At 41.8% G+C, this 57,671-nt stretch carries 50 protein-coding genes (1 of these 50 running past the window's edge); 20 read left to right on the top strand and 30 right to left on the bottom strand.

Going from position 1 to position 57,671, the window contains the following annotated elements; all coding sequences use genetic code 11:
• Positions 1-175, bottom strand: partial view of an Lrp/AsnC family transcriptional regulator gene (locus Q4567_RS18345; protein ID WP_303501482.1) — the 5' portion only. The gene continues 275 nt to the left of window position 1, outside the view; the window shows 175 of its 450 coding nt (coding positions 1-175); its start codon is at positions 173-175; its stop codon lies off the left edge, out of view.
• Between the two features lie 142 nt (positions 176-317).
• Between Q4567_RS18345 and Q4567_RS18340 the strand changes: the two genes are divergently transcribed.
• Positions 318-1,079, top strand: a complete 762-nt coding sequence (locus Q4567_RS18340) for a tryptophan 2,3-dioxygenase family protein (protein ID WP_216050538.1) — start codon at positions 318-320, stop codon at positions 1,077-1,079.
• On the top strand, positions 1,076-2,206 hold the full coding sequence (locus Q4567_RS18335; protein WP_303501480.1) for an aminotransferase class V-fold PLP-dependent enzyme: 1,131 nt from the start codon (positions 1,076-1,078) through the stop codon (positions 2,204-2,206). Before Q4567_RS18340 ends, Q4567_RS18335 begins: the two co-directional genes overlap by 4 nt.
• A gap of 53 nt (positions 2,207-2,259) precedes the next feature.
• Here the strand turns inward: Q4567_RS18335 and Q4567_RS18330 are convergent, their stop codons facing one another.
• Both Q4567_RS18330 and Q4567_RS18325 read right to left on the bottom strand, forming a co-directional pair.
• On the bottom strand, positions 2,260-3,903 hold the full coding sequence (locus Q4567_RS18330) for a response regulator (protein WP_303501477.1): 1,644 nt from the start codon (positions 3,901-3,903) through the stop codon (positions 2,260-2,262).
• Positions 3,904-4,247: 344 nt separating this feature from the next.
• A complete protein-coding gene (locus Q4567_RS18325) occupies positions 4,248-5,747 on the bottom strand; it encodes a DUF3300 domain-containing protein (protein WP_216050535.1) in 1,500 nt (499 codons plus the stop codon).
• A 329-nt stretch (positions 5,748-6,076) separates the two neighbouring features.
• Between Q4567_RS18325 and Q4567_RS18320 the strand changes: the two genes are divergently transcribed.
• Both Q4567_RS18320 and Q4567_RS18315 read left to right on the top strand, forming a co-directional pair.
• Positions 6,077-7,183 (top strand): efflux RND transporter periplasmic adaptor subunit, encoded by a 1,107-nt coding sequence (locus Q4567_RS18320; RefSeq protein ID WP_303501474.1) that lies wholly within the window; start codon positions 6,077-6,079, stop codon positions 7,181-7,183.
• A 15-nt stretch (positions 7,184-7,198) separates the two neighbouring features.
• Positions 7,199-10,369 carry an efflux RND transporter permease subunit gene (locus Q4567_RS18315; RefSeq protein WP_303501472.1) on the top strand — a complete coding sequence of 1,057 codons (3,171 nt, stop codon included), beginning with the start codon at positions 7,199-7,201 and terminating at the stop codon, positions 10,367-10,369.
• Between the two features lie 116 nt (positions 10,370-10,485).
• Here Q4567_RS18315 and ribA read toward each other — a convergent pair whose 3' ends face one another.
• From ribA to Q4567_RS18295, 4 genes are all read right to left on the bottom strand, one after another.
• A complete protein-coding gene (gene ribA, locus Q4567_RS18310; protein WP_216050532.1) occupies positions 10,486-11,124 on the bottom strand; it encodes a GTP cyclohydrolase II in 639 nt (212 codons plus the stop codon).
• Positions 11,125-11,195: 71 nt separating this feature from the next.
• On the bottom strand, positions 11,196-14,057 hold the full coding sequence (locus tag Q4567_RS18305) for an EAL domain-containing protein (protein ID WP_303501469.1): 2,862 nt from the start codon (positions 14,055-14,057) through the stop codon (positions 11,196-11,198).
• A gap of 83 nt (positions 14,058-14,140) precedes the next feature.
• Entirely contained in the window at positions 14,141-14,443 is a 303-nt protein-coding gene (locus Q4567_RS18300) for a DUF3630 family protein (protein WP_216050531.1), read from the bottom strand.
• Entirely contained in the window at positions 14,431-15,867 is a 1,437-nt protein-coding gene (locus Q4567_RS18295; RefSeq protein WP_303501466.1) for a YdiU family protein, read from the bottom strand. Before Q4567_RS18295 ends, Q4567_RS18300 begins: the two co-directional genes overlap by 13 nt.
• Before the next feature lie 149 nt (positions 15,868-16,016).
• Here Q4567_RS18295 and Q4567_RS18290 point away from each other — a divergent pair, with 149 nt between their 5' ends.
• Positions 16,017-16,307 carry a cytochrome c gene (locus tag Q4567_RS18290; RefSeq protein WP_252729426.1) on the top strand — a complete coding sequence of 97 codons (291 nt, stop codon included), beginning with the start codon at positions 16,017-16,019 and terminating at the stop codon, positions 16,305-16,307.
• A 125-nt stretch (positions 16,308-16,432) separates the two neighbouring features.
• Positions 16,433-17,095 carry a glutathione S-transferase gene (locus Q4567_RS18285; protein ID WP_216050528.1) on the top strand — a complete coding sequence of 221 codons (663 nt, stop codon included), beginning with the start codon at positions 16,433-16,435 and terminating at the stop codon, positions 17,093-17,095.
• Positions 17,096-17,112: 17 nt separating this feature from the next.
• On the opposite strand, the gene recQ is transcribed toward Q4567_RS18285, so the two are convergent.
• Positions 17,113-18,942 (bottom strand): DNA helicase RecQ, encoded by a 1,830-nt coding sequence (gene recQ, locus Q4567_RS18280; RefSeq protein ID WP_303501462.1) that lies wholly within the window; start codon positions 18,940-18,942, stop codon positions 17,113-17,115.
• Positions 18,943-19,057: 115 nt separating this feature from the next.
• Here recQ and Q4567_RS18275 point away from each other — a divergent pair, with 115 nt between their 5' ends.
• Positions 19,058-19,546, top strand: a complete 489-nt coding sequence (locus Q4567_RS18275) for a thioesterase family protein (protein WP_216050526.1) — start codon at positions 19,058-19,060, stop codon at positions 19,544-19,546.
• Positions 19,547-19,839: 293 nt separating this feature from the next.
• Here Q4567_RS18275 and Q4567_RS18270 read toward each other — a convergent pair whose 3' ends face one another.
• The 4 genes from Q4567_RS18270 to Q4567_RS18255 form a co-directional block, all read right to left on the bottom strand.
• On the bottom strand, positions 19,840-20,808 hold the full coding sequence (locus Q4567_RS18270) for a transposase (protein WP_216050525.1): 969 nt from the start codon (positions 20,806-20,808) through the stop codon (positions 19,840-19,842).
• 231 nt (positions 20,809-21,039) lie between these two features.
• Positions 21,040-22,083 carry a mechanosensitive ion channel family protein gene (locus Q4567_RS18265; RefSeq protein ID WP_216050524.1) on the bottom strand — a complete coding sequence of 348 codons (1,044 nt, stop codon included), beginning with the start codon at positions 22,081-22,083 and terminating at the stop codon, positions 21,040-21,042.
• A gap of 30 nt (positions 22,084-22,113) precedes the next feature.
• The gene (locus Q4567_RS18260; protein WP_303501459.1) at positions 22,114-23,445 is read right to left on the bottom strand and encodes an AarF/ABC1/UbiB kinase family protein; all 1,332 of its coding nucleotides are present in this window, start codon (positions 23,443-23,445) and stop codon (positions 22,114-22,116) included.
• Position 23,446: 1 nt separating this feature from the next.
• Positions 23,447-23,824 (bottom strand): hypothetical protein, encoded by a 378-nt coding sequence (locus tag Q4567_RS18255; protein WP_216050522.1) that lies wholly within the window; start codon positions 23,822-23,824, stop codon positions 23,447-23,449.
• Between the two features lie 316 nt (positions 23,825-24,140).
• Between Q4567_RS18255 and Q4567_RS18250 the strand changes: the two genes are divergently transcribed.
• Both Q4567_RS18250 and rarD read left to right on the top strand, forming a co-directional pair.
• Entirely contained in the window at positions 24,141-24,596 is a 456-nt protein-coding gene (locus tag Q4567_RS18250) for a DUF3010 family protein (protein ID WP_216050521.1), read from the top strand.
• Positions 24,597-24,883: 287 nt separating this feature from the next.
• Positions 24,884-25,783: an EamA family transporter RarD gene (gene rarD / locus Q4567_RS18245; protein WP_216050520.1), complete on the top strand. Its 900-nt coding sequence runs from the start codon at positions 24,884-24,886 to the stop codon at positions 25,781-25,783.
• Between the two features lie 15 nt (positions 25,784-25,798).
• Here the strand turns inward: rarD and Q4567_RS18240 are convergent, their stop codons facing one another.
• Both Q4567_RS18240 and uvrD read right to left on the bottom strand, forming a co-directional pair.
• The gene (locus Q4567_RS18240; RefSeq protein WP_216050519.1) at positions 25,799-27,043 is read right to left on the bottom strand and encodes a diguanylate cyclase; all 1,245 of its coding nucleotides are present in this window, start codon (positions 27,041-27,043) and stop codon (positions 25,799-25,801) included.
• A 17-nt stretch (positions 27,044-27,060) separates the two neighbouring features.
• Positions 27,061-29,229, bottom strand: coding sequence for a DNA helicase II (gene uvrD / locus Q4567_RS18235; RefSeq protein WP_216050518.1), 2,169 nt, complete (start codon positions 29,227-29,229; stop codon positions 27,061-27,063).
• A gap of 216 nt (positions 29,230-29,445) precedes the next feature.
• Here uvrD and cysE point away from each other — a divergent pair, with 216 nt between their 5' ends.
• Positions 29,446-30,228 (top strand): serine O-acetyltransferase, encoded by a 783-nt coding sequence (cysE, locus tag Q4567_RS18230; RefSeq protein WP_216050517.1) that lies wholly within the window; start codon positions 29,446-29,448, stop codon positions 30,226-30,228.
• Positions 30,229-30,483: 255 nt separating this feature from the next.
• Here the strand turns inward: cysE and Q4567_RS18225 are convergent, their stop codons facing one another.
• The 8 genes from Q4567_RS18225 to Q4567_RS18190 form a co-directional block, all read right to left on the bottom strand.
• Positions 30,484-31,206 carry an HAD-IA family hydrolase gene (locus Q4567_RS18225; protein ID WP_216050516.1) on the bottom strand — a complete coding sequence of 241 codons (723 nt, stop codon included), beginning with the start codon at positions 31,204-31,206 and terminating at the stop codon, positions 30,484-30,486.
• 63 nt (positions 31,207-31,269) lie between these two features.
• Positions 31,270-32,166 carry a tyrosine recombinase XerC gene (xerC, locus tag Q4567_RS18220; RefSeq protein ID WP_303501453.1) on the bottom strand — a complete coding sequence of 299 codons (897 nt, stop codon included), beginning with the start codon at positions 32,164-32,166 and terminating at the stop codon, positions 31,270-31,272.
• Positions 32,167-32,168: 2 nt separating this feature from the next.
• A complete protein-coding gene (locus tag Q4567_RS18215) occupies positions 32,169-32,867 on the bottom strand; it encodes a DUF484 family protein (protein WP_216050514.1) in 699 nt (232 codons plus the stop codon).
• Entirely contained in the window at positions 32,864-33,694 is an 831-nt protein-coding gene (dapF, locus tag Q4567_RS18210) for a diaminopimelate epimerase (RefSeq protein WP_216050513.1), read from the bottom strand. Before dapF ends, Q4567_RS18215 begins: the two co-directional genes overlap by 4 nt.
• A gap of 131 nt (positions 33,695-33,825) precedes the next feature.
• Entirely contained in the window at positions 33,826-35,076 is a 1,251-nt protein-coding gene (gene lysA, locus Q4567_RS18205) for a diaminopimelate decarboxylase (protein WP_303501446.1), read from the bottom strand.
• The gene (locus tag Q4567_RS18200; protein WP_216050511.1) at positions 35,077-35,235 is read right to left on the bottom strand and encodes a lipoprotein; all 159 of its coding nucleotides are present in this window, start codon (positions 35,233-35,235) and stop codon (positions 35,077-35,079) included. It abuts the gene before it with no gap.
• A gap of 652 nt (positions 35,236-35,887) precedes the next feature.
• Positions 35,888-36,952, bottom strand: coding sequence for an MJ1255/VC2487 family glycosyltransferase (locus tag Q4567_RS18195; protein WP_303501443.1), 1,065 nt, complete (start codon positions 36,950-36,952; stop codon positions 35,888-35,890).
• 9 nt (positions 36,953-36,961) lie between these two features.
• Positions 36,962-37,474 carry a phosphatase PAP2 family protein gene (locus tag Q4567_RS18190; RefSeq protein WP_216050509.1) on the bottom strand — a complete coding sequence of 171 codons (513 nt, stop codon included), beginning with the start codon at positions 37,472-37,474 and terminating at the stop codon, positions 36,962-36,964.
• Between the two features lie 196 nt (positions 37,475-37,670).
• Between Q4567_RS18190 and rraA the strand changes: the two genes are divergently transcribed.
• Positions 37,671-38,156: a ribonuclease E activity regulator RraA gene (gene rraA, locus Q4567_RS18185; RefSeq protein ID WP_216050592.1), complete on the top strand. Its 486-nt coding sequence runs from the start codon at positions 37,671-37,673 to the stop codon at positions 38,154-38,156.
• 87 nt (positions 38,157-38,243) lie between these two features.
• Here rraA and Q4567_RS18180 read toward each other — a convergent pair whose 3' ends face one another.
• Genes Q4567_RS18180 through mpl form a run of 3 tightly spaced genes read right to left on the bottom strand, consistent with a single transcriptional unit; the run spans position 38,244 to position 41,020 of the window.
• Positions 38,244-39,041, bottom strand: coding sequence for a S1/P1 nuclease (locus Q4567_RS18180; RefSeq protein WP_303501439.1), 798 nt, complete (start codon positions 39,039-39,041; stop codon positions 38,244-38,246).
• Positions 39,042-39,060: 19 nt separating this feature from the next.
• On the bottom strand, positions 39,061-39,675 hold the full coding sequence (locus Q4567_RS18175; RefSeq protein ID WP_216050507.1) for a flavin prenyltransferase UbiX: 615 nt from the start codon (positions 39,673-39,675) through the stop codon (positions 39,061-39,063).
• Positions 39,665-41,020, bottom strand: coding sequence for a UDP-N-acetylmuramate:L-alanyl-gamma-D-glutamyl-meso-diaminopimelate ligase (gene mpl, locus Q4567_RS18170; protein ID WP_303501437.1), 1,356 nt, complete (start codon positions 41,018-41,020; stop codon positions 39,665-39,667). The genes Q4567_RS18175 and mpl overlap by 11 nt, the downstream gene beginning before the upstream one ends.
• 202 nt (positions 41,021-41,222) lie before the next feature.
• Between mpl and Q4567_RS18165 the strand changes: the two genes are divergently transcribed.
• From Q4567_RS18165 to Q4567_RS18150, 4 genes are all read left to right on the top strand, one after another.
• Positions 41,223-42,194, top strand: a complete 972-nt coding sequence (locus tag Q4567_RS18165) for a class 1 fructose-bisphosphatase (RefSeq protein ID WP_216050505.1) — start codon at positions 41,223-41,225, stop codon at positions 42,192-42,194.
• 324 nt (positions 42,195-42,518) lie between these two features.
• Complete coding sequence (gene ppa, locus Q4567_RS18160) at positions 42,519-43,058, top strand: inorganic diphosphatase (protein ID WP_216050504.1); 540 nt, start codon at positions 42,519-42,521, stop codon at positions 43,056-43,058.
• 136 nt (positions 43,059-43,194) lie between these two features.
• Positions 43,195-44,457, top strand: coding sequence for an MFS transporter (locus Q4567_RS18155; protein ID WP_216050503.1), 1,263 nt, complete (start codon positions 43,195-43,197; stop codon positions 44,455-44,457).
• A 15-nt stretch (positions 44,458-44,472) separates the two neighbouring features.
• Positions 44,473-44,931, top strand: coding sequence for a DUF3299 domain-containing protein (locus tag Q4567_RS18150; protein ID WP_216050502.1), 459 nt, complete (start codon positions 44,473-44,475; stop codon positions 44,929-44,931).
• A gap of 21 nt (positions 44,932-44,952) precedes the next feature.
• Here the strand turns inward: Q4567_RS18150 and Q4567_RS18145 are convergent, their stop codons facing one another.
• From Q4567_RS18145 to uvrA, 3 genes are read right to left on the bottom strand one after another with little or no spacing between them, the layout of a single operon-like run.
• Entirely contained in the window at positions 44,953-45,648 is a 696-nt protein-coding gene (locus tag Q4567_RS18145) for a 2OG-Fe(II) oxygenase (RefSeq protein ID WP_216050501.1), read from the bottom strand.
• 2 nt (positions 45,649-45,650) lie between these two features.
• Positions 45,651-46,055, bottom strand: a complete 405-nt coding sequence (locus tag Q4567_RS18140) for a thioesterase family protein (RefSeq protein WP_303501433.1) — start codon at positions 46,053-46,055, stop codon at positions 45,651-45,653.
• An 18-nt stretch (positions 46,056-46,073) separates the two neighbouring features.
• Entirely contained in the window at positions 46,074-48,914 is a 2,841-nt protein-coding gene (uvrA, locus tag Q4567_RS18135; RefSeq protein WP_303501431.1) for an excinuclease ABC subunit UvrA, read from the bottom strand.
• 268 nt (positions 48,915-49,182) lie between these two features.
• Between uvrA and Q4567_RS18130 the strand changes: the two genes are divergently transcribed.
• The 5 genes from Q4567_RS18130 to Q4567_RS18110 all read left to right on the top strand — a co-directional run bounded on the left by Q4567_RS18130 (position 49,183) and on the right by Q4567_RS18110 (position 56,269).
• Positions 49,183-50,535, top strand: coding sequence for an MFS transporter (locus Q4567_RS18130; protein ID WP_303501428.1), 1,353 nt, complete (start codon positions 49,183-49,185; stop codon positions 50,533-50,535).
• A gap of 77 nt (positions 50,536-50,612) precedes the next feature.
• Positions 50,613-51,485, top strand: coding sequence for a CoA ester lyase (locus tag Q4567_RS18125; protein WP_216050497.1), 873 nt, complete (start codon positions 50,613-50,615; stop codon positions 51,483-51,485).
• Positions 51,486-51,787: 302 nt separating this feature from the next.
• Entirely contained in the window at positions 51,788-52,357 is a 570-nt protein-coding gene (gene ssb / locus Q4567_RS18120; RefSeq protein ID WP_303501425.1) for a single-stranded DNA-binding protein, read from the top strand.
• A 277-nt stretch (positions 52,358-52,634) separates the two neighbouring features.
• A complete protein-coding gene (locus Q4567_RS18115) occupies positions 52,635-54,872 on the top strand; it encodes an alginate lyase family protein (protein ID WP_303501423.1) in 2,238 nt (745 codons plus the stop codon).
• Between the two features lie 257 nt (positions 54,873-55,129).
• Positions 55,130-56,269, top strand: coding sequence for a serine hydrolase (locus Q4567_RS18110; RefSeq protein ID WP_216050494.1), 1,140 nt, complete (start codon positions 55,130-55,132; stop codon positions 56,267-56,269).
• A 164-nt stretch (positions 56,270-56,433) separates the two neighbouring features.
• On the opposite strand, the gene Q4567_RS18105 is transcribed toward Q4567_RS18110, so the two are convergent.
• Positions 56,434-56,661, bottom strand: a complete 228-nt coding sequence (locus tag Q4567_RS18105) for a hypothetical protein (RefSeq protein WP_216050493.1) — start codon at positions 56,659-56,661, stop codon at positions 56,434-56,436.
• 28 nt (positions 56,662-56,689) lie between these two features.
• A complete protein-coding gene (locus tag Q4567_RS18100; RefSeq protein WP_303501420.1) occupies positions 56,690-57,304 on the bottom strand; it encodes a hypothetical protein in 615 nt (204 codons plus the stop codon).
• Positions 57,305-57,671 lie beyond the last annotated feature (367 nt).

Below are 57,671 nucleotides of genomic sequence, written 5' to 3'. Positions count from 1 at the left end.
TGGCTTGTGGCGATAAAATCGCTGAAAACCCGGTAATTATCTGCTTCTGTTGCAAGGCTTTTACTCTATTCCAGCAGGGAGTTTTGCTCAAACCAATTGAATCGCCAAGGGTGGCGAAGGACAAACGGCCATCTTCTTCTAGTTTGGAAACGATTTGTTTATCTCTATCATTCATGGCTTATTCCGACATTCGTTCTTATTATTTCTGAATAAATGAAACTTTGTTCTAAAAATTGCAAAATATCAAGTGATTCAGGAACAATGTTCAAATCCCGATCCATTACCATAAAATCCAAATTAAACGTTTGGAAAGTCCCATGTACCGACAAAAATACAGCAGTCTATTAGAAAACCCAGAAATTCTTGATTACGGTGCTTATTTGCAATGTGACACCTTACTACAATGCCAAAAGCCCTTAGATAAATTGTGTAATTCAGACGAACTGCAGTTTCAGATTGTCCATCAAGTTGAAGAGTTATGGATGAAGTTGATGATATTCACACTTATCGATGTATTGGAGTACATGCAAACTGAACAAAGTCATCGTGTGATTTCGCTCATGAAGCGGGTACACATGCTGCAAAAAATGATGAGCGAACAAATGGACTTATTGGAAACAATGTCGCCCAAAGAGTATCAACAAATTCGTTTGCAGTTAGGCAATGGTAGTGGCCAGGAGTCTCCTGGCTTTCGTATTTTGGTAAAGATTCCTGCGGATCTGTGGACGGTATTTAATAAACACTATATTCAAGACCGAAACACCACTATCGAAGCTATTTACGATAGCCAATATCAGCATGATGATAGCTATGTGATCGCCGAGAGTTTAGTTGAATTTGATGAATTACTGCAGAAGTTCCGTTGGCAGCATCTGTTCTTGATTCAGCGCACCATCGGCATGGAATCTCATTCGTTAAAAGGCCGACCTGTTGATTTATTAAAATCTGGGGCAAGGAATCAATTTTTCCCTGAATTGTGGCTGATTCGGAATCAGATGACGGATGCATGGGGACAGTCTTACGGTAAAGTGAGAGACTCTATCGTGCCAAAACAAGCTACCGGAACCCAAGCAGGGTGAGTTTTTCTAACTTGTTCAACCTTCCCGCTGGGCCCTATTTTTTAAGTCATTCAGTGGGGTGCTTAAGCAAACAGTCGGAACTTAGTTTGGCGGAAAACTTTCTAACCCCTTGGAAATTGTCAGGGGGCGATGCATGGCCGGATTGGTTGCAAACCGTTGATTTATTTTGTGCTTCGTTAGCAAAGTTGTTTAACGCAAAGGCTGCGGATTTTTGTCCTCAAACTAATTTATCCAGTGCTTTTACAAAGTGGTTGATGGCTTTGCCAATGGAAAATTCTCAGGTCGGTAAACGCAAGATACTGATCCACGAAGACGCATTTCCATCCATGGGATATGTAGCACAGGCAATGCAGCAATTCGGTTTTGAACTTGTGTTCATTCCGGCATTCGAGTCAGCGGTCAACATTCAAACTTGGCAGCGTTATATTCAAAAAGATATTGATTGCGTTCTGGCAACCCATGTTCACTCCAATACGGGTCAGGTCGCACCGGTCGAAGCTATTGGGCAATTGTGTAAACAACAATCCTGTTATCTAGCTGTGGATGTGGCGCAATCGGCGGGTATCTTGCCGATTGATTTGCATCGTTGGGATGTAGATGCGTTGTTTGGTTCATGCGTTAAGTGGCTATGTGGAGGGCCAGGCGCTGGGTTTATGTGGGTTAATCCCAATACTGTCGAACAACTTAAACCAATAGATGTGGGTTGGTTTTCCCATAGCGATCCTTTCGAAATGGAGATTAAGCGCTTTGCCTATGCACCCGATGCCAAACGGTTTTGGGGAGGTACACCAAATATTGCGCCCTATGCTTTGGCGTTGGGAAGTTTACAAACCTTGTTGGAGATTGGTCAAAACACTGTTTTTGCCCACAATCGAAAATTGGCAGAGTACTTTTTAGCAACCTTGGACGAAGGTGCGATGCAGCCAATTGATTTGGCAAATGTTGGCGGCACCTTGTGTATCGAATTACCCGCCTCTCGAATCACGGCAATTAGCCAACGCTTAAAAAAGCAGAATTGTTATTTTGATACTCGAGGTAATGTAATGCGCTTGTCGTTTCATGTTTACAATTCGATGCAACAAATTGACTTGTTGATAGCTGCGTTTAAGCACAACAGCGGCGACTAAAGAGAAGTTGGCAGGTGATTTTATTCGTCCTGCCAATTGTTATCCCGACTTGATTAAGCGGATTTTAATAATGGTTCGATAACCGCCAAGTATTCGTCCATTTTTTTATGCTGATTGGGGGATAATGGGATGGAATCTAGTAAATCTTTGCATCGTTTGAGGCAAGCAAGTTGCTCTTCGTCAAAATGTACTTCATCAATTAATTTAACCATGACTTTTAGGATGCTTAACGCCATATTGGGGTTTTTCGGCGCTAAGACAAAAGCTTGCGTAAGCAATTCATAAGCAGGTTCATAGCGTTTATTTTTATAATGGGAAGAAGCCATTTCGCCTAGCTCTTTGGGAGAGTAGCGAATATCTGTGCGCTCTTTGCTTTCCTGATCTAGGTACTCATTGATTACCTGTCCGATAAAGCTATCGCCTTCAATTTTAGACTTGATAGAGTCAAGTAAACGAATCGACTCTTCCCAATAGCCCATTTCATGAAATGCTTTTACTTTGTCTAGGCTATCTTCCACAGAATTGCTTGAACTTGTTTCCATGTGCTCTTTGATAATTTCTTCGGCACCTTTTTTATCACTCTTCAAATTCAACATGCGAGCATTGATAATCGCAAGTTGTTCTTTTAACTGACTGTCGTGTCCGTATTCATTGACGAAGAAAGATAAGTCACGTTCGGTTTTGGTGATCAGTCGAGTGGCCTCTTCGCCGTTTAGCGAACCTGCTAAATCTATGGCGGCGCGGATAACGTTGAGATTTAAATCTGGTGTGTCGTGGATCGAGTTTTTAGCAAATTTCGCCATGTTCATGGTGGCCATGTATTGGCCTTTTTTATCATGATTAAGGCGTGCTAAATTCCACGATTTTTTATTTCTGTCTAGATTGCGTGGCGCTAATTTGGTGGCCTCTTGAATAATTTCGTAACCCTTGGCGTAATCTTCTTTTTCAATGTAGTACTCGGCTAAGGCATCATAAGTTGTGAAGCGCGTATCATCTCGTTCGAGGAGTGCGTCGGTGAGCGCTATGGCTTCAGACATTTTGTCTTGTTTTAATAAACTGCGTGCGAGATTGACCTGAACCCAACCATATTTATATCGTTCGCTTAGTTTTTTATAAAAAGCTTCTGCTTGGGAATATTCTTTTAGATTAATTAAACATTCGCCGATTAAGCGGTTAATCATGGGGTAGTATTTGCTAAGGGATTCGTCTTTTAGTTGGCGTTCAGCGTAGTAGATGGCTGTGGGATACTCTGCTTTATCAATGCAGTAGGATAATTTATACAGTTTTTCTTTAATCGCAAATAAGTACTTAAAGCGTTTTTCCATGGTTTTGCGATCTAATGGTTTCACCCAAAAATCGCTGGGCTGCAATTCAACCACGCAATTCACCAATGACATAGAGGTGTCAGCGCTTAAGAATATGACCATGGTTGTTTTACTGATATGGCCTTTGAGGCGCATTTCTTCAAGTAAATTGAAGCCGTCTTTGTCACTACGGATGTCAAACGAAATGAGTACTACATCAAATTTAGTTTGTTCACATAAACGCAGTGCATAAAAGGCATTCTCAGCACTTTTACAATTACTGATACCAATCTCTATTAACGCCGACTTAATGCTATCGTGAACTAACGATTGTCCATCAATGACCAACACATTTAAGCTGCTTAATGGCTTTTGCGGGGGGATCTCAATCAATTCTTAAATTCCAACATCTTATATTTCTACTGTGGAAGGTCGAATACAACATGAATCCTATCGACAGACAAATTGTGATTGAATCGATTGCTTTTATGGGGATTGCTTTCAATCGAATTTAACCCCGTTAACCAGTCAATCAACTCAAAGGTGTTAAATTTTGCTGCGTGCCACTAACTTTGTGGATAGGGTTCAAAAAGACCGCTTAACCGTATAATTGCGCAAGATGTGAGGATTAGCAAGCGCCTTAGCGCATAATGGAATCAATCCATACTCACAAAGTCTTTGTTAGCATGGATTGATTTTGGGTTAAATGAAGTTTGAAAAAACCTTAGATGCTAATTTTAGCGCTCTTTAGTATTCCCTCTGTGACTCTGCTTTTGTGCAGGTCTATTGCTCGACCTTGGCGTGGTTGCTCGATTGGTTGAATAGCTTCTGGTACTCCGTTGCGCGCCCTGCGATTGTTTATTCGAGTAACGTTGTTGCGAGGCACTATTGCTTTTTGAACTTGAACGGTCAGCACTAGATACCTTATCCCGTGAGACATTACTAGTTTTGCGCTGCGCACTTGCTTTGTCACTTGTAATATTGTTGCTATTACGTTGCACATTCGCGGCATTTTGCTGCGAATCTTTTGGTGAACGTTGCACTACATTATTACGCGACTGGGCAGACACCTGGCGTACATTTTTTTGCTCTGTCTTATCGCGCTCTACCCGTTGACGTTGACTCGATTTATCGTTCTTATTTGAATAGTCATTGACTCGGTTAGACTTGGTCTGCAAACGTTGTTGTGTTTGCTGCGCCTTAGTACTGGTTTTTACTGTTTTGATATTTTGGCGCACTTGAACCGGTCTAGATTTATCTAATACACGAGACTTTCCTTCAGAACTAATCACTCGTTTATTATCATTTCGGTTCTGCTGACGGTATACCACTTTTGGTGTGTGCGCGTCGTATCTTACGCCTCTTCTATGAGTCGGGTTGTGCTGCCAGCGCTGATACTCACTAGAGCTGACTCTGCGCACGCCATCATCACGACGACCATTGCGATATGGATAACGATGATTCACAACAATGTAGCGATTACGCCAATTAAATCCACCCCAAAATAGATTGTGACGGACATAAACTCGTGGACTCCAATACAAACCTGCATGTATGTAAAAATGGGCCGGACGATGCCAGTAAATTGGAGGGTAGTCGTGCCACCACCATGAACCATAAACGACACGCGTGTCATAATAAGGTACGTAAACAATTTCTGTGCTGGCGGGTTGAATAAGGATGTCATTATCCTCTTCTACCACTTCTATATACTCACTGTTTTCTAAACTACCTTGAGCATAGGCTTTTTGGCGCAGGTTCTGCACGCTAGACAATACTTGTTCTTCGTTAATTAGGAAGGCATCACCTAAATCTTGTAACCAGTTAAGATCTTCAGTTATTTGTTGCAACAGTTGATGAAATGGCACCAGCGCTTTGACACTCGGATCCCAGTCTTCCTCCGCTGTCGCGTCCATCACTTCTTGTTCTGACAAGCTTTGATTTTTTTCACGCCATCTAGCCGCTTGCACTACTTCCAATGGATAAGTGGAGGCTACTAAAATGTGTGATAGCACTGTGTCTGGATACAGTGCGATTGGAGCAAGCATTTGATCTAGCTCAGCCTGATCAAGTAAATAAGCACTTTCTTGAGCAGACTCATCAATATCTGTGTCACTATCAGTTTCAATGGCAATGACATTTTGTGTTTCTTGCGCTTGTGCAAGATTGACAGCTAACATCACAGTCAACGAAATTAATGTCAGGTACACTAAAACGTATTTTGTACTGCTTTTCATAGTATTCTCCTCTATTACAGAATACTTATAGAATGACTGTCCTTAACCTTAGCTGAACCAATGCTTAAAATCTCACCTTAATTCGCAGCGTTAAAGTGAATTAACTGAGATCTTTCTACAGATTAACCACGTAGTAAGTTACAATCTTGGCTGGAAGATATGATTCTCACCTCTAAATTTTTCACATTATTCTGCAATAAATTTATCGTTTAATCGTTCTATCCAAGATTAACTATACTGCTAAGAGGCAATCTTAGCAGTTGGGCCTAACAATAAGCGCTAAACCACAGTGTTTGGGTGCCGTAATTACCAATTTAAGGACTCTAAGAATGCGTCTTAGTTTTGCTACACTCATTTTTTCTCTAACGCTGTTATCTGCATGCAGCGAACAGCCGTCAGCCCCTCAGTCTCAGCCAATTCCAGAAGTGGATGTTGCCCAGCCAATCAAAACGGTAATTGATCAATGGGACGAATACACTGGGCGTTTTAGGGCGGTTAAAGAGGTAGAAATTGTTGCTAGAGTAAGCGGTTACTTAGACAAGGTAAACTTTAAAGATGGCCAAGCGGTTAATAAAGGTGACGTGTTGTTTGTAATCGATCAGAGACCGTTTGAAATTGCTTTAAAAAGCGCTAAGTCTCGGGTTTCTTTGGCTAAAAAAGAGCTAGAGCGTGGACTGGATTTGCGTAAAAAAAATTCCATCTCGCAAGAAGAAGTAGATCAGCGTCTTAGTGAATTCGAAATGGCTGAAGCTGCCTATGACAACGCTAAATTAGAAATGGAATTTACCGAAGTTAAATCGCCCATTGATGGGATTGTTTCTAGAGATTTTGTGAATGCCGGAAACTTGGTCAATGGAACCGCTACCAATGCCACTTTGTTAACCACTGTAGTGTCCATTTCGCCGATTCATTTTTACTTTGACGCTGGGGAAAGAGATTTTTTGAAATATCTTCGCCTAGATCAGAATAATCAGCGAGAAAGTTCACGTGATGTACCCAATCCAGTGAAAATCAAGTTGCAAGATGAAGATACCTATACCCATGAAGGTGTGATGGATTTTGTTGATAATAAAATGGACCAAAGCACAGGGACAATTCAGGGCCGCGCCATTCTGAAAAACGAAGACGGCTTTATTGTTCCAGGAATATTTGGGCGTATTCGTTTGCTAAATCGGGAAAATGTTACTGTTTTACTTATACCTGACAAATCTATCGGCACTGATCAGTCACGTAAATACGTGAATTTAATTAATCAAGACAACCAAATTGAACGTCGATTTGTCACTTTAGGTGAGCTGCATACCCGCGAGTTAAGAATAATTGAACAGGGTCTTGAAGAAGGCGACAAAATTGTAGTCAACGGCATGATGCGAGCCAGACCGGGAGCGACAGTCTCTCCGGTGGAAGTCAATATCAGCGAAATCTACAGTCATTAATTGGGAGAATAACAGATGAAGTTTTCCCATTTTTTCATTGATAGACCTAAATTTGCATCGGTACTGGCAATTATCGTTCTTATCGTGGGGGCGCTGTCGTATTTTACCTTGCCGATTGAGCAATACCCGCAAATCGCTCCTCCGACGATTCAAGTCTCGGCCAGTTATCCAGGCGCAAATGCTGAAACTGCGGCTAAAACGGTGGCAACTCCCCTTGAGCAAGAAATTAACGGCATTGAAAACATGCTGTATATGTCGTCGCAATCTACTGCCGACGGACAAGTGTCTATCACTATTACGTTCAAACTGGGAACCGACCTAGATAATGCACAGGTACAGGTGCAAAACCGCGTCGCTATAGCCGAACCTCGGTTACCTGAAACGGTTAGGCGCTTGGGTATTGTGACCCGCAAAAACTCTCCGGATTTGATGTTGGTGGTGAATTTGTTTTCACCTAACAGTACTTATGACCAAACCTACATTGCCAACTATGCAACCTTGCAAATAAAAGATCAGATAGCACGAATTAATGGGGTTGGCGAGGTGCGTATTTTTGGTGCTAGCCAATATTCGATGCGAATTTGGCTTGATCCTGACGTAATATCTTCCATTGGGATGACGGCTTCAGAAGTCATTACTGCGCTGCAAGGGCAAAACATACAAGTCGCCAGTGGTACGCTAAATAAATCACCTGTAGAGTCAGGACAAAATGCCTTTGAATTAAGTGTGCAAACCCAAGGACGCTTGATTGATCCGCAACAGTTCGAGAATGTGATAATCAAAAATACCGACGGTCGAATCGTACGCTTAAAAGATGTGGGACGAGTTGAGTTAGGTGCTGAAAGTTATGCCACCCGAGGGTATTTAGGCACTAAAAAAGCCATTGCGATGCCTGTATTTCAACGGCCTGGTTCAAATGCATTGGAGACCGCTGCGGCGATTCAACAAACCATGCTAGAAATGTCTCAAGACTTTCCTCCAGGGCTTACCTACGATATTGCTTATAACCCTACCCAATTTATTAGTCAGTCGATTGATGCGGTAGAAGTCACTATTTATGAAGCTATAGCGCTAGTGGTGCTGGTGATCTTGGTGTTTTTACAAAATTGGCGCGCGGCGATTATCCCCATATTGGCGATTCCGATTTCGTTAGTTGGTACCTTTGCGGTAATGAGTGCTCTGGGCTTCTCTTTGAATAATTTAACCTTGTTTGGTTTGGTATTAGCCATTGGCATTGTGGTGGATGATGCCATAGTGGTGGTTGAAAACATGGAGCGCCTTATTGCCGAAGGAATGAGTCCGCGGGAAGCCGCGCGGGAAACCATGACCGAAGTGGGCGGTGCCTTGGTAGCAATTGGTTTGGTGCTGGTGGCTGTATTTTTACCTACTGCGTTTGTGGATGGAATTTCCGGCACTTTTTATAGCCAATTTGGGATCACCATTGCTGCGGCTACTATGATTTCGGTATTTGTCTCTTTGGTGTTAAGCCCTGCGTTGTCAGCGGTTTTATTTAAACCTCATAGTGACAAGACATCGAGTAAAGGTCCTTTTGCATGGTTTGCGAATAAGTTTAACCACGGCATGCATCGTACGTCTTCTGCATATGGCAAGTTCGTGTCGAAGATAATTCGTTTTGGCGCGATCATGTCTATCATTTATTTGGGATTGATGTGTTTGACGGGCTTTTTCTTCAATAAAGTCCCGCAAGGATTTATCCCTGCTCAGGATCAGGGTTATTTGATCATCGCTGTGCAGTTACCTGCTGGTGCATCACTAGAACGTACTGATAATGTGGTGCAGGAAGTATTGGATAAGTTGCTGAAAATTGATGGCATAAAAACATCTGTTGCATTTACTGGGTTTTCTGGCGCTACGTTTTCAAGTGCGTCTAATTCGGCAGCTTTGTTCCCAGCGCTTGAGTCCTTTGAATATAGGGCAGCGAAGGGCATCACCTTCGACCAGTTAGTGGCTCAGGCACGTAAGGAGTTGTCTGGCATTAAAGAGGCTTATGTGGCGGTAATTCCGCCTCCACCTGTACGTGGAGTAGGTAACGGTGGTGGGTTTAAAATGATGCTTGAGGATCGTCGTGGCTTGGGTCTTCCTGCGCTTGAGGCATCCATGTGGCAACTTGCTAACGCCGCCAATCAAGAGCCTGCTACTACCTCAGTGTTTAGCTTCTTTGAAACTAATACACCGCAGTTGTACGCTGACATTGATCGAGAACGAGTTGAGCGCTTAGGTGTGCCAGTTAATGAGGTTTTTAGTGCCCTTGAAATTTATCTTGGTAGCGCCTTTGTGAACGATTTTAACTATTTAGGGCGTACCTTCAGAGTCACGGCACAAGCGGATGCTCCTTTTAGGATGGAGGCCGATGATGTTGGCCGGATTCGGGTTCGCAACAAAGCGGGTGATATGGTTCCGTTGAGCTCTGTGGCAACTTTCGAATATCGCTCTGGACCGTCGCGGGTTCCCCGATATAATCTTTATCCAGCGGCAGATTTGAACGGAGATACCGCTGCTGGTTATAGCTCTGGGGAGGCCATTGCCACCATGGAGCGTTTAGCTGCGCAAATTTTGCCAGACGGTATCGCTTATGAGTGGACTGAACTTGCTTATCAACAAAAACAAGCGGGCAGCTCGGCTATACTGGCCTTCGTTTTTGCGGTTGTTTTTGTGTTTTTGTTACTCGTTGCCTTGTACGAAAGTTGGACTTTACCACTATCGGTAATTCTTATTGTTCCAATGTGTTTGTTAGGGGCTATTGCTGGTGTTTACATTGCTGGAATGGACAATAATATTTTGACTCAGGTTGGTTTGATTGTGTTGATTGGCTTGGCCAGTAAAAATGCGATTTTGATCGTCGAATTTGCACGTCACAAAGAACAGCATGGCGTCCCGCTTTATCATGCGGCAGTTGAAGCTGCGAGATTAAGACTACGTCCAATATTGATGACCTCTTTTGCCTTTATACTTGGTGTTGTTCCTTTGGTGATTGCCACTGGAGCTGGAGCCGAAATGCGTCAAGCATTGGGTGTGGCGGTATTTAGCGGCATGCTTGGCGTGTTATTCTTTGGTCTTATTTTTACGCCGGTTTTTTACATTTTATGCCGCAAATTGTCGATGTTGGTTAAACGCCAGAAACTCGATGAAAACGGTTGTGTTCCCGGTGTTCAAATTCACAACTAAGCAGTGCTAAAGAGACTGTTTTAGACAATAAAAAAGAGACCTAGGTCTCTTTTTTATTCATCAGGTATTTGGCTTTGGCTAATACCTATGTAATTGGCAAATTCGAGTGCCGTTAGCTATTTATTCGGACCGTTATTGAGTAAGTGTAAATCGAACTGATGACCTAGCTTTTCTGTTTTTGTGCGTAGGTAGCGTCGATTATCCTCTGTTAAACCATGGTCGATAGGGGTTCTGGAAACCACATTAACGCCCATTTCTGCCAACGCCGCTTGTTTTTTGGGGTTGTTGGTCATCAACGCAACATTCTTAACACCCAGCGTATCGAGCATTAACTTACATATTGCATAGTCACGTAAGTCAGCATCAAAACCCAAATGTTCATTGGCTTCTACTGTGTCTAGGCCGCTGTCTTGTAATTTGTAGGCGCGGATCTTATTCAATAAGCCTATACCTCGTCCTTCTTGACGAAGATAAAGCAACACCCCTTTGCCTTGTTCAACAATATTTTGCAGGGCTTTTTTTAACTGAGACCCGCAATCGCAGCGAGTACTGAATAGGGCATCACCTGTTAAACATTCAGAATGTACGCGGATTGGAATGGTTTCATCTTGCTGCCATTCACCGTATGAAAGAGCAACATGTTCTTGTTGTGTTTCAATTTCAACAAAACCATGGATAGTAAATAATCCAAATTGGGTTGGAAGGGCAGCTGAACTTACAAATTCAAACTTATTGGTTGGCGTGTTTGTCACCACTACGGGCCTTTATAAATTGTAAATTAAATATTAATTCACCAATATGGGCACGAATCTACACATTACAACCTTTAGTCGATAGTTTTACAGTCAGTAAATTCGTTAAGGGGAGCTGGTTTCGCTACGCCATAACCTTGGGCGAAGTCTATGCCCATCTTACCTAGCTCTACCATTACGTCTTTAGACTCTACAAATTCAGCGACCGTGCTCATGGACATTGCTTTGGCCAAATCTTTCATCGAACCAACCATTGCCATATCGACTGGGTCAACTAAGAGATCTTTAACGAAACTTCCGTCGATTTTGAGACAATTGACCGGCAGGTTTTTTAAATAGCTGTAAGACGAAAATCCACTGCCAAAATCATCTAGCGCGAAGGTGCAGCCGAGTTTCTTAAATGCGCTTATAAAGCGTAAGGTTTCTTCCATTTTGACGATTGCCATGCTTTCGGTAATTTCAAAGCAAATCTTTTGATGGGGAATTTGATAATCTTCAAAGGCTTTGGTTACATGACGCTTGAGGTCGTTGTCGGCTAGCGAATGACCACTGAGATTGATATTGCACTGACGCAATTGTGCTAGGTGTTCGGGGTGTTCGGACAGCCATTTAAAGGTATGTTGAATTACCCATTTATCTATTTCGATGGTTAAATTGTAGCGTTCCGCTGCAGGTAAAAATGCCGCTGGTGGTACTATTTGGTCATCTTCGTCTCGCATCCGCAGCAAAATTTCATAGTGGTGGCCATCGGCCACTTTAGACAGCGGGTAGTAGTGTTGATAATAGAGCTGAAATTTATCTTGTTCCAACGCCAAGTTTATTTGAGACACCCACTTTAATTCAGATTCATAACGCTGCATTTTGAGATCTTCACTGGAGTACAGGTGTATCTGACTGCGGCCTTTTTCTTTGGCTACGTAACAGGCTGCATCGGCCATGCTCATAAGTTGTTCCGGCGTTTCAATCTCGTCTTGCCATTTGGCCATACCTATACTTATGCCCATAGCAAAAATACGATTGTCCCAAATAAACCTAAATTCCTTAACGGCGTTCATTAATTGGTTTGCAATAACATCTGCCATTTGCGCATTTTCAGATTCTAAAATCACGCCAAATTCATCGCCCCCCAGTCGGGCTAATACACCTTTATTCAATACCACGTCATTGAGGATCTGTGATAGTTGTTTAATGAGTGCATCTCCGGCTTTGTGACCGCAGGTATCATTCACTATCTTAAACTGCTCAAGATCCATATAAAGCAGTGTGAGCTCTTGTTTTAACTGCTTAGAACGGCGTATGCCATCTCGTAGTTTTTGCTCAAACTCTCTTCGGTTATACACACCGGTTAATGAATCGTGGGTGGCTAAGTATTCTAAGCTAATCGTTGATTGTTTCTTTTCGGTGATGTCAAAAATTGACCCAAAAAAGTATTTTTTATCTTCTGTGCCAGTGAGTTGTACTGAAATACAAAACCAAAATTCACTGCCGTCCCTACGAATACCTTTTATCTCTTTGCCTAATGCCATGCCGTTGAGGAAGATTTCTTCCATTAATAAATCACGTTCATGGGGATTGGCGTAGAGCACGGATGTATCTTTGACTTCTAATAACATCTGCGATTCGTCAGCGTATCCGAACAATTGACACATTGCTGGGTTGGTGGTGACTAACTTACCGTCTTGGGTTGATGTATAAAGGCCCTCTGCGGAGTTGCGGAAAAGATCATAAAATTGGTGTAGGTTTTCAATGGCGTTCTGTTGTTGTACCTGTTTGGCAAAGGCGAGTGCTTTTTCATGGCTTTCAATTGCAACCGCTATTAGCAAGACACCGGACATAACGATTAACGACAATATCAACCCCGTGTATGTATCTATTGCATTTCCAGATAAGTAAAAACTTACTTCAGCCATTACTGTAGCGCAGATAATCAACCAGCCGAATGCATATAAGCCGTTGGGCACAGTATGTTTCCGATCATGATAAATTAGCGCTAATAATAAGTGTAACAAGACCGCGGCAGCAGCGAGGGCTGAGCCAACCACTAGTTGTAGATAGCTGTTTAAAATAGGCGCAATAACAATCAGCGAAATCGCCATTAAATAAGAAATAAAACGCCAAAATATTGGGACCCGTACCAACATGGCGTGACAAACTTTTGCAGCTGCGAATATTACAATTGCTACTGTTACACTGCTAATTTGAGAGGTGTATGATCCTAGGCCGGTGAACTGGCTGACAATTCCTTGAATATTCAAAAATAGGAATAACAAACCCGCATTAGCCACAGAAAACCAAAATCGGATGGGGCTTCTAAGCAGCACATAAGTGACAAGGAAGTAGAAAAATAGAATAGCTAGGGCGCCGCCGACCACGCCAATGAAGGCCAAATGGAATTGTTCTTCGGCAATAAATTCGGTGTCTGTCCAAAGATCGATAGCATAAACAGAGGGACCATCATCCTGGATGCGTAGGTATATATTGACGCTTTGGTTTGGGCTCAATGCTATGGGTAAAACGAAGTCTCTATGGTTATAAGGGCGTGTTGCTAAATCGCGTTTTGCGCCGACTAAATAAGTCTCCAAAAGTCGATCTTTATCATCGAGCACATAGGCGTCTAGATAATCTATTGAAGGGTTGCTGATGACCAACAAATATTGTTGGTCTATGCTGTCTTGGTGAACAATTGAAAAACGCTGCCACAAGGCTTGGTTTTCAACTAATGGCGTTGTATCAATCACTTTTGACCAGTCTTGTAACGCCTGAACTTGAGAAAGTTGATCACGTTTATTGGTGCGTTTTAATTCAGACAAGCCGTTTACACGCACATGCTCCACTTCGGCATCTACTATTACCGTTGGGATAGGATCTGTTTGTTGAGCAACAACACAGCCTGCGAAACTCAATAACAACAGACTCAGAAGACCGACAAATTTCACATTAAGCAACCATTTTTATTATTTTGACGTTAACTTTATTGGTAAAAATAAAGAACATATATTCAGTGCGTGAGAAGGCTATATTATTGAATTGCATCTAATTTAGCTAATAATTTTGTTAAACTAGTCGACTCGGCGTAGCCCGTCACTTCTATCCATAATGCCTCACAAGTTCCGTCATAACAAAGTAAAAAGGTATCTTGATCTGATACAAATTGTATTTGTGCTCGGTCAGCACCTTCACTAACATCTGAAACTCTAGATTCTATCGACTGTAACCAATTTTGGGCTTGCTCAATTGCTTCCTCTTGAGAAGGAAAATAATCACAAACCAATCTGATAATCGACTCCTCTAATTGCCAGCTATAGTTGTTTAGCTTGAACATGATATTTCCATTGATTGTCCCCAGTCTGGTGGAGTTTGTGCGTAACGCTCGAATTCAGGTTGTTCATCGAATGGATTAGAAAGTACTTTTAGTAAGCGCTTGCACTCGTCAAAGCTCCCTTTTTCCGCTTCATTAATCGCATTTTGAGCTAAGTAGTTTCGTAAAATAAATTTCGGGTTTGCTTCTTTCGTTGTCACTAAGCGTTCGTTTTTAGGTATTGATTCCTCTGCTAACTTTGCAATATATGAGGAATACCAGCTTTCTGCTTTCGTACGGTCAATGAAGTGGTCTGCAACTTTACGGATATTCAAGTTTTCGTCACACAGTAAACGGAAACTTTGGGTGTAATCCCGTTTGTCTTGAGCAAGTAATGCGAGCCAGTCATTTACTAATGTCATGTGGCTATTACTGATTTTTTTGAATCCAAATTTCAACCTCATAAGCTCGGCATATTGAGTTTGTAAACGTGTTTCATACTGTGTGAGAGCTTGTTTTATTTGCTCGATGGACAAGTAGGCAGTGAATGCATGGGCTAGTGCATTTAAATTCCACAAAGCGACACTAGGTTGCTGGTCAAATGCGTAACGTCCGCTATGGTCAGAGTGATTGCAGATATATTCTGGGTCATAGGTGTCTAGAAAGGCGTAGGGTCCAAAATCAAAGGTAATACCGTGAATCGACATATTATCAGTGTTCATTACGCCATGGCAAAAACCGTAGGCCTGCCATTTTGCAATCAAGTCTGCCGTATCTAACACGATTTGTTCGAGCAACGAATAATGAGGGTTATCGTGATTCAGTAATTCTGGGTAATGCTTTTGGAATGTATATTTAAAAAGATTGTCGAGCTTATCGAGCTGTTTCGTTTGATAAAAATACTCAAAATGGCCGAATCGAATATGGCTTTGACATGCTCTAATTAACATCGCTCCAGTTTCGGGTTGTTCACGATATACTATTTCTTTACTGGAAATTAGGCACAATGCCCGTGAGGTGGGGATGCCTAAACTGTGCAAAGCTTCACTTGCTAGGTATTCACGGATCGTCGATCTTAACACCGCACGTCCATCGCCAAAGCGTGAGTAGGGGGTTTGGCCAGCCCCTTTAAGATGCAGATCCCATGACTTCTGTTTTTGGGTTATCACTTCAGCCAATAACACGCCGCGACCGTCACCAAGTTCTGGATTCCAGCCGCCAAATTGGTGGCCTCCGTATTTTTGCGCGATAGCATGTTGATTTAACTGGCCCTCAGGTTCAAATAATTCTCTAAAAAGGATTTCGGCTTGCGAAAATTCGTTCTTAAGTTCTATGTCTTCTGCCAATTGGTAGTTATATAATGCTAATTCTGGCTCAAGTAACGGTGAAATTCGAACCTGGCTTACCATGTTGGATAATTTTTGTGCGTAAGAATGATCGAAATGCACGTTTGCGCCTTATTAGTATTAATTCAAAGTATAGTTTATCCTGACATGGGGCTATCTTGATACCCTTGTTCTGAAAAACGATTTTGGAACTCTTAATCAATTATTACGAGGTTAGTAACATGAATTTAAAACCTGTAGCACTTTTCGCTATGTTGATTGCTGGTAGTGCCCTGTGTGCCCCTGCATTTGCTGGAGATGCAGAAAAAGGCAAGAGTAAGTCTGCTACTTGTGCAGCTTGTCACGGGTCTAATGGAATTTCTATGATCCCTATGTATCCAAATTTAGCTGGTCAAAAAGAGCAGTATTTGGTTTTACAAATGAAAGCATTTCGTAGTGGCGAGCGTAACAATATGGTTATGGCACCTATGGCTAAGGGCCTAAGCGACGAGGATATTGATGATTTAGCGGCTTATTTCGCGAGCCTGAATCCGGCTGGATAAATTGTAAGTAACAGTTTGTGACAGGAGGTTTAATACCTCCTGTTTATTGCTGACGCATTTTTTTCGAAATAGATCTTTTTCGAAACCTTAACGTATCTACTGAAATTAAATAACAGAGATTTCTTATGATCGTTCTACATCACCTCAATAATTCACGTTCGCAACGCATTTTGTGGTTGCTCGAAGAGCTTGAATTAGACTACCAAATTAAACATTACAAGCGTGATGCAAATACCAACCTTGCGCCTTCTACGTTAAAGTTAATTCACCCTTTAGGAAAGTCGCCCGTTATTACCGATGGTGACGTTACGGTTGCTGAGTCGGGTGCGATTATCGAATACTTAGTTGAGCATTATGGTGAGCATTTGAAACCTAAAGCGCACACTGAAGCCCTTAGACAATACCAATATTGGTTACATTTTGCCGAGGGAACTCTGATGCCGCCCATGGTAGCGAAACTGGTTTTTGATAAAGTTAGAGCTAATGCGAAACCATTTTTCATCAAAATAATTGCCAACAAAATTGCTGATAAAGTCATGGATGGTTATTACATGCCAATGATTTCAGGTAATTTGGAGTATGTTGATACTCACTTACAAAATAATCTCTGGTTTGCTGGCGATGAGCTCTCAGGTGCCGATTTCCAAATGAGTTTTCCATTGGAAGCGAGCTTCTCTCGTGGAGGAGGTAAGCAATATCCCGCTATTGCTGCTTATGTGCAAAAAATCCATCAGCGCGAAGCTTACAAGCGGGCATTGCAAAAAGGTGGCGAGTACGCCTACGCTTGAGTTACGCCTTGAGGCTTTTAACTCCCATTAACGTGCCGACTTATTTGTGCTAAAAAGCGCTCTCCGTAGCGCTCTAATTTAGTGTTTCCTACGCCACTTATTTGTAGAAATTGGGATGCATTTTCTGGTAAAAATTCAGCCATATCTGCCAGACTAGCATCACTGAACACGACAAATGGGGGCACGTCATCTTGTTCGGCAATTGTCTTGCGTAAATGTTTTAACTTGGCGAATAAGGCTCGATCATAATATCGCTTGTCGTTTTTACTTCGTTTGGTGGTTTCTAACGCAAGGCGCGGCACAGCAAGGGTAACCATCACTTCAGATTTTAAGATTGGTCGAGCTGCCTCAGTGAGTTTCAAGTTGGCGTTTTGGGTAATATCTATTCGAATTAAACCTTGATGAATAAGTTGGCTGATCACGTTGTGCCAGTAGGCTTCTGATTGGTCTTTGCCAATCCCGTGGGTGGGAAGTTTGTCATGTTGTTGTTCAATAATGCGTTTGTGGTTTTTTCCCCGCAGAACATCGATAACGTATTGAGTTGCCACGGTTTGACCTAGTCTGAATATGCAGGAAAGTACTTTTTGCGCTTGAATGGTGCCGTCAAAACGTTTGGGTGGGTCGATACAGATGTCGCAGTTACCACAATGGGCGCCACTGTACTCGGAAAAATAATTGAGGAGTACTTGACGTCGACAGGTTTGTGCATCAGCAAAGGCTTCCATGGCCGCAAATTTTTGCAGTTCTACTTCGTGACGCTCGGTATTTTCACCCATGCTGATCCATTGACGAATGCGGGCGGCATCTTTTTCGTCATATAACAATAAGGCTTCCGCTGGCATGCCATCGCGTCCAGCTCGGCCGGTTTCTTGATAATATGATTCGACGCTTCGTGGCAAGTCAAAATGCACGACGTAGCGTACATTGGATTTGTTGATGCCCATTCCGAAGGCAACTGTGGCGACGATCACATCTACATTGTCTTGAATGAAGTCCCGTTGGATTTTATCTCTTATCTCTGGCTCTAGGCCTGCGTGATAACCGGCGCTATTAATCCCTTGTTTGGCTAATTTAAAGCTTAGTTCATCTACTTTGGCGCGACTGTTGCAATAAACAATTCCGCTGCCTTCTTGGTTTTTTACGTAGTGGATGAGCTGATCTACTGCTTTGTATTTTGAGAGTAAATTGTAGCGTATGTTGGGTCTGTCAAAACTACTTCTGAATACAAATGGATTGTGTAAATTCAATTGTTGGGAGATATCGGCTCTGGTTGCGATGTCGGCTGTTGCTGTTAGGCCCATAACGGTGGTGTTGGGAAAATGCTTTTTTAATTGGCCGAGAAGTCGGTAGTCTTGTCTGAAATCGTGTCCCCAGTGGGAAACACAATGGGCTTCATCTACTGCAATTAAACTTAAATTTAGGGTGTGTAGACGGTCGATAAATTCCAATTGCATGAGTCTTTCTGGGGCAACGTAGAGTAATTTAAATTTGCCGTCTTGTAGTTGCCGATAGATATTGACCAACTGCTCACGGGGAATTGATGAGTTAATGTAGGTTGCGGCAACACCTGATGCGGTTAATGCATCAACTTGATCTTTCATTAATGAAATAAGTGGAGATACGACAACGGTTAATCCGGGCAATAGCAAAGCGGGAACTTGGTAACATAGGGATTTTCCGCCACCAGTGGGCATTAAAACCAGCGCGTCACGTCCGTTTAGGACTTGCTCGATGATTTGTTGTTGTCCATCCCTGAAGTTGTCATAACCGAAAACATCTTTTAGCACTTTTACTGCTGGCGCTGCAAAATCTTTGCTTGCTAGGGGGTTGCTGGTGGCAGTAGACAAGTAGTTTCCTCGTACGAATCAAAAATGGTGTTGAATTGGAATTAGTAATGATGATTTTACTTAAAAAGCGCCTTGGGGTATACGCTATAAACACCAAATATTAATGGGATCTAATATGACACAAAATAACATGGATACAACTGTACGTTTGAGTTCTGAGGCGTTAGGTGAATTTGTGATGCATATGTTTAGTGAGCAAATGCCATTTAATAAGCTACTTGGACTAAAAATCGATAAATTGAGCGCTGATGAGGTTGAGGTTAGGTTGCCTTGGGATGACAAGTTAATGGGTAACCCTATTCACAAAATTTTGCATGGGGGGGTTACTGCAGCAATTTTGGATACGGTGGGCGGGGTGATGGCCATTTTGTATTCTATTAAGGATTTTGGAGATATTAGTTTGGATGAGTTTCAGGGCTCGTTTTCTAATGTTGGCACTATCGATATGCGGGTTGATTATTTGCGGCCAGGCAAGGGAAAAGAGTTTATCGCTACGGCGAAGGTGATTCGCAAGGGCAAGAAAGTCGCCGTGTGTAGAATGGAACTACATAATGAGACTGGCACTCACATCGCATTTGGGACAGCCACTTATATGGTTGGTTAGCATCGCATTTGGGACAGCCACTTATATGGTTGGTTAGCACATCGCATTTGGGACAGGCACATATACTTCGCTTTCGAGACAGTCATATATAAAACCACAAATAGGACAGTCTTTAGTGAAAATATATTGTGATTAAGCAGTAAGTGCAAATGTTCAAGGGTGTTTTTGACCTAAGAACAGCCGATACTCTTTGTTTATACCGTATTTATGTTGTCTTGGTCGATTTAGCCAAATTAGAAAGGACAGCAGGTAAGTGGATGTATTTGGAGTAATCGGTGGTTTATGGAGTGAGGCTATTGGGCGATCCTTCTGCTGCCTTTTAGTCTGCCCCTCCCCGTGTTTAGCATAAAACTTTCCATCGACCTTGGCTCACCAGCAGCCACGCCAAAATATTTCTCAAAATTATGAAGAAGATTCATCCAAAGCTGTTCACTGCACCCGAAAGTTCGAATTATTGATGGCTGTGTAGTTTCGTTTCTACTTGCCGAATCAAACCCTTGAGCGCTAAAGCGAATAAGTTGTATGTAATCATCTAAGCGAAACGGTAATTCGGTTCGCTGATTTTGAATTGGACTATGCTCAAAAGCCATTAATGACGTTGGTTGATAGCCTTGGCGAAGTGCATCTATGCGTCGCTTAATACTTGTGTGCTCGGAAGATTCGGGGTTGTAAGCTATTTGGGACCGAATTGGGTTCAAATCAACATAAGCTAAACAAGCTGCTAAAGCCTTTTCATCTAATAGTGCTTGGGATTTAAACCGCCCTTCCCAGAAATGTCCTGTACAGTCATCTTCTTGATTAGCTTTTCGAGCAATAGGCTCATTGAGTTCACGCATAAACCAGCTAATATCGTACAAGCGTTTCCGATAGATGGATATGGTGTTAGCAATGGTTTCTAGCTGAATGCTAGAACGTTCAGCAGAATTGTTTTTCATATAGAATTGCTGAACAAGATCCGTTGGCTTGTGTATTTTTTGCCAACGTTTAAAGACCTCGAAATCTGATAATTTTAAGGCTTCAATTTTATTTATATGCAAGACCACGTGAACATGGTTACTCATGACCGCGTAAGCGCACACATCAAGGCAAAATACAGAAGCAAGCAGGAGCAATCTATCTTCTACCCATTGTCTGCGGTGTTCGTAATTTTTGCCAGAATACTTGTCATGACCGCACAAAAAAGCACGACGAACACACCGCGACATACAATGATAATAGGGGGTATCTTCAAGACTGATTTGATGCTTCCTGGGCAGCGGCATATAAAACTCCGAACACTAAATATTGTGCACAAGCATAGCGCTTAGGGCGCTAAACACCAGTCCAGTTTAGGTCGAGTTTTTATGACTGTCTCAGTCGAGGTTTGATCACTTAAGTTGATTATAACTAGTGCCTGTCCTGGATAGACGAATTAGGATTCAGGTGACTGTCCTTTATGGAATTCTGCTTTTTATCACATTTTTTGAATCGGAATAGTAAGAACTGATTGGGTATTAACTTTCTTTAATTTCTTCGGCTTTATTGAAAGATTTTATTTTTTGCGTTAAATCTTCGATTTGTAATTTAAACGATTCTTTCTGATTTTCATCAGCTTGTTTGAGTCGCTCATTTAACTCAACTAATTGCGTTTTTAACTGTTCTAAAAGTACTTCTTTTTGTTCTGCCTCTTCAGCTTTGTCAAAAATCACCTGATCTACAGTCGACTCACTATTCTCATTGTTAACTCGTTGTTTAGGTGGAATAATTTTGACGTCATCTGGAATTTTACGTTGGTTCATGAAACTAGGGGACATGATTTCGATATCGTTTTCGTGAAGGATATTTAAAACCTCCCGGTTCAGTCGAGTTCTCGAGCTGATTAGACTCTTAACTTCTTCCAATTTACCACTGATTTTGTAGGTTACCGAAAAGTCCCCTAGCTCAACAATATGCACAAAAGGGTCGGTTAGTTGGCAATTGGTAGCAGCTTGTAACAACATGGTTTCAATTGTTGAATTATGAATATCATATCCAAGGGATAAACTTGTAGAGATAATTGTGCCTGATGTACGAGTCACTGTGATGGGATTCGTGATCATAAACGTATTGGGCAGAGCTACTAAATCTCTAACTTCTGTCTGGATTTCTGTATCTAACAATCCACGCTCCACAACTCGCCCAAAGAAGCTTCCTACTTGAACAAAATCACCAGTGTGAAATGGTTTCGTAATTCTTAGCATTATTCCAGCTAATAAATTGGCAAAAATGGTACTAGAAGAGAACGCAAAAATCCCTGAGATGACTAAACCAATTAAACCTATGATTTGATTGCGAGAACTTTCGCTCACTGGCAATGCAAATACTGTCGCCAGTAATGCCACTAAGGTCAATCCAAGCATTATTAACTGTCGCGAAAACAGTTTTTCATTTCCAGCATCAGCTTGTTTAACTATCAATATATTGTGCGCACTCCAAAGCACCACAAATACAATTAAAAGGGTTATCAATAGCGGTATAAAAGAAAGTGTTAGTTCTAACAATGAATCTGTTGAAAACATAAATTATTCCAGTGTAAAAATAGAGTAGGTTTAAATTCGATAATCCAAATAAGGTTCAAATATAGAACGTAAATCTACCTTAGCTTTGAGTTTCATCGCTAACAAAAATAAGCCACCTAGCTTTCGGTGCAAGAAAATAGTATCTACAGGGGGCGTATGCACATAGCTTTTGTCTATACTCATTTGGGTGCCGATTACCCTTAATCGATCTAACAAATCGCTAGTTGAAAAATCGTAGCCCCCCTCTAAATAAAGTGGCTCACAGGATAAGTAACACATTTCAGTTATATCGACTTGTGTTTTTTCTGAAAGGGTAGTGGTCATTAAACCTAATTCCAACGCATTATCAGCGACTCCATTTTTGTCGTTTCGATATCCAGCTTGCATTAACTGGAGATACGCCTGAGCCATAGACTTGTTGTATTCTCTCGTTGCGCCAAAATCTAACAATACAATCTTTTCAGCGTCGTTATCATACAAAAAATTTGCAAAATTCGGATCGGTTTGAATAAGTTGAAACTCAAATAACTCTCTGAAAAATAGTGAAAAAAGGTCGCTTACGACTTTGTTTCGCAGTGTTTGATTTGCTTCACTGAGGTTTTCAATTGGTTCTCCATCTAAAAAAGTCATGGCTAACACAGTCTCGCTACTTAATTCCGGCATCCAGTGAGGAATTACAAACCTGTCGTCAGTTCCTAATAAAGAACCGTACTGTTCTAAGCGTTTACCTTCTAAAATGTAATTAGCTTCTTCGTGCAATTGCGCTTTAGCTTCAGATAAAAGTGGTCCAATATTTATTCCCTTAGGTAGAAGGCCTGATAATTTTATTAAACTCGCGACGTTATCTACATCGCTGTTGATACTCTCTTTAATTCCTGGATACTGGACCTTAATCGCTAATCGTCGCAAATTACTGTCAATTGCTTTGTGAACTTGGCCAATAGAAGCAGATGCAATGGGGTTCAACTGAAATTGGATAAATTGCGATTGCCATTCACCTCCCCAATGTGATTCCAAGACAGTCATCAATTCTGCTCGAGGCATAGATTTAGCGTCAGATCGTAATCGAGCTAATAAATCAGATAATTCTTTGGGCAACACATCACCGCCATCCATCGAAATTAACTGTCCAACTTTCATGGCCGCGCCACGCATTTGAGCAAGTTGATCTGCTACCCGTTTGACATTTGACGGTGTCAGCAGCAGATCTTTTACTTTTGGCCGGTTACCTTTAGCAAGCTCAGAAACGCCCTCTGAAATCATATTCCCTGCAATCCGGGAAGCTAAACTTCCCATTTTTGCAAATCGAGAAACTCTACCTTTCGGTATCTTTGCTTCCTCTAAAGGTGGTTTTTTTGTCATTTTATTTATTCTTTAGATTGGGATAGCGTTCTGACAGCTTCTTTTCGAACGCTAAACAGGCTGGGGTTTGCCCTGCACTTTCAATATCTGCGCAACTTAATTCTGTTATTGAGTCTATACACGCAATGGCAGAATCTTCGAAATCCATGTTTCCCTTAACCGCGTTTGTATCCATCATACTTTTACACATATTATCCACTACACCATCTATCATCACTCGCATTTCTGGAGGGATACCATCTGTTGTTCCTATCTGTTCTGTCACACAAACTTTAATATGATCACACAAACGTATAGATGCTTCTTCAATGTTCTCCGCAAAAGTTACCGAGGAAAACAAGGTTAGAATAAGTGTTACTACTGTAGTTGGGCGAAACATACTCGCTCCTTATGGTTTAACGATATGAGTTATTGGACAGCCACTTTTGTTGGCGACTGATAAAGTAATAAATGTCACAAACATGGCTGTCTAAAATGAACTTCAAACGTGCCTGTCCAAAATAAACGAACATGCCTGTCCAAGATAAACGTTAATATTAGTTGGTATTCAATGATGCCTGTCCATGTTATGAAATCAAAATAGAACAAATTGGTGAGAATGTCAGCAAACAGATTCGATATGGAAGATATTTTGTTGCAATAACTTGGTGAAACATGAGGTATAATTGTGAAAAGTGTATTGTTTAGGAGAAGTTATGAGAATTTGCGGTGTTGAACTAAAAGGTAGTGAAGCCAATTTATGTTTGTTGTCTTTGGAAAACGAAGTGTTTCATATTCCAGATTGCCGTGCGCGCAAGTTAACTTATCCTAAACAGGATTCTACAGAAGAAGTTCGGGAATTTCAGTTTACATTTAAAAAATTGATGGAAGACTACAAGATTGACGCTGTGGTTATTCGTGAACGTCCAACCAAAGGCAAATTTGCAGGCAGTGCGGCTGGTTTTAAAATGGAAGCGGCAATTCAATTAATTGAAGAATTAAAGGTCGAAGTTTTGGCGCCAACGTTTATCAAAGAAATTTTAAAACGTAATCCAATTCCCGTGCTATTTTCAGAAACAGGTTTGAAAATGTTTCAGGAAGTGGCCTTTAGCACCGCTTTCGCTTACTTAATGAAAGAAAAGTACGGAATGGAACAACAACCGGTAGAATAAAATCAATCAATTTCGCGATTCAAATTGATTTCGAAAAACGTCGGTATTAAATCTACGCGGAGGATCTTAATGATTCTTTGCTTGCAGGTTTGATCAATAAAATATCCGCAAGCTTATTTAATATCGCCGAGGCTTTTAAAGCGCATTGCGGCCTAATGTTAATTGTGAAATCGTGTCATATTGTTGGTTGTCGTCATATATTCAATTCTTTGTAATCAAATCGTTGTTGACGTTTTGTTATTATTCGCTCGAAACTTCGAGTTCATTTTTCTGGTTGTTGTAAATTCATGTCTGATAAATCGTTGAAAGCAGGCGTTATTTTCGCCGTTGCTGCATATGCCATGTGGGGTTTTGCTCCGCTATATTTCAAAATGCTGATGGTGATGCCTGCGGCAGAAATCCTCGTACATAGAGTGATTTGGTCTGCTCTGCTATTAGTGGTTTTAGTATTGGCCTTAAAGCAGCTACCAAAAGTTCAAGCTGCATTAAAAAATCCACGAGTAATTAAAATTTTATTGATATCGGGATTACTGTTAGCTGGGAATTGGCTGTTGTTTATTTGGGCTGTCAACAATGGTCATCTACTCGATGCTAGCCTAGGTTACTATGTTAACCCTTTGCTTAATGTCTTCTTAGGTCGCATGTTTTTAGGGGAGCGATTACGGAGAATGCAGAAAATTGCTGTGGCGATTGCACTTTTCGGCGTTTTAATCTTACTGTTTTCCTATGGGGAACTACCTTGGATTGCCCTGCTACTGGCATCTAGTTTTGGTGTTTATGGATTGCTCAGAAAGCAAGTTGCAGTAGATTCTTTGCCAGGACTGTTAATCGAAACCATGATGATGTTGCCATTTGCCATCTTCTATTGGCTGTTTTTTGCTTCCCAAATGAGTAACCTATTCAGTAATGATGCAGATCTAAACGCATTATTAATAGGGGCAGGAATTATTACAACCGCACCCTTATTATGTTTTACCGCGGCTGCTCGCCGTATACGATATTCTACATTGGGCTTTTTCCAATATATCGGCCCTAGCATTATGTTTATTTTGGCTGTGTACTTGTATGACGAGCCCTTGCATGAGGCGCGTTTAGTCACATTCGGATTTGTTTGGTTAGCTTTAGTGATTTTTAGCTTTGATTCTTATCGGGCATATCGTAAATCTTTGAAATGCATGGGGGTGTAACAATTATCCCTGCTTTTAGTCAAGGTCGCCAATCACTCGGTTGCGACCTTGGGCCTTGGCTTTATAAAGGTGTTCGTCAGCTACGGTTAACATCGACTCTATTTTTTTACTAGCGCGGCTCGTCACTCCAACGCTCAATGTGCATGAGTGGCTAATACCTTTACTCTTTATTATTTTTTTACTTACTTCTTCGCGAAAAGTATTTAGCAGTTCAACTGCATGAGCATGGTCGACATTCGCCATAAAAATACAAAACTCTTCGCCACCGAAACGTGAGAAGTGAAAAGATGAAAAGTGGCGAACAATTATCTTTGAAACTTCTTTTAGCACTACATCTCCGAAGTCATGGCCAAAAGAGTCGTTAATTAATTTGAAGTTGTCCAAGTCGATTAAAGCTAACGACATTTGTGCCTGTCCACGGTGGATGGTGTTGTTAACTTTATTAAAGAAGTGTCGGCGATTGGGGAGTCCGGTTAAATAATCTGAGTTGGCCGCTTGTCTAATTGCTTCTATCTGCTCGATATGTTCGACGTTTTGTACGATTCTGCAAAAAAATTCTTCGTGACAATAAGGCTTTCGTAAAAAATCATTCGCGCCACTCTTTATGAATTGAGCTAATAACGAAGCGCTCATGTTCGTTGACAAACCAATAATGCTTAATTGATCTTTATCGTAAAGTTTTCTGGCTTCTGAGACTAATTCCAACCCTGTCGTATCGGCCAATTGTTCTTCAACTAACATCAATTTTATAAGTGGGTGTCTTTGTAACAGGGTTAGTGCTTGTTCGGCGCTTGAGGCTTCGTAAGTGATGAAGTTATGCCGGGCTATCAATGAAGATTGCTTATTGCGATCGCGCCTAGATTTATCTACCAATAACACCCCAATCTGTTTGTTTTTTTCTAATCTGATTAATAGCCGGCTCAGATATTCGAACATTTGTGCGTTTTGCTTAGGGATATAATCAACTACAGGTTTGGCCAAAATATTCTCGCGAACATCCTCTTCAACACCACTGGTTATAACAATGGTAGGAATAAAGGCATCTATGGTGAAATTAATTGCCTGTCCATGAGGAGCGTCGGGAAGGGAATAGCCAACAACCGCGCACAAATAAAGCTCTGGTGATGTAGTTTCAAAAATGATTTTCGCTTGAGCTAACGTATTGGCTAACACTACATCTAAGTTAGCTTTGCCAATGACACGCTTGAGCACGCGCACACTTGATTCACTATCTTCTATTAACAGAACCTTAAATTTCATTGGCAATTCAGTTCGTTTTAAATTTTTTCCAATTTAGCATAGGCCAACATTAGCCACTTTGTCCCTATGTTGTCAAAATTCACTTCAACTCGGGCATGTTCACCGCTTCCTTCGTAATTTAAAACGGTTCCTTCTTGAAACTTACTATGTTTGACCCGTTGTCCTAGCTGAAACCCGGTAGACTCAAACGCCATATGCGATGTTGCTGGTTGAAAGCGGTTTTGAATCGGGCGGCTGACGGTTGTTCGCAGGCGCACTTCCTCAATACATTCACTGGGAATTTCTTTGATAAAACGTGATGGTGTATGGTATTTATCTTGGCCATATAACCGTCTTGATTCGGCATAAGTCATGTATAGTTTTTGCATCGCACGGGTCATACCGACATAACAAAGTCTGCGTTCTTCCTCTAAGCGCCCGGGCTCTTCATGGCTCATCTGGCTGGGGAACATACCTTCTTCAACACCGGCTAAGAAAACTAATGGAAATTCCAAGCCTTTTGCTGAATGTATTGTCATCATTTGCACGGCGTCTTGGTGGGCATCGGCTTGTGATTCACCTGCTTCCAATGATGCGTGGGCTAGGAACGCTGATAAGGGAGTCATGTTTTCAGCCTCTTCAGGGGCTTCGAATTGCTTACAAGCGGTCACGAGTTCCTCAAGGTTTTCGATACGAGCTTGGGCTTTTTCACCTTTTTCCGCCTGATACATAGCAAATAGGCCTGAATTTTTGATGACATGATCAGCCTGCTGGTCTAATTCAAACTCTTGTACTTCAACTTGTAACTTCAATATTAACTCGACGAAGCGCTGAAGTGCGGTGGCTGCTCTTCCTGAAAAACGCTTTTCACGGAGCATGTCATTGGTGGCTTGCCACATTGATAACTCTTCATTACGAGCTGTTTCTCGAATTAATCCAAGGGTTTTATCTCCAATCCCACGAGTTGGCGTGTTCACAACTCGCTCATAAGCTGCATCATCTATTGGTTGATTAATCAGCCTTAGGTACGCTAGGGCATCTTTGATTTCTTGGCGTTCGAAAAAGCGTAATCCGCCGTATATCCTATACGCCACCGACTCCTGTAACAGAGCTTCTTCTAGAACCCGGGATTGAGCGTTGTTGCGATACAAAATGGCACAATCTGCTAACGCATCACCTTTGTCGCTCCATTCCTTAATCCGTGCCACAATGAATCGAGCTTCATCCAGTTCATTGAAGCCTGCATACATCGAGATGGCTTCGCCTTCGGCATCTTCAGTCCATAGGTCTTTGCCTAGTCGCCCTTGGTTATTATCTATCACCGCATTAGCGGCTTTGAGAATATTGCCTGTTGAGCGATAGTTCTGTTCTAGTCGAATTGTCTTGGCGCTAGGAAAGTCCCGCAAAAAGTGCTGAATATTTTCCACATTGGCGCCACGCCAGCCGTATATGGATTGATCATCGTCACCTACAATCATCATGTTGTTGTCTGCACAGCTCAAAATGCGCAACCAAGCATATTGGATGTTGTTAGTGTCTTGGAATTCATCGACCAAAATTGTGCGGAAACGTTTTTGGTAATGTCTGAGTACATCGGGGTTGTTCAGCCACAATTCATGGGCGCGCAGCAATAACTCAGCAAAATCTACCAAGCCTGAGCGATCACAGGTTTGTTGATAAGCTTGGTATATGTCTTTCATGGTTTGTTTGGTTGGATCACCCTGAGTATCTATGTGCTCAGGTCGCAGGCCTTCGTCTTTATTGCCATTGATGTACCATTGAATCGATTTAGGTTGCCAATTCTTTTCATCTAAATTAAGCGATTTAATCACCCGACGAACTAATCGATACTGGTCATCAGAGTCCAATATCTGAAAATTCTCAGGTAAGCGTGCCTCTTTGAAATGAGTTCTAAGCAGTCTATGGGCGAGTCCGTGAAAGGTACCAATCCACATAGTGTGCAATCCTGAACCCATTAAACGTTCTACTCGACCACGCATTTCTCTGGCTGCTTTATTGGTAAATGTCACGGCAAGAATGCTAAAAGGAGCAAGTTGCTCAACTTCCATTAACCAAGCAATACGATGCACAAGCACTCGAGTTTTGCCACTTCCGGCACCGGCTAAAACCAACATATCGGACGGGGGTGCTGCCACCACTTCACGTTGTTTATCGTTAAGTTGGTCTAAAAGTCGAGATACATCCATAACAAGCTTATTTAAATTTATTGATTAATAGACGAAGTATATCAGTTATACTGTGTTTTTATACATCGAAAGGGCTGGTTTTGTGACTTTTACCCAGCAATATGCAAACTGAGCTTGTATTTGAACGTTTTTGCCCGCACATCCGTTCTAATAAACTAACATAAGACAAAAGTGACTTACCCTACGTTTGGGTAGAATTCAATTGAGGAGAACTAGATGCCAATCGATAATTTCTGGAAGAGATTAAAAGCTGAAGCTGAAGAATTAGTGGAAAGCGAACCTCTCTTAGCCAGCTATGTGCATGCTTGTATTCTCGCTCACCACAACTTTGAGACGTCTTTGAGCTTCATTCTTTCCAATAAAATCCAAGATGAGGTTATGCCCGCGCTCGCTATTCGCGAAGTGCTTGACCAAGCCTATACATTGAGTCCCGAAATTGTAGAGTCAGCAATCGAAGACATTGAAGCTGTGTTAACCCGAGATCCTGCAGTAGATAAAATTCTCACTGTATTGTTGTATTTTAAAGGCTTTCAAGCGATTCAGGCTTATCGATTGTCCCATTATTTATGGGCCAAAAACCGTAAGCAATTAGCCCTGTTTGTGCAAAGTCGAAACTCCGAAGTCTTCGGTGTTGATATCCACCCTGCCGCAGTGATTGGCAAAGGCGTAATGTTTGACCACGCAACTGGTATTGTTATTGGTGAAACAGCCGTTGTGGAGGATCATGTTTCAATTCTACAATCCGTCACGTTAGGCGGAACTGGTAACGAGTCCGGCGATCGTCACCCTAAAGTACGCCAGGGCGTCATGGTGGGAGCAGGGGCCAAAATTCTCGGTAATATAGAGATTGGTGCAGGTGCTAAAGTTGGTGCTGGTAGTGTGGTTCTCAAGAACGTACCTAAGCACGTTACAGTTGCAGGAGTGCCTGCGAAAATTGTCGGTGTACCTAGTTGTCCTAATCCTTGTGAAACAATGAACCAAAATATTTACGAAGATTAATGGTTGGGCAGATAAGTCGACCATAAAGCGTCTCGTTATTCCCCTGTAGGCGGGTGTTTTAGGCCGAGTTTGTCATCGCTTTTCCGCGGGCTGAAGCCCGTGCTACAGACATTAGTAGCACGGTATTTATGCCGTGGATTGGTTGAATTGTTTACTGAGAGCTAAAGCCCGTGCTACAAGGGCGCAAATGTATTTGGTTATTTATCTGTAGGCGGGTGCTATAGCCTCGTGTTATAAGAGCGAACTGTTCCGTATTTAATTTTCAATCAATAAATTTAACTCTTCCAAATCATCTAATTGAACATGAGGAAGGACTGTGGTCTTTTCTTGAGTTAAATGCATTTTCCGGTTGTAGGCGTACCAACCGCTTTGCATGCCCGCATTGATTGCGCCCATCACATCTTTTTCTAAGTTATCACCCACATGTAGAATCTCTTTGGGATCTACTTTCAATGTTGAACTTGCCAGCGTAAACATCGCATCGTGAGGCTTCATCGGCCGTTCCAAATTGGCTTTAAAACAATGGCTAAAATACTCACTAATACCAATCTGTTGCAGGTTCACGTTACCGTTGGTGATAGCAACCAGAGGGAGTTTATTAGCCAACTTAGACAACAAGGCACATATTTCTTGGTTCACTTGAAAGTTACTGCGATGGTGATAAAAGAAATCAAAACAGTCATCCACCGCTGAGCTGAGATGGTGATCTTGATAACCCGCTTTTTGTAATCCTGTTTGTAATGTATGTTTGCGTAAAGCCCCCATATCTGAGGCCAGTTGAGGTTGACTTTGTAAATGTTCTAGTTTGAATTGTTGCCAATCTTGGTAGGAAAACTCTGATGTTTTTGGGTAGCTAGCAGACAAATAGTTTAGTAGCTTTCTTTCAGCTTCCATAATAAAGGGATAGTTGTCATACAACGTATCATCTAAATCAAAACTAATGGCTTTTATTGGGGAAAAATTCCGATAAAATTTCATTCAGGAATACCTATTCTTCAACCTTAAAATGTTTTTTATTCGTCAATACTGGAAGTCTGACTACTATTTGTTTTTTCGCGACCGAGGGTGTGCGTTGTCGTACACCTTGGATAAATGCTGAAAATCCAAGTGTGTATACACTTGGGTGGTCGACAAATTCGCATGACCTAGTAGCTCTTGTACTGCGCGTAAATCTCCGCTGGATTCTAACATATGAGTGGCATAAGAATGTCGCAACTTGTGTGGATTTACTTTTTGGTCAATATGTTGTTTGTGTGCCCATAATTGCATTCGCTTGGCAATTTGACGGTGGCTTATGCGGCGTTTGTGCATACTAACAAACAGCGCTTGTTCGTCGGCAGGAGGAGTCATTTGACTGCGTACCGCCAACCATTTATTTAACCAAGTTATGGCTGTCTTACCAACCGGTATCACACGCTCTTTACGACCTTTACCGAATACTCTAATTTGACTTTTGGTGACTATGTCTTGCAAGTTTAAGCCAGACAATTCGGCTAAACGTAATCCGCAACCGTACGTTAGCTCCATCATTGCTCGGTCACGCACCGCCAACACAGATTCTGGATCTATTTCCAGTAATTGACCAACTTGGTCTACATTCAAGTGTTTCGGCAGTGGCCTGCCAAGTTTAGGTGTTTGTACGGCTTTCGCTGGGTTAGTTTTGAGTACACTCTGAGCGACTAGAAATTGGCAAAACGTGCGTAATGCAGACAAACGCAATGCAATTGAGCGCGGGGCTAAATTTTTGCGTCTAGCCTGACTCAAAATAGATTTAATATGATGAGTAGTTAGTTCAGACCAACTTGATATGTCTAACTGTTCACTTATCGAGTGCAGTTGTCGCTGGTAGTTTTCTATTGTTTTGGGTGAAAGGTTTCTTTCGTATTTTATGAACGAAAAAAATTTTTCCAGCCAGTGGTCTAAGGCTGGAGCGTCCATGGTTAATATCCAGCCAAGTTTGGCAGCAGTACGTTTAAGAACTGTTGCAACTGAGTTATCAGTAAAGTATCCATATCTGGATTGAAATGACTTGGGTCTTTACTGCCAATGGCTAAAATGCCTAGTTCGCCTTTTTCACCTAGCAGCATAAGAGCGACAGATTCAACGTTTCCTTCTTTGAACAGCAACTGCTTTTCATGTTGGCTTAAGCGGCCGAAGAAAAAACAGTCTTGTTTAAAACGCTTTTCGATAAATAATTTGCGTTGAATCTCTGGTAACGCATGGGCACCGCTGAACGATTTTAACGTGACAGCAGATAATCGTAGCTTTTGGCACATAACATCTTCAAGTACATCTTGGACTTCGCTAAAAAATCGGCAACTGAGTAATTGAAGGTTCAAATCTGCATAAATACGGTATATTTGTTCGTTTTGCTTTGCTATCGAAATGAGTTGATTGAGCTTGTGGGACAATTCGCGATTTTTCTTGCGTAATTGTTCTGATTGCAACTCAACCAGAGAAATACTGCCTTTTTGTTGATGAGAAATGACGAGTTTTTCCGCCAATTCTGGATACTCAACAAAAAAATCAGGATTCTCTAACAAGTAGTCTTTTACGTCTTTATCGCTAACGACGTCTGCCACTTTTTCATAATTAGTTAGCATTTCCCTATTTACCTGTTGTTGTGCTGTATCACTCATATTATGAGGGTTCCATCAAAAATATGTTCCGCAGGACCAGTCATTTTTAATACATTGTCTTTACCTTGCCAACGTATTTTTAATGTACCACCGGGTAGGTCAACTTGTACATCTTTGCTTAGTTTACCTTGAATCTGACCAATTGCCACTGCTGCACAAGCACCCGTTCCACAAGCTAAAGTTTCACCTGCTCCGCGTTCGTGTACTCGCAGTTTTATATGATTTTCGTTGATTATTTGCATGAACCCAACATTGACGTTTTCAGGAAATCTGTCATGGGTTTCAAGTAATGGGCCGATGTTTTCTACATCTGCAGTTTGCACGTCATCAACTTCAAGCACGCAATGGGGATTCCCCATTGACACCGACCCAACCATAAAGGTTTGCTCTTGTGCTCGAATCAAATAAATTTTTTCTTCTTTATTGGCTTTTAAAGGTATCTTTGCTGGCTCGAAAATCGGGCGTCCCATATTTACGGTGACTTGGCCGTCTTTTTCAAGATACAACACTATTTTGCCAGACTTAGTACTAACCACCACTTTATTACGGTTAGTTAACCCCTTTATTTTTACAAACTTTGCAAAGCATCTTGCGCCATTGCCGCACTGAGAAACCTCCGAACCATCGGCATTAAAAATACGATAGTGGAAGTCTTGTTCCGGATCATAAGGCGGTTCAACCAACAACAGTTGGTCGAAGCCTATGCCAAAGTTTCTATCAGCCAATTGCTGAATTTTATCTTTCGAAAAAAATACATTTTGCGTGACATTGTCGATAACGACGAAATCGTTGCCAAGACCATGCATCTTAGAAAATTGAATTTGCATTATTACTACTAAAAGTTTTGTTACGGTTATATTAACCTACATATGCGGCGACCAAAATAGCTATTTTGCAGTCTATTTGCGACACACACTAAAAACAACGTAAATTCAGGTAACTAATTTACATGTTATCGCTACGAAATAACGTGTTCACCCTTCCACAGGTCAGATAACACTTCTCGTTCACGTGCTAAATGTAATTGGTTTTTATCAACAATTATTTCAGCTGGACGACAACGGCTGTTGTAATTTGACGCCATCACAAAACCGTAAGCACCTGCACTGCGCACAACCAACAAGTCGTTAGAAGCAATTTCCAGCTCTCGGTCTTTACCAATGAAATCTCCGGTTTCGCAAATTGGACCAACGATGTCATAGATTGCCTTAGGCTTACCTGTACTCAGTTCCGCAGGAATGATGTTTTGCCAAGCTGAATAAAGTGCTGGACGAATTAAATCATTCATTGCGGCATCTACTATGGCGAAGTTTTTCTCTTCCCCTTGTTTAATAAATTCTACTTTGGTGATGAGAATACCTGCGTTTGCCATAATCGCACGTCCAGGTTCAAATATTAGCTTAAGCTCTGGGCGCTGCTGCATGCGCGTCATAAGTGCTTCAACGTACTGATCGGGATGGGGCGGCGTTTCATCTTTATACGCCACGCCTAAACCACCGCCGACATCGAGGTGACTGATGGTGATACCCAGTTCGGCCAGCTCATCAATCAGTAATAACAATCTGTCTAGTGCATCTACGAATGGCACTATATCGGTGAGTTGTGAGCCAATATGACAGTCCATGCCTTTAATTTCTAAATGCTCATAGCTAGCGGCAAGCTTATAAATGGCAACCGCGTTTTCTCGTGGTATACCAAATTTGTTGGCTTTGAGCCCTGTTGAAATATAGGGGTGCGTTTTAGCATCCACATCGGGATTTACGCGAATAGAAATTGGCGCGACTACATTGAGTTTAGATGCAACTTTATTGATCCGCTCTAATTCAGGAGCAGACTCAACGTTAAAACATAAAATGTTTTTAGACAGAGCAAATTCAATTTCTTGTTCGGTTTTACCGACTCCAGAAAATACCACTTTAGTTGGATCTCCACCGGCTTCAATTACGCGAGATAATTCACCGCTTGAGACGATATCAAAACCAGAGCCTAGCTTCGCCATGACCGAAAGCACACCTAAATTGGAATTTGCTTTCACCGCGTAACAAATCAGGTGAGCATGCTTACCTGCAGCTTTGTCAAAAGCATGCCAGTGACGCTCTATTGTTGCTCTGGAATAAACATAACAAGGTGTCCCAAACTGCTCTGCAATCTGTTGAACCGGCACATCTTCGGCGTGAAGGGTAGAGTCTTGATACTGAAAATAATCCAACTACGACTGCTCCTCTGAGTCATCTAAATTTTGCTCTGCGGTGGGTGAGTTTTGCTCAGTGGGATGAATTAGTTCACCCTTAAGCCCACATCCTGAAATGATAAAAATGAACGCCAATAAGGAAAGCATACGAATCGCAAAACACAGATTTTTGAACACTGATATCACCTAACAATTACGAAAGGCTATATCATCTCATCAAAAGCAAAAAAAACAAGCATTGCCACTGCCTGATTTGGGATAAGACATGCAATAAATTAATAATTGCCTCTAAATCAAGGTCACTTACGTCGCTGTCACATTAAACTGACGCCGCACTTTTTCTTTTTAGGACTGCTTGTTAGGACAGCCACCCAAAGGGGCATGTTAGGACAGCCACCCAAAGGGGGCTTGTTTGGACAGCCACCCAAAGGGGCCATGTTTGGACAGCCACCCAAAGGGGGCATGTTTGGACAGCCATGCAAAAGAGGTGCATGTTAGGACAGCCACCCAAAGGTGCATGTTAGGACAGCCACCCAAAGGTGCATGTTAGGACAGCCACCCAAAGGGGCATGTTATGACAGCCACCCAAAAGGGGCAGGTTTGGACAGCCATCCAAAAGGGCATGTTAGGACAGCCACCCAAAGGGGCTTGTTAGGACAGCCATCCAAAGGGGCATGTTTGGACGACAGCCACCCAAAGGGGCTTGTTAGGACAGCCATCCAAAGGGGCATGTTAGGACAGCCATCCAAGGGGGCTTGTTAGGACAGCCATCCAAAGGGGCATGTTTGGACAGCCACTTTGATCTGAACGACATTTGCAAAATTTGGAGTTAGGCGCCATTGGCTAAAGACATGCGCACTGACTCTGGGAAACGGGTGATTTTCCAAAGTTGCTCACACAGTCTTTTGGTATCCATGTAATCCCCCTCCAGTAGCCAGTTGATTAGTATGTCTGGGGATTTTGGGTAGGTAATTGGTTCCGGTGAGTCTTTACTTAGCCACTTTGAAACGATGTTTGGGTCTAAACTATCCATACTGTCACACCGGTTCATGCGCTCTAGTGTGACGCGGTTGGATGTTTGTTCGTATTGATTTTTCAGCGGCTTTACCAGAATTTTTTTGCCTAATTGCAAACATTCGCTAGACAGCTCAAAACCTCCATTTGCAATGACTCCCGCACATTCAAATAAAGCTTGTTGGAAGGTTTGTTTAGAAAGTGGTCGCCATTGGCTGTTTGCAGTTGCAAAAGGGCCGTCTATATCTGGGTGGTAACAAACAAATTTTTCGTTAGGAAACTTTTCTAGTAACGCTTTGATGGCCTCTACATTTTCAAACGGCAAATAGACCAGCACATGTTCGCCTTTGGTTGCCTTGCTGTAAGATTCTTCGATGAATGGAGGCATAATAGGGAAGCCAAAATGATACCAATGGACTCCCAAATTGACATCGCAGGGAGCGAACGTGCGCATCAGCATTCTGTCGGTCCAAGCTTCACCTTGTTTAGGCACTTTATGTTTAAATGCTGCTTGGTGACTAATTGATATAGACGATAGGTCTTTCATTTTGGCGGCCCAAGCTGTTACTGGCTCGAAGTCATTCAGTAATACATGGTATTTGGCCACATTGAGTTGTTTTACATCCCGTATAAATTGTCTGATATTGGCTTGTTTTAGCGTTTCCCAGCGATTTACCTCGCCATTTTCGGTAATGAACGTTAATCCTGTCACAGTGCGATAATTGCCAAATACTTCCATGTCGAAGTAACGGGAGGGATCGCGACCACTAAATATGAAATCAACTTCAATATCATCTCGTTTGGCAAAAGCTTTCGCCATGATTCGCGCCCGAGCAATGTGACCATTACCCGTGCCTTGCACGCCATACAATATTTTCATTAAAACTACTTATACAAGGATAGAAAGACTTAACATTGAAATAGTGATACCTAAAAACGCACCGGCAACAATGTCACTAGGATAATGGACACCCAGCATGACTCTGGATAATCCAATTAAGCTTGCCCAAATATAAACTAAAACAGCTACGCTGGGATAGAAGTGAGCCAATAGCGATGCCATCAAAAAAGCAGCTGCGGTATGGCCTGAGGGTAAGCTGAATTTATCCGAAGGAGTAATGTGAGAGCGAAAATTGTAGATTAAATCGCAAGGCCTTTGACGCTTAAACAATTTTTTTAAAATCACATATATGGGTAATTCTAAAGCGTAGGCTAATAATGAGGTGTAAAGGAATATCGCCCCATCTTTGGGGTCGAAAACGCACAACAGCACGCCTAACAGCAAATAAACGTGCCCGTCGCCACTTTTTGAGATGTATTTAATTATTCGGCAATCGCGACCGGCGGTTACACCGAAAATCCAACGGAATATATGTGTATCAGCTCTGCCAAATGCATTCATCTCTAGGTACTCTTACATTTTGTACTCATTGCGAATAAAAGTAACCCTAGTGTATGAACGCTAGTTGACAAAAATACGAAACCTTTGTGACAGATGTAAGTCATATTTGTGACAGTGAAGAAAACTAATCTTAAGGTTTTACAAACTCGCTCGTAACACTTAATCTAGAGCTTTAATGCTTGAGTTGGATATTCTGATGGAATACAACACGTCTGAACTGTGTGATTTATTTGCTGATAGTGTAGATGTTGTCGACCCTTTATTTGTTAATTATGGTGGTAGGCTTTCTTACGGCGGTGAGATTACAACCGTCAAATGCCATGAAGATAAAGGATTGATTGATAAAGTATTGTCTCAACCTGGAAAAGGCAAAGTTTTACTAATTGATGGTGGCGGTTCTACTCGTCGAGCCTTGATTGATGTGAATACGGCTCAAATTGCCATTGAGCACGATTGGGAAGGCATTGTTTGTTACGGCAGCGTGCGTGAAGTCGATCAGCTTGAAGAATTAGATATTGGTATTCATGCCGTCGCGTCTATTCCAGTTAACGCTGCATTTGAACAAGTCGGCGAAGTTGATGTAGCGGTTAATTTTGGTGGTGTCACTTTTTTACCTGAAGATCATCTTTATGCTGATAGCACTGGCATTATTTTATCCCCAGAGCCGCTTGATATAGAATGAGTTTGAATGATTCAGTGAATCTTATTTGCTAGCAGCTGCCTAATGGGAATAGGCAGCTGTTACGATAAATCTTTGTTAGGGTGTTGGTTACAAGATTGAATTCAAGTAGGCAGCAATTCGCACTCCCCCCATCTGCAACCTTTGCTTAACTTCAGGTAGGTGTTGGTATTGATAGCTCCAACTTAATTTTTCTTCCTGTGGGTATATGTTATTGCGCAATTGAATGCTTTCTTTGATCCACACTCTGGGATCAGTGGTTTGCCATTGTTTTGCCATCTCGGGTGAGATTTTTTGACTTAACCAGTTTGTCCATTCTGTGAAAGACAATTGTTGTCTATCAATAATGCCGCTATCCCAAACTCGGTGCAGGTTTGAGTTTTCCCAAAAAAACTCGAGTTTGACATCGTTTCCACCGCGGTCTGTGCCATCACCAGCGTGTAATGGCTGATGCAAATCTCCGATAATATGGACAATAAAATGCAGCGCTAATTGTTTGTCTTGCAAAGTTGCTTCTGGGTTTTTCAGGGTCGCACTAAATGACAGCAAAGCCGTGTAAGCATCACCTTGTGACGGGGCATGTTTAGCGGCACTATAATCGCTGCCTTCGGGGACGCTAACATAATGCCAAGGAGATGAAGTTTTCTGCCAGAACTCCGAAGGGTCAGAGCGCATTTCATCTGCAAGGGTCGATATTTCAGCTAAGGATTTGGTTGGGTAAATAGCTGCAATTTTTGCTTTCGCATCTGCGCTTAAATACTGCTCCGCAATATTCGCGGTGACGCGATGACCCGTTTGCCCCCACGCAAAGGCTTGGCTGTTCTGAAATAAACAGATTCCAAGCAGCGCCCATTTTGAATGTTTACGAAAAAAAGCGGTATATGACATAAATATCTATCTCTTTTTATTATTTTTGGTAGCCCCAACGAGGCATCAATTGTTGGTCAATATCTAAGTGGTCGAGGATCCGTGCGACCACAAAGTCGACCAAATCTTCAATCCGTTTAGGTTGGTGATAAAACCCTGGCGCCGCAGGCATTATGGTCACGCCCATCTGCGACAATTTGAGCATATGTTCAAGGTGAATGGTGGATAGTGGCATTTCCCGAGGAACTACAATTAATTGTCCTCTTTCTTTTATCACAACATCTGCCGCGCGTTCGATTAGGTTGTCACTTTTACCGGTGGAAATAGCGCTCAGTGAGCCAGTTGAACAAGGGCACACGACCATTTGTTTAGGAGCGGCAGAGCCAGAGGCTACTGGAGAAAACCACTCGTCTTTTCCAAACACGGTTATTTGTTCCGGTTTAGCATCAAAACGGTTAGTAAAAAACTCACTACAGGTTTTCGGATTTGCGGGTACTTTCAAGTCTTCTTCGGTCGCTAAAACGACTCTAGCGGCAGAAGATATGAGTAGATAAACTTGATAGTTAGCTGCAACTAAGGTTTCCAGTAACCTCAAACCGTAAGGTGCGCCAGATGCCCCGGTGAATGCTAATGTAATTCGTTTTTCAAATTTCATGTTGAGCCAACTGTTCCAGTAAACGTGAATGAATGCCGCCAAAGCCACCGTTACTCATTATTAGAATATGATCGCCTGGTGCTACTTCGTGTATTAGTGTTTTGATAATGTCGTCAACACTAGCATAAACTCGGCTCGGCACAGCTGATTCTGCGGTAAGTTGCTGTAAAGACCAGTCTAAATTATCTGGTTGAAACAGTAGTACTTGATCTGCATTTTTCCACGAATTAGCAAGCGTGCTGTGATGAACCCCCATTTTCATGGTGGCTGAACGAGGCTCTAATACGGCAAAAATACGTGCCTCTTTGACTTTGTTTCTTAAGCCATCGATCGTGGTTGCAATCGCAGTGGGATGGTGGGCGAAATCATCATAAACGGTAATGTCATTTACCACACCACGGGTCTCCATGCGTCTTTTCGCATTAACAAATTGTGCCAAAGCTTCAATCGCCAATTCAGGCTTTACGCCAGCATGACGGGCCGCTGCAATGGCCATAATCCCGTTGTGAATATTGTGTTGCCCTATCAATGACCAGTTTACCCGGCCAATAGTTTTGTTCTGCAATAACACATCAAACTCACTGCCATCAGCGTTTTGATTTGCAACTTGCCAATCCGTGCCTAAATATTGAACGGGTGTCCAACAGCCTTGTTCTAAAACCTGTTTTATATTTTCATCATTCGCCGGTGCTAATGCCAAACCATTACCGGGCAATATTCGGATCAAATGATGAAACTGTTTTTGTATCGCCGCCAAATTTTCAAAAATATCAGCGTGGTCGAACTCTAAATTGTTTAACACCAAGGTACGAGGATGGTAGTGCACAAACTTAGAACGTTTATCAAAAAACGCACTGTCGTACTCATCTGCTTCAATAACAAAAAATGGTGATTCACCTAAACGAGCTGAAATTCCAAAATTTTCTGGAACCCCGCCGATTAGAAAGCCAGGTTGCAATCCTGCATACTCGAGTACCCACGCTATCATGCTGGCGGTCGACGTTTTGCCATGGGTGCCTGATGCAGCTATTACCCATCTTTGTTTTAATACGTTTTCAGATAACCACTGTGGCCCACTGATATAATTTAAATTGCGATTTAACACCGCTTCCACACATGGATTTCCCCGCGACATTGCATTACCAATAATCACCACATCGGGCTCAGGGTTGAGCTGGGCTGGATCAAACCCTTGGGTCAGTGGAATGCCTAAAGATTCTAGCTGAGTGCTCATTGGCGGATAAACATTGGCATCGGAACCACTTACGTGATGTCCCATTGATTTGGCAATGGCGGCAATTCCACCCATAAAGGTGCCGCAAATCCCTAAAATATGAATATGCATAACTTTGGTTTTTTGAAAAAAAATTTTCGTAAGGTTAACAGAGATTCGAATGCCAACAAATGGATATTAATTTTAACTTGTTGTTTTTTGTGCTGAGTTTTGTGTTTAATAAAGGTACACTTTATCAATGTGTTCTATGATTAGTAACAATTACTGTCTAAACCATGTCCCTTATACAATCTAAAAATAGGCTTTCACAAGAATGAAACGACTCAATTCACAATTGCAAGAAGACGGCGCTCCAATGGAGCTAATATTGTTGATCCGCACATTATTAGCAGGTTGCAAGGAAATTTCTTTTAGGGTTAGTCAGGGCGCACTAGCGGGAGTGTTGGGCTCTTTGTTAAGTGAAAACGTTCAAGGCGAAACGCAAAAGAAACTGGACGTTATTTCTAACCAAATCTTAAAAGATATCTTAAAAGAGTCGGGTTATGTAAAAGCAATTTCTTCCGAGGAAGAAGATGACGTTGTAGGGTGCCACCCTGAAGGTAAGTATTTGGTCAGTTTTGATCCTCTTGATGGTTCATCAAATACAGATATCAATAGTTTGATAGGTACAATTTTCTCAATTACCCATGCACCACAATGGATGGACCCAGATGATCCTTCTGCTTTCTTGCAACCTGGAACACAGATTGTGGCTGCTGGATATGTGCTTTACGGCCCGTCTACCATGTTGGCAATGAGCACTGGTCGCGGTACTCACATTTATACTCTGGATAAAACCCACGGAGGCTTCCTATTAACAGAAGCTAACGTAGAGGTACCTGAGCAAACTAAAGAGTTTTCCATTAATAGTTCTAACCAGCGTCACTGGGAAGAACCTATGCAAAATTATATTAACGACTTGATTGCTGGTGATGAAGGCCCTAGAGGTAAAAACTTCAATATGCGTTGGGTTGGCGCAATGGTTGGTGATATTCACCGTATCCTTTCTCGTGGTGGCCTTTTTGCTTATCCATTTGATAAACGTAATCCAAAAATACCGGGAAAATTGCGTTTATTATATGAAGCAAATCCCATGTCATTTCTAATTGAACAGGCCGGTGGTGCTGCCACAACAGGTGACAGACGAATCTTGGAAGTTATGCCAGAAGAAATTCACCAACGTGTTCCAGTTATTATGGGCTCTAAAGAAGAAGTGGAAACTTGTATTACCTATTACTCAAAATAATCTAAGTAATAGATTTGTTTCTATAGGCAATTCCAAATCAGGGCGTAGGATAAAAACTTATGCCCTTTTTTATGGGCGATATTAGCTGAATCCGGTCTGCTTTATTTTTAATCTTAAAGTGAACTAGGCACTGGTGATTTGCAGGTAAGTTGTCGTTTGGCGATGAAATCGCTATTGAAGACACAAAAGTACACACTTTTGCTAAATAATTGCGCATAATACTTTAAAACAACCTTAATAAGACCAAGGTAGCGATTTCATCTTGCACTGGAAGTCTTTATAATTGCCAATATTCACGTTAAATCAACTTATAGGTATGAATCAATGAGCTTAAATGCTGTTCCAGCAGGTAAAAACTTGCCAGATGAAGTAAATGTCATCATCGAAATCCCAGCCCACGCTGACCCAGTAAAATATGAAGTAGATAAAGACACTGGCGCCATCTTTGTTGACCGCTTCATGGCAACTTGTATGCATTATCCAACTAACTATGGTTACGTGCCACAGACGCTTTCTCTTGATGGCGACCCTGTTGACGTTTTGGTGATGACACCGTTTCCTTTATTGGCTGGCTCAGTCATCAAGTGTAGACCTGTAGGTGTTTTGAAGATGACTGATGAGTCAGGTGAAGATGCTAAAGTATTGGCTGTGCCAATTGATAAGCTTTCTACCATCTATCGTGAAGTAAAAGAAATCGATCAGGTGCCTGAATTGACTAAGCAACAAATTGAGCATTTCTTTGCTCATTATAAAGATTTAGAACCTAACAAATGGGTGAAAATCGAAGGATGGGGAAATTGTGAAGATGCTAAAGCTGAAATCGTTGATAGCGTAAAACGCTACCAAACTGAAGAAAAAGCTTAGTACCAAGCAAATTTAGAAAAGGGTTAACTTTAGGTTAGCCCTTTTTTTTGCTTGTTTCTGAGCAAAGCATTTTTCTGCAAACTGCTGTAAACTTGCCATTCTTTATTATTCCCGTAAATGGCTAAAGCACAACATCATGAAGCTCAATTCGATTCGAAATAATCCTCAATTACTATTGTTGGCGATGGCGTTTGTTATGCCTTTAGTATTTTCGGTGTGGAATGCTCTTCTGAATAATTTTGTGGTGGAAAAAGCCCAGTTTACAGGTGCCGAAATTGGCATGCTACAAAGCTTGCGAGAAGTACCGGGGTTTCTGGCCTTTACCGCCGTGTTTTTATTGTTAGTAATTAAAGAACAAACTTTGGCAATGCTTTCACTCGCAGCTATGTGTGTCGGTGTCGCAATGACAGGCTTTTTTCCCTTTGAGATAGGTTTATATTGCACCACGGTGATCATGTCAGTTGGCTTCCATTATTTTGAAACCATGAACCAATCGCTGACGTTGCAGTGGCTTGGAAAAGAAAAAACTGCGCATTTTATGGGGCAACAATTAGCTGTTAAAAGCTTCGCATCATTGTTTGCTTACGGCAGTATTTGGTTGTTAATGGATTACGTGGGTATAAGCTATCAAACCATGTACATGCTAGCTGGTGGATTAGGTTTAGTCATTGTTCTGTTTCTATGGGCTTTCTTCGCACAGTTTAAGCAACCTTCTATACAACACAAACATATGTTCCTGCGCAAACGCTACTGGTTATATTATTGTTTAACCTTCTTTAGTGGTGCTCGTCGACAAATATTCATGGTTTTTGCTTCATTTATGATGGTTGAAAAATTTGGATACAGCGTGGGTGAAATTAGCCTGCTATTTATTATCAATTACGTATTTAACCTGTTGTTTGCCAGTAAAATTGGTCGATGGATTGCGAAAGTAGGGGAGCGCAAGGCTTTAACCGTGGAGTATATTGGCTTAATTGTGATTTTTGTGAGTTACGCCTTAGTGACAAGTTCACAATGGGCCGCTGCTTTGTATGTTATTGATCATCTGTTTTTTGCCATGGCGATAGCCATGAAAACTTATTTTCAAAAGATTGCTGATCCACGGGACATTGCATCCACAGCAGGGGTGAGTTTTACGATTAATCACATTGCGGCTGTGGTTATACCCGCTTTATTAGGTATTGTTTGGCTTACTTCGCCTACTTTAGTATTCTTTATTGGTGCAAGTTTTGCTGTGTGTTCACTGCTGTTGGCATTGAATATTCCAGATGCACCTGATGCAGGAAACGAAGTAAGAAAGAACCCTTTTTGTTGGGCAAATCATCCTCATCAAGCGCCAGACATTTCTGCTGCATCTGCGATATCTGAAGAATCAGCCAACATTAAGCCCACTGTCTAAGGACTAACTAAATTTATGCGAGCTCTATTACTTACTCTGTTTTTTATAACAACCTCTGCTTATAGCGAACCCACAGAAGTGTTTTGGGAAGATTTAGTGCCTGCCAATTATGTCGCACCGCCTGTAGACATTGATCACGCTTTGACTACCGGTCAGCAAAATCTATCTGCGCCTGTGGTGACCAAATTCAACAATATGGAAGTGAAAATACCCGGATTTGTCGTTCCTCTTGAAGGTGATCAAGACAATATTACTGAGTTTTTATTGGTTCCTTTTTTTGGTGCTTGTATCCATGTACCGCCGCCACCACCTAATCAAATTGTTTACGTGAAAATTCCAGAGGGCGTGCCAGCGATGGCATTAACTGATGTGGTTTGGGTAGTTGGCACCTTAACAACAGAAGGTTGGAGTGGCGAGATCGCAACAGTAGGTTATACCTTGAAGGGACAATCGGTATTACCTTACGACGGTTAAATTAAATAAGCGTTTGAACTTTTAAGCCGTGTAGATGCGCTCTGCCGGATTAAATAACACCCAAGAGGTAAGAATGTATTTATCGTTGGAAACAGGCACTGAGCCTCTATGGGTATGGGTAAAATAAGCAGGAGCAATCACCATTCTACCGGCTTTGGGTTGCACGGATTTATTTTGATAATAAAAATCCGTGGTGCCGCCTTCATCCACATCATTTAGATAAAACATAAACAATAAGATACGATGCAGGGCGTCATTATTACCAGCTTGTGGATAAACTTCTGAGTGCCAGTATGGATATCCACCTTTGTTCATTTGGTATTTTTGTGCGTTGATGTCACCAATTCGAAATAGGTATTGCACCAAGTTTTGTAAGTTCGGTTTACCCACTGTTTCGAAATTTTCTTGGGTTAACTTTACTGGTTGGCCGCTGCTGGGATCTTGCACCGTTAAACCAATTGGGCCGATCAGTGCAAAAAAATGTTTTTCAAAGTAATTCATTAATTGCTGAGATAACAATGGCAGCATCGCTTGATATTCAGGCTGAAATTCAGGATGTTGTACTATCGATACATCTTTACTGAGCTTTTTATCAGTATCAACACCGCCGCCAGTGCGACCTGGCTGAATATTTTTGCTGTTTTCGAAACGCTGGATGAATCCGCGGCACAACTTCTGCGGCAATACATCATCAATTACTTCAATAAAATCTGTCACTTTTAAGCTTCCTGCTGGGGATACAAATGTTCTTCAAGTTGGGATTTGATTGCGCCGTCAATTGGTACCGATTTATTGCTTTCAAAATCGAACCGCACTAAGGTTGTAGTACCTGAGGCGACTTTCTGATCTTGTTGCCAAATTTCCTGATAAGTATCGAATGAACTATTGCCCACTCGGCTTACGTAAGTGCACACTTCTACTGATTTGCCGTAATATATCTGCAAATGAAAGTCGATTTTGTAACTGGCTAAAATCAATGGCCAATTCTGCAAATCTAGATCTGGCGTAAACATTTTGAAGATCGGCTCTCTGCCGCATTCAAACCAGCCAGCAACAACAGTGTTACTGACGTGAGCCAAACCATCTGTTTCATAAAACCTGACTTTAAAGTGTTCGCTAAACATACTCTAATCCGTGTCTAATTATGCCTGTCTGGCATTGTCTAAAATTGGCTTAAGGAAATGCGCAGTGTGCGAACCTTTTACCTTACTCACATCTTCTGGTGTACCTTGAGCGATAATATTGCCCCCGCCTGAACCACCTTCAGGACCAAGATCGATAATCCAATCTGCGGTTTTTATTACATCCAGATTATGCTCAATAACCACAACTGTATTACCGTGGTCACGGAGTCTATGTAATACTTCCAACAGTTGTTTTATATCGTGGAAATGCAGACCGGTAGTTGGTTCATCTAAAATATACAGAGTTTGACCGGTATCACGCTTAGATAACTCTTTGGCTAGTTTCACCCGCTGTGCTTCACCACCGGAGAGGGTTGTCGCCGATTGACCTAAGCGAATATAAGACAAGCCTACATCCATTAGCGTTTGTAGTTTGCGCGAAATCGCCGGGATGGCATCGAAGAATTCTCGGGCTTCTTCCACGGTCATGTTTAATACTTGATTGATGTCTTTACCTTTGTAGGTAATTTCCAGTGTTTCACGGTTGTAACGTTTACTTTTACACACATCGCATGGCACATACACATCTGGTAAGAAGTGCATTTCCACTTTAATCAGACCATCTCCCTGACACGCCTCGCAGCGTCCACCTTTGACGTTGAAACTGAATCGACCGGGTTTGTAACCGCGAGAGCGAGCTTCTTGGGTTGCCGCAAACATTTCACGAATTGGCGTGAAAATACCCGCGTAAGTGGCCGGATTTGAGCGTGGTGTGCGACCGATAGGACTCTGGTCGATATCAACCACTTTGTCTAACTGCTCAAGACCGGTGATATCTTTGTAGGGAGCGGCTTCTCCGGTGGTTGCGCCGTTTAACGCGTGATGGGCTAACTTGTAGAATGTATCATTCACTAGGGTCGATTTACCCGAGCCTGACACACCAGTAACACAGGTCATTAGTCCCACAGGAACGTGTAAATCTACCTGTTGTAGGTTATTACCGGATGCCCCCGTCAGTTTCACCCATTTGTCATCTTTGACTTTATTACGTTCTTTGGGGATTTCTATACGTTCTCTACCAGATAGGTACTTCCCAGTAAGTGAGTCTTCACTTTCTAGGATGTCTTTAAGACTACCTTCAGCAACGATTTGACCGCCATGGACACCGGCTCCTGGGCCTATATCGACGATATAGTCGGCTTCTTTTATGGCATCTTCATCATGCTCTACGACGATAACCGTGTTGCCCAAATCTCGTAAGTGACGCAGGGTTTTTAATAATCGCTCGTTGTCTCGTTGATGCAATCCAATAGATGGTTCATCTAAAACGTACATAACGCCAACTAAGCCTGCACCTATTTGGCTGGCTAAGCGGATCCGCTGTGCTTCACCACCTGATAAGGTATCGGCGCTTCTTGACATGGAAAGGTAATTCAAGCCCACATTGACTAGAAAACTTAACCGGTCGTTGATTTCTTTTAAAATCTTTTCCGCAATCTGCGCGCGCTGTCCTGTTAAGTCTAATTCAGTAAAAAAGGAGAGTGCATCAGATATCGACATTTCAGTGATTGTTGGCAGGGCAGTTTGACCAATAAAGACGTTTCTGGCTTCCAAACGTAAACGTGCACCACCACAACTATTACAATGTTGTTGGCTGAGATATTTGGACAGTTCTTCTCGCACCGCGTTAGACTCTGTCTCTTTGTAGCGGCGATCCATATTGGGAATAATGCCCTCAAATGGATGTTTGCGCTCCATAATATCGCCACGATCATTAATGTATTTGAATTTTATTGCGGTACCTTTGCTGCCGAATAAAATCACTTCTTTGTGTTTCTCTTCAAGCTCTTCAAATGGAACCGTCAAACTAAAACCATAGTGATCAGCGACGGCTTGTAGCATTTGAAAGTAGTAGTAACTGCGTTTGTCCCAACCGCGTATTGCGCCGCCAGACAAACTCAATTCTTCATTGCTGACAATTTTTCCCGGATCAAAAAACTGCTTGTTACCTAACCCATCACAGGTTGGACATGCGCCAGCTGGATTGTTAAACGAAAACAATCTAGGCTCGAGTTCGGCCATGCTGTAACCACAATGAGGACAGGCAAAATTGGCTGAAAACACCAATTCGTCTTTTGCTGGGTCGTCCATAAACGCGACTTTGGCCGCGCCTGCAGATAACTGCAATGCTGTTTCAAATGACTCTGACAATCGCAATGCCAAATCTTCACGCACTTTAAAACGGTCGACAACCACTTCTATCGTGTGCTTTTTATGCAGGTCAAGTTCAGGTGGATCGGACAAATCGCAGACTTCACCGTCGATACGTGCACGTATGTAACCTTGCGCCGCTAAGCCTTCAAGGGTTTTAATGTGTTCGCCTTTACGCTCCTGCACCACAGGTGCAAGCAACATTAACTTTGTGCCTTCTTCCATCTCTAGTACACGATCAACCATTTGACTGACAGTTTGCGCCGCTAAAGGAACGTGGTGAGTTGGACAGCGCGGTTCACCCACTCTGGCGTACAACAGTCTTAAGTAATCATATATCTCGGTAATTGTTCCTACCGTAGAACGTGGGTTGTGAGACGTGGACTTTTGTTCGATGGAAATAGCAGGTGATAAACCTTCAATGTGATCCACATCAGGTTTTTCCATCATTGACAAAAATTGTCTGGCATAGGCGGAAAGGGATTCTACATAACGCCGTTGTCCTTCTGCATACAAAGTATCGAAGGCTAATGAAGATTTCCCCGAACCCGACAAGCCAGTAATCACAATTAGTTTGTCACGAGGAAGCGTTATATTAATATTTTTCAGATTGTGGGTGCGTGCACCCCTAACTTCAATTTTATCCATGGATCCAGAATGTTGCCTGACCAAAAGATCAGTATTACATAATTGCAATTCATGCTCTATTAGGAACTGACTAATTAGCTAAAAAAAGCCAAAATATTTTATTTAAAACGACTTTTCAACGATCTATCGCGTATTTTAATGCTGTGATAAACTTCGCGGCCAATTAGTATTAACTTCTTTATCAAAATAATGGTCAATCACCTTTGTGATTCACGAACTTGATATTAGACGACTTCAATTAGCTCTATATAAACCAAAGTGATTTGTTTTGAACGCAACTGAATTACGCGCAGCCTTGTCTCTTGCCTTTATCTATGTCCTAAGAATGTTAGGGCTATTTATGGTTATGCCAGTATTAGCTATCTTAGCCAAAGAGTACCCTGATTATTCGGTGCTTATGGTGGGTATCGCCATTGGTGGTTACGGACTAACTCAGGCGTTGCTACAAATTCCAATGGGGATGTTGTCAGACAAATTTGGCCGAAAACCTGTCATAGTCGTTGGACTGCTGATGTTTTGTTTAGGCAGCCTAATCGCTGGTTTTGCAGACAATATGTGGATGCTGGTGTTGGGCCGTATACTGCAAGGAACAGGCGCAATCGCTGGTGCGATAATGGCGTTAGCCGCGGATGTAAGCCGTGAAAATCAACGACCTAAAGTGATGGCAATTATTGGTATCGCTATTGGCTTTTCATTCTATCTAGCGTTAATGATTGGCCCGATGATTTCCAATGTTTGGGGGCTGTCGGGGATATTCTTTGTCACTGCATTGTTAGCATTTTTGTGTGTTTTTATCGTTGGATTTGTGGTTCCATCACAACAAAACTCAGCGCCATCTGGCGATACGCTGCCTACGTGGAAAGACTTGGGTAACTTGTTTGGCGATAAACAAATTCAAAAATTGAACATTAGCGTATGTCTGTTGCATATGATGATTACGCTGTTTTTCATGCAATTACCGGTCATGCTGCAACAAATGGGGTTATTGATCGACTCTCAATGGCAACTTTATTTACCTGTATTGTTAATCTCGATTGTAGGTTTAACGATTTTGATGGGCTTAAATAGAAAAGTCTCGCAGAAAGTGCTGATGTTAGTGTCGATATTTTTACTCATCATTGCCTGTGCTGGTTTATCTTGGTCATCAACCTTGTTCTCGTTAGCCGGCTTTGCAGTAATATTTTTCACTGGTTTTAATTACTTAGAAGCAAATTTACCTGCATGGGTATCGAGCATTGCCCCAGCGGGTAAAAAAGGCTCTGCAATGGGAATGTATGCTAGCTTCCAGTTTTTTGGTGCTTTTTTAGGAGGGATGTTAGCCGGATTCCTCAACCAATATTTCTCCCCGTCACAAGTTTTAATGTTCGCAATCGCCATTTTATTTATATGGACAGGCATCATTTATAACCTTAAAAGCGTAAATAAATACCGACGATATACATTAAGCGGTATTAATCATTCTGCGGATCTAGATTTGTTGAAACAACAGTTGCTGGCGATGCCTGGCGTTGTTGATCTTGCTTTGGTGACTGAGGAAGACAGCGTATACGTGAAAGCAACCGCAGAATTTGATCTTCGACAAGCGCAGCAACTGGTGCTTCACACTGCACCGCAGTTGTAATTCAAGCCGGTTATATCAACTTCAATGTTGGCCCAAATTTGCGCTAAACTGAAATAACAATTTTCACGAGAATACTGATGACCGAATTAATCCCCTGGCGTTCGTTATTGTTTTTACCTGCCAATAATCAAAAGTTTATTGATAAAGCGCATACCCGCGCAGCCGATGGTTATATCCTTGATTTAGAAGACAGTATTCCAATTGATCACAAAACCAAAACTCGCGCTAATATTCTTGCTGCTGCCCAAGTTGTGTCTAAAAATGGGGCTGATACCTTAGTCAGAATAAACGCAGGATTGCGTCTAGCAATAAGAGACTTAGAAGCAGTAGTCGACCCGCAAATATGTGCGATAGTTATCCCTAAAGTCAGCAGCGCTGCCCATATTCAACTAATCGCTGAGACAATCGACGAGTTAGAACATGAAAAGCAAATGCCCATAGGTTATACACGACTTATTGCGCAAATTGAGCATGTTAATGCGATGCCTAAATTAGATGAAATTGCCGCTAGTTCATCACGTTTAATTGCTATGACAATGGGCACTGAAGATTTATCCTTATCGATTGGCATGGAACCGGTTACAGAAGCTCTTATCGGTCCTTGCCAGCAGTTAATTATGGCTTGTCGGCGCGCGAATATTGCGCCTATGGGATTTCCTGCCTCCATTGCCGATTTCAGTGATCCTGCTAAGTTTCAAACCGCCGCTGAGTTGGCAAATAAAATTGGGTTTGCGGGTGCGCCTTGCGTGCATCCTTTGCAAGTGAGTATATTGAATCAGGTCTTTATGCCTACTGAACTGCAAGTCAAACAAGCGAAAGAATTAATTCAATCGTTTCAACAGCAATACAAGCAGGGCACTGGGGCCACTAACTATGGGAATAAAATGATTGATTTACCCGTGGTGCAACGGGCTGAAAATCTATTAAAAAGAGTGAATAAGCAAAACTAGACTAGCTCATTAAGCAAATTCATTTATATTAATGTTAAGGGATTTAAACTGAATTTAGTTCCGATTTTATTGAGATAAAACTGTTTAATCGGGTTACAATACCGCGGATAATATCGAATCATTGATGCCAAGTTTTTTAACTAAATTGGCAGCGAACATACCTTTTCAATAAAGATATTTGGGTAAGTTTCTGAATTTAATAACCAATTTAGAAATATCAGCTTGGATGCTAAATAAGTCTGACCTGAGATATACGAAGATGGTAAAGACAACTCATTTAGCGACGAATAATAGGAGTACACATGGCAACTAAAGGTGTCAACAAAGTCATTTTAGTGGGCAATATTGGACAAGATCCAGAAGTAAGATATATGCCTAACGGCAATGCAGTAGCGAACTTAAGCTTGGCTACCAGTGAAAGCTGGAAAGATCAGAGCGGTCAGATGCAGGAACGTACAGAGTGGCACAGACTGACTATGTACCGTCGCCTGGCAGAAATCGCTGGTGAATACCTGCGTAAAGGTTCGCAAATATATGTTGAAGGCAAATTGCAGACACGTAAATGGCAAGATCAAAGTGGTCAAGACAAATACACCACTGAAATTATCGTTGACCAAATGCAAATGCTTGGTGGCCGTGGCGGTCAGTCTGACAGTCAGCAAGGTGGCTATGCTAACCAAGGTGGCGGTCAATATAACCAAGCGCCGCAAAAGCCAGCGCAAACACCACAGCAGAATTACACTAAACCACCACAACAAGGCGGTGGTCAGCAATACGGTAATGCGCCGCAACAAAATCCAGGCCAAAACCCAGCGCAAAAACCTCCTATGGCTGAGCCTGATTTTGACTTTGATGATGATATTCCGTTTTGACTGGAATTTGATCAAAGTGTAAATATTGAAAACATCTTCGAAAGCCGCAAATAGCGGCTTTTTTTATGGCAAGTTTTGTATTTTAATTAGCAATTCAATTTAGCCTGAAGAGAGTTTTCATCAAGGGAAACGTAACAATCCAGTGGTCTGCTTTTATACTTCAGTGATTCTGTTATTGTACTGTCCCTAAGTTGTCATCTATATGTTAATGTTACGAGTTTCTAATTAATCGTGAATGTTTGCCAAACGGCTCTTGTTTAAAAGGAACCCAAGTTTAATGAACCTAAAAAAGTTCTCTATTACTTTGCTATCCATAGGGATTAGTATTTCGTCTTTCACCGTTAGTGCAAAGGAACACCCCAATCTTATTCTGACCGAGCCTGGTGTGGAGAGAATTAGAGCAAATTTAGGCCAGGTTCCTTTATTTGACGAATCTCTAGCAACAATCAAGCAACAAGTTGATGTTGAAATTGCATTGGGCATTGATACACCCATTCCTAAGGATTTTTCTGGCGGTTATACCCACCAACGTCACAAACTTAATTTCTTTACCGCGCAAAAAGCTGGTGTGCTATATCAGGTTCTAGAAGACGAGAAGTACGCTAAGTATATTCGTGACATGTTGTTTCAGTATGAAGCAATGTATAAAGATTTACCGCTTCACCCACAAGAGCGTTCCTACGCCCGAGGAAAGCTATTTTGGCAGTGTCTAAACGACAGTAACTGGTTGGTTTATATGAGCCAAGCCTATGATGCGATTTACGATTATTTGAGCGAGAGTGAGCGTGACAAATTAGAAACTAACTTATTTCGTCCTTTTGCTGACTTTTTATCATTAGAAAATCCGCAGTTTTTCAATCGAGTACACAACCACAGTACCTGGGGGGTCACCGCGGTAGGTATGATTGGTTTGGTAATGGATGACGAAGAACTCATTCAGCGTGCACTTTATGGCATTGAAGATGACGGCTTAGAAGTGGGTGGTAAAGACAACGACGGCGGAACAATCAAAGTTGAAGGGCAACGCAAAGGCTTCTTTGCCAACTTAGAAGAACCTTTCTCACCTGATGGTTATTATACTGAAGGTCCTTACTACCAACGTTATGCCATGTACCCATTCTTGATACTGGCACTGGCTATGGAAAATAACCGTCCAGAACTTAAGGTGCTACAACATAAAGATAACGTATTATTCAAAGGGGTTAACGCATTACTTAACTTATCTGATGCCGATGGTGAATTTTTCCCTATTAACGACGGCCAAAAAGGCATGTCATATTACACCAGTTCTTTAGTGTCTGCGGTGAACTTGGCGTATTTTTATGGAGATAAAAACCCAGAGCTATTGAGTATCGTTGAGAAACAAGGACAGGTGCTTATTGATGAGTCTGGCCTTGAGGCAGCGATTGGTGTGCGCGATGGCAAAGCTAAACCTTTTGCTAAAAAATCGATTAATTTAAGTGACGGTATTAATGGTAAGCAAGGTGGAATTGGGATTTTGCGCTACGGCAACGAAGATCTCACTCTAGTCTTCAAATATGCAGCTCAGGGTTTGAGTCATGGTCACTACGATAAGCTTTCTTATTCTTTGTATGAAAAAGGTGATGAAGTTTTACAGGATTACGGATTAGCCCGCTTTGTTAATATTGAACAAAAAGGCGGCGGTAACTATCTTAAAGAGAACACGACTTGGGCAAAAACAACCATTGCTCACAATACCTTATCTGTAAATGAGAAAAAGCACTTTAATGGTAGCTATGATATTGCCAGTCAACATCATTCTGAGTTGTTTACCTTTGATGCTGAAAAAGACAATGTTCAGGTGGTGAGTGCCACAGAAAGCAATGCTTACCCTGGCACATCCATGCATCGCACTATGGCAATGATTAAAGATGAAAGCTTCGAGAAAGCCTTTTTACTCGATATCATGCGTGTTAAATCAGATAGCAAAAATCAATATGATCTTCCGTATTACTTTATGGGACAGGTTTTGGATATGAACTTTGCTTATGACTCTCCTAAAGTCCTGCGTCCGTTAGGTGAAGATAATGGTTATCAACATCTTTTTGTTGAAGGTAAAGGCAATGGAGTGAACGGAAATTCAAAATTCTCATGGTTAGGTAATGGCAAGTATTACACCTTAACGGCCGTGACGGATAACGATGATGAGTTGCTTTTCACCCGCATTGGCGCTAATGATCCTGAATTTAACTTGCGCCGTGATGCCTCTTTGTTATTGCGCAGAAATGCCAAAGATACTCTGTTTGTTTCTGTTATTGAGCCCCATGGCTCCTACGGACCTGTGACTGAGTTATCACAAAATTCAAAAAGTAATATCGCAGATTTAAACGTAGTAGTGGATAACAAAAACTACACTGGAGTGACTATTACAGACTTGGCAGGTAATCAGCAGTTATTCATTATTGCCAACGATAATGCCTCAAAAACTGCCAAGCATAGCTTGAAAGTTAATGGCAAAAAATATAGTTGGACGGGGCCTTATTTCTACCAATAAAAAATAAGCATCAACCATATTAAACACCAGCCGTAGGATTCTCTGTTGCAATCCAGTGATATTGCAAAATATGCACAGAGATGAATACGGCTTTTTTAATTGAAATCGCCTTCTCCTCGTCTCTACCTCTATCAATACTCCTCTACTGTAAATCTACCGTGTTTTTTAGGCGCTTTTTTGGTATTTGTTTAAAAAATGACTTATCTTTGGTTCAGTGAAGTATCCATTTAATCGCAAAACATCCCAAGGAAGACACTATGAACTTTATTTTACCTTTAACTATTGTCGTTTCCCTGTGCTTTTCTAGCTCATCTGTTGCTAACGAGTTTAATGATGCCATTGATTCCATTATGCAGGGGGCGATCGAAGATGGTGCGCCAGGGTGTAATCTGGGAGTTATCCACAAAGGAAGCTTTATCCATAAGAAAGGTTATGGATTGAGTAATCTTGAACTCGACACGCCCTTAGACGGGACACAAGTGCATCGAATGGCTTCTGTTTCTAAACAATTTACTGCCTTGGCTGTGCTACTACTTGCTGAAGAAGGCAAGATAGCCTTAGACGACGATATTCGTAAACATCTTCCATCTTTGCCCGATTACGGACACACAATAACCATTAACGGAATGCTTGGACACGTTTCTGGGATGGGAGACTATGATCTTATCAGCTCTTTTGACCAAGAAGAAAAAAATCCAAAGTCCATAGAATTGAAGTCTGCTGCTGGTGGCTTGTTTCGTCTTGGGAACGAGGATTATCTGACTATTGCGGAATTCTTCGAGGTTGTCAGCATTGTGCCCCTTGCTTTAGAGCCAGAAACTGAATTTAGTTATAGCAACCTGGCTTATTTTTTACTGTCGATGTTAGTGGAAAACGTTTCTGGACAGTCCCTTCGAGATTATTCCCATGAGCATATCTTTAAGCCCCTAGGTATGAAAAACACCTTCTTTAGTGATGACCCTGTAGAGATAGTGAAAAACCGTGCCTATGGTTACAAACAACGTGAAGATGGCACCTATGTAACCGATATGACAAACTTATTCTGGGTAGGCGACGGCGGTTTACACACCAATTTAGATGATTTGTTGATATGGGATAGTTACTTTTATTCCCCGAAACTGGGTAAAGATCCCAAGCAATTGCTCGCGGATATGAACACTCCCAATAGCAAGTTTGAGGCCCGTGAGGGTATTTTGTATGCGAACGGGCAATTTGTTAGTGAAGAAAATGATCAGCTCGTATTCTTCCACTCTGGCGGTTGGCTGGGCACTTATACCTTTTTTAGCCGAATTCCAGACAAAGACCTTGCCATTGCTTGGATGTGCAATGATATTTCTAATCAAGAGTTGGCTGCTAGTCTGAAAAAAGTGTTGAAACTAGCGAAAAAGGCGTTTTAGTAAATTAAGCTTGGAAAAGACGCCAACCGGCATCTTTCCAGTTTACTCTCTATCGACGTCTACGAGGTTCATGCATTGGGTGACCATAGTTTGAAATGCTAAACAGCAATCTAGTCTGCGCGCTTTAGTGTCGAACTATGATTTTTCCTCAAGTTAATCGTTGATTACAAATCAACGATTCCGCCATGGTCGAGTTCTTTATTACGCCAAATATTCTGGTAATGAGTGTCCTTAAACACCGCGCCTCCTTGCACAGTATAGTCAATCCATATATTTGGACAGTCAATCGGGCACATCCCCTTCACAATATCGGCAAAGGAGTTTGGTCGACAAGGCAAGTTAAACCCAGTAATCGCACCGGAATTGAGAAATCCCCCCTTCTGCCTATGCATCTTGCCATATCTATTTGTTGGAGAATATTTAGTCTTGATAACCCCATGGCGCGGGCGGCGTATCAATTTCTTGAGTTAAATCGAAATCCACCCTGAACTCTCTTCCCTCGCGGATCAAACGGTAAGTAAATACCTCAGGGTAGATATACATTTGCCAGATATTGGTGCTCGACTGGGGATTGCCCGCTTTTGCGAACAATTCTTTAGAATACTGATCAACAGGGAAGGATTGAGCCTGTGGCCAGCCGGCATCTTGAGTATGGCCGCCGTACATGGTTGATTCTGAATAAGAGCCATCAGCATGGCGATGGTCATGTTTCAAAGAGAGACCTGACCCTGTCTTGGTTATAATCCAAGTGCGTGAAGCGTCATCGCCAACGTGAAAGGGTATTTGCAATTGCTGATCTGTACAACGTCTTACATGCATGATTAATGGCTGCTCAGACATATTGCTTGGGCCTTGATTATCGATAGTGACTTTACCAGCAAACGCCTTTCCACATAAAGCTTTCAGACTAGCGAAAAAAGTATCTTGAGTTGGAATAGATACCAAAGGTGCTGGTTTAATAATTTGTTGTGCATTGGCCATGAATGAACTGGCAAGTATAAGGCTGGCTATTGTTAGAGGTTGTAATATTCGCATTATTGTTTTGTTTCCTTCATTTAACGTCCGTTTACTTTGTCTTTAAAGCTACCACAATACTCTCTTTGTACACACTGTCTGAGCAAGATTAGTCTAATTTATTCAACCTGTTGTGTTTAGTTTGCAATACAAAATTAATCGCTACTAAACATGGGTGTCTTGTTTAGGGTTAACTAAACATGGGTGTCTTATTTAGGGTTAACTAAACATGGGTGTCTTGTTTAGGGTTTAACTAAACATGGGTGTCTTGTTTAGGGTTTAACTAAACATGGGTGTCTTGTTTAGGGTTAACTAAACATGGGTGTCTTGTTTAGGGTTAACTAAACATGGGTGTCTTATTTAGGGTTAACTAAACATGGGTGTCTTG

The sequence above is a fragment of the Aliiglaciecola sp. 2_MG-2023 genome (genome assembly GCF_030548145.1).
In the GTDB taxonomy this organism is placed as follows: Bacteria; Pseudomonadota; Gammaproteobacteria; order Enterobacterales; family Alteromonadaceae; genus Aliiglaciecola; species Aliiglaciecola lipolytica_A.
This window is presented reverse-complemented; position numbering and strand designations above follow the sequence as displayed.

Excerpts from the sequence above, each read along its gene's own strand:
- Q4567_RS18180 (WP_303501439.1), bottom strand. The coding sequence starts at position 39,041 with ATGTCATATACCGCTTTTTTTCGTAAACATTCAAAATGGGCGCTGCTT.
- Q4567_RS18275 (WP_216050526.1), top strand. The coding sequence starts at position 19,058 with ATGACACAAAATAACATGGATACAACTGTACGTTTGAGTTCTGAGGCG.
- Q4567_RS18250 (WP_216050521.1), top strand. The coding sequence starts at position 24,141 with ATGAGAATTTGCGGTGTTGAACTAAAAGGTAGTGAAGCCAATTTATGT.
- Q4567_RS18290 (WP_252729426.1), top strand. The coding sequence starts at position 16,017 with ATGTTGATTGCTGGTAGTGCCCTGTGTGCCCCTGCATTTGCTGGAGAT.
- Q4567_RS18225 (WP_216050516.1), bottom strand. The coding sequence starts at position 31,206 with ATGAAATTTTATCGGAATTTTTCCCCAATAAAAGCCATTAGTTTTGAT.
- ssb (WP_303501425.1), top strand. The coding sequence starts at position 51,788 with ATGGCAACTAAAGGTGTCAACAAAGTCATTTTAGTGGGCAATATTGGA.
- uvrD (WP_216050518.1), bottom strand. The coding sequence starts at position 29,229 with ATGGATGTATCTCGACTTTTAGACCAACTTAACGATAAACAACGTGAA.
- dapF (WP_216050513.1), bottom strand. The coding sequence starts at position 33,694 with ATGCAAATTCAATTTTCTAAGATGCATGGTCTTGGCAACGATTTCGTC.
- Q4567_RS18125 (WP_216050497.1), top strand. The coding sequence starts at position 50,613 with ATGACCGAATTAATCCCCTGGCGTTCGTTATTGTTTTTACCTGCCAAT.
- Q4567_RS18105 (WP_216050493.1), bottom strand. The coding sequence starts at position 56,661 with ATGCATAGGCAGAAGGGGGGATTTCTCAATTCCGGTGCGATTACTGGG.
- Q4567_RS18255 (WP_216050522.1), bottom strand. The coding sequence starts at position 23,824 with ATGTTTCGCCCAACTACAGTAGTAACACTTATTCTAACCTTGTTTTCC.
- xerC (WP_303501453.1), bottom strand. The coding sequence starts at position 32,166 with ATGGACGCTCCAGCCTTAGACCACTGGCTGGAAAAATTTTTTTCGTTC.
- Q4567_RS18100 (WP_303501420.1), bottom strand. The coding sequence starts at position 57,304 with ATGCGAATATTACAACCTCTAACAATAGCCAGCCTTATACTTGCCAGT.
- Q4567_RS18270 (WP_216050525.1), bottom strand. The coding sequence starts at position 20,808 with ATGCCGCTGCCCAGGAAGCATCAAATCAGTCTTGAAGATACCCCCTAT.
- Q4567_RS18325 (WP_216050535.1), bottom strand. The coding sequence starts at position 5,747 with ATGAAAAGCAGTACAAAATACGTTTTAGTGTACCTGACATTAATTTCG.
- Q4567_RS18140 (WP_303501433.1), bottom strand. The coding sequence starts at position 46,055 with ATGTTTAGCGAACACTTTAAAGTCAGGTTTTATGAAACAGATGGTTTG.
- Q4567_RS18300 (WP_216050531.1), bottom strand. The coding sequence starts at position 14,443 with ATGTTCAAGCTAAACAACTATAGCTGGCAATTAGAGGAGTCGATTATC.
- Q4567_RS18195 (WP_303501443.1), bottom strand. The coding sequence starts at position 36,952 with ATGAAAATATTGTATGGCGTGCAAGGCACGGGTAATGGTCACATTGCT.
- Q4567_RS18165 (WP_216050505.1), top strand. The coding sequence starts at position 41,223 with ATGAAACGACTCAATTCACAATTGCAAGAAGACGGCGCTCCAATGGAG.
- Q4567_RS18175 (WP_216050507.1), bottom strand. The coding sequence starts at position 39,675 with ATGAAATTTGAAAAACGAATTACATTAGCATTCACCGGGGCATCTGGC.
- Q4567_RS18115 (WP_303501423.1), top strand. The coding sequence starts at position 52,635 with ATGAACCTAAAAAAGTTCTCTATTACTTTGCTATCCATAGGGATTAGT.
- Q4567_RS18240 (WP_216050519.1), bottom strand. The coding sequence starts at position 27,043 with ATGAAATTTAAGGTTCTGTTAATAGAAGATAGTGAATCAAGTGTGCGC.
- Q4567_RS18340 (WP_216050538.1), top strand. The coding sequence starts at position 318 with ATGTACCGACAAAAATACAGCAGTCTATTAGAAAACCCAGAAATTCTT.
- mpl (WP_303501437.1), bottom strand. The coding sequence starts at position 41,020 with ATGCATATTCATATTTTAGGGATTTGCGGCACCTTTATGGGTGGAATT.
- Q4567_RS18315 (WP_303501472.1), top strand. The coding sequence starts at position 7,199 with ATGAAGTTTTCCCATTTTTTCATTGATAGACCTAAATTTGCATCGGTA.
- rarD (WP_216050520.1), top strand. The coding sequence starts at position 24,884 with ATGTCTGATAAATCGTTGAAAGCAGGCGTTATTTTCGCCGTTGCTGCA.
- ppa (WP_216050504.1), top strand. The coding sequence starts at position 42,519 with ATGAGCTTAAATGCTGTTCCAGCAGGTAAAAACTTGCCAGATGAAGTA.
- Q4567_RS18110 (WP_216050494.1), top strand. The coding sequence starts at position 55,130 with ATGAACTTTATTTTACCTTTAACTATTGTCGTTTCCCTGTGCTTTTCT.
- uvrA (WP_303501431.1), bottom strand. The coding sequence starts at position 48,914 with ATGGATAAAATTGAAGTTAGGGGTGCACGCACCCACAATCTGAAAAAT.
- Q4567_RS18150 (WP_216050502.1), top strand. The coding sequence starts at position 44,473 with ATGCGAGCTCTATTACTTACTCTGTTTTTTATAACAACCTCTGCTTAT.
- Q4567_RS18285 (WP_216050528.1), top strand. The coding sequence starts at position 16,433 with ATGATCGTTCTACATCACCTCAATAATTCACGTTCGCAACGCATTTTG.
- cysE (WP_216050517.1), top strand. The coding sequence starts at position 29,446 with ATGCCAATCGATAATTTCTGGAAGAGATTAAAAGCTGAAGCTGAAGAA.
- Q4567_RS18265 (WP_216050524.1), bottom strand. The coding sequence starts at position 22,083 with ATGTTTTCAACAGATTCATTGTTAGAACTAACACTTTCTTTTATACCG.
- Q4567_RS18320 (WP_303501474.1), top strand. The coding sequence starts at position 6,077 with ATGCGTCTTAGTTTTGCTACACTCATTTTTTCTCTAACGCTGTTATCT.
- Q4567_RS18190 (WP_216050509.1), bottom strand. The coding sequence starts at position 37,474 with ATGAATGCATTTGGCAGAGCTGATACACATATATTCCGTTGGATTTTC.
- Q4567_RS18215 (WP_216050514.1), bottom strand. The coding sequence starts at position 32,867 with ATGAGTGATACAGCACAACAACAGGTAAATAGGGAAATGCTAACTAAT.
- rraA (WP_216050592.1), top strand. The coding sequence starts at position 37,671 with ATGGAATACAACACGTCTGAACTGTGTGATTTATTTGCTGATAGTGTA.
- Q4567_RS18260 (WP_303501459.1), bottom strand. The coding sequence starts at position 23,445 with ATGACAAAAAAACCACCTTTAGAGGAAGCAAAGATACCGAAAGGTAGA.
- Q4567_RS18155 (WP_216050503.1), top strand. The coding sequence starts at position 43,195 with ATGAAGCTCAATTCGATTCGAAATAATCCTCAATTACTATTGTTGGCG.